Origin of the sequence: Pseudomonas sp. SIMBA_067 (assembly GCF_046534675.1) — a bacterium.
Classification (GTDB): Bacteria; Pseudomonadota; Gammaproteobacteria; order Pseudomonadales; family Pseudomonadaceae; genus Aquipseudomonas; species Aquipseudomonas putida.
The window spans coordinates 1-57,671 of sequence record NZ_JAWRYH010000007.1; the positions used below are offsets into that span (position 1 = coordinate 1).

Annotated in this window: 48 protein-coding genes and 1 pseudogene (1 of these 49 running past the window's edge); 21 read left to right on the forward strand and 28 right to left on the reverse strand. The window is 63.3% G+C overall.

Translation table 11 applies throughout. The features are described 5' to 3' along the window. Positions 1–67 precede the first annotated feature (67 nt). From SB765_RS16390 to SB765_RS16400, 3 genes are all read right to left on the reverse strand, one after another. On the reverse strand, positions 68–883 hold the full coding sequence (locus tag SB765_RS16390; RefSeq protein ID WP_410931599.1) for a sugar phosphate isomerase/epimerase family protein: 816 nt from the start codon (positions 881–883) through the stop codon (positions 68–70). Positions 884–914: 31 nt separating this feature from the next. Beyond that, on the reverse strand, positions 915–1,967 hold the full coding sequence (locus tag SB765_RS16395; protein WP_410931600.1) for a Gfo/Idh/MocA family protein: 1,053 nt from the start codon (positions 1,965–1,967) through the stop codon (positions 915–917). A 140-nt stretch (positions 1,968–2,107) separates the two neighbouring features. Continuing rightward, a complete protein-coding gene (locus tag SB765_RS16400) occupies positions 2,108–2,884 on the reverse strand; it encodes an IclR family transcriptional regulator (RefSeq protein ID WP_410911182.1) in 777 nt (258 codons plus the stop codon). A gap of 194 nt (positions 2,885–3,078) precedes the next feature. Between SB765_RS16400 and SB765_RS16405 the strand changes: the two genes are divergently transcribed. Then, the gene (locus SB765_RS16405; protein WP_410931601.1) at positions 3,079–4,791 is read left to right on the forward strand and encodes an FAD-dependent oxidoreductase; all 1,713 of its coding nucleotides are present in this window, start codon (positions 3,079–3,081) and stop codon (positions 4,789–4,791) included. Between the two features lie 435 nt (positions 4,792–5,226). On the opposite strand, the gene SB765_RS16410 is transcribed toward SB765_RS16405, so the two are convergent. The 3 genes from SB765_RS16410 to SB765_RS16420 form a co-directional block, all read right to left on the reverse strand. After that, entirely contained in the window at positions 5,227–6,720 is a 1,494-nt protein-coding gene (locus SB765_RS16410) for an aldehyde dehydrogenase (protein WP_410931602.1), read from the reverse strand. Positions 6,721–6,916: 196 nt separating this feature from the next. After that, complete coding sequence (locus tag SB765_RS16415) at positions 6,917–8,299, reverse strand: aspartate aminotransferase family protein (protein ID WP_028613596.1); 1,383 nt, start codon at positions 8,297–8,299, stop codon at positions 6,917–6,919. Positions 8,300–8,341: 42 nt separating this feature from the next. Next, a complete protein-coding gene (locus tag SB765_RS16420; RefSeq protein WP_341798324.1) occupies positions 8,342–9,184 on the reverse strand; it encodes a LuxR C-terminal-related transcriptional regulator in 843 nt (280 codons plus the stop codon). Positions 9,185–9,465: 281 nt separating this feature from the next. Here SB765_RS16420 and SB765_RS16425 point away from each other — a divergent pair, with 281 nt between their 5' ends. The 3 genes from SB765_RS16425 (at position 9,466) to SB765_RS16435 (ending at position 13,687) form a co-directional block, all read left to right on the forward strand. Beyond that, positions 9,466–10,848 (forward strand): APC family permease, encoded by a 1,383-nt coding sequence (locus tag SB765_RS16425; protein ID WP_410931603.1) that lies wholly within the window; start codon positions 9,466–9,468, stop codon positions 10,846–10,848. A 118-nt stretch (positions 10,849–10,966) separates the two neighbouring features. After that, positions 10,967–12,547 (forward strand): aldehyde dehydrogenase (NADP(+)), encoded by a 1,581-nt coding sequence (locus SB765_RS16430; RefSeq protein WP_410931604.1) that lies wholly within the window; start codon positions 10,967–10,969, stop codon positions 12,545–12,547. Positions 12,548–12,751: 204 nt separating this feature from the next. Next, positions 12,752–13,687, forward strand: a complete 936-nt coding sequence (locus SB765_RS16435) for a LysR family transcriptional regulator (protein ID WP_341798321.1) — start codon at positions 12,752–12,754, stop codon at positions 13,685–13,687. Here SB765_RS16435 and SB765_RS16440 read toward each other — a convergent pair. Beyond that, on the reverse strand, positions 13,657–14,868 hold the full coding sequence (locus tag SB765_RS16440) for an MFS transporter (protein ID WP_410931605.1): 1,212 nt from the start codon (positions 14,866–14,868) through the stop codon (positions 13,657–13,659). The two genes, SB765_RS16435 and SB765_RS16440, sit on opposite strands and share 31 nt — an antisense overlap. 194 nt (positions 14,869–15,062) lie before the next feature. On the opposite strand from SB765_RS16440, the gene SB765_RS16445 reads away from it, so the two are divergent. Continuing rightward, on the forward strand, positions 15,063–16,436 hold the full coding sequence (locus SB765_RS16445) for an 8-oxoguanine deaminase (protein WP_338746946.1): 1,374 nt from the start codon (positions 15,063–15,065) through the stop codon (positions 16,434–16,436). A gap of 120 nt (positions 16,437–16,556) precedes the next feature. After that, the gene (locus tag SB765_RS16450; RefSeq protein ID WP_410931606.1) at positions 16,557–16,739 is read left to right on the forward strand and encodes a hypothetical protein; all 183 of its coding nucleotides are present in this window, start codon (positions 16,557–16,559) and stop codon (positions 16,737–16,739) included. Between the two features lie 56 nt (positions 16,740–16,795). On the opposite strand, the gene SB765_RS16455 is transcribed toward SB765_RS16450, so the two are convergent. From SB765_RS16455 to SB765_RS16485, 7 genes are all read right to left on the reverse strand, one after another. Then, positions 16,796–18,208, reverse strand: coding sequence for an MFS transporter (locus tag SB765_RS16455; RefSeq protein ID WP_341798318.1), 1,413 nt, complete (start codon positions 18,206–18,208; stop codon positions 16,796–16,798). A 135-nt stretch (positions 18,209–18,343) separates the two neighbouring features. Next, on the reverse strand, positions 18,344–18,781 hold the full coding sequence (aroQ, locus tag SB765_RS16460) for a type II 3-dehydroquinate dehydratase (RefSeq protein WP_341798317.1): 438 nt from the start codon (positions 18,779–18,781) through the stop codon (positions 18,344–18,346). A gap of 3 nt (positions 18,782–18,784) precedes the next feature. Then, on the reverse strand, positions 18,785–19,603 hold the full coding sequence (gene aroE, locus SB765_RS16465; RefSeq protein WP_410911191.1) for a shikimate dehydrogenase: 819 nt from the start codon (positions 19,601–19,603) through the stop codon (positions 18,785–18,787). Next, positions 19,600–20,832 (reverse strand): CaiB/BaiF CoA transferase family protein, encoded by a 1,233-nt coding sequence (locus SB765_RS16470; RefSeq protein ID WP_016500333.1) that lies wholly within the window; start codon positions 20,830–20,832, stop codon positions 19,600–19,602. The genes aroE and SB765_RS16470 overlap by 4 nt, the downstream gene beginning before the upstream one ends. Further along, positions 20,829–21,284, reverse strand: a complete 456-nt coding sequence (locus SB765_RS16475) for a MaoC family dehydratase (RefSeq protein WP_410931607.1) — start codon at positions 21,282–21,284, stop codon at positions 20,829–20,831. Before SB765_RS16475 ends, SB765_RS16470 begins: the two co-directional genes overlap by 4 nt. Further along, positions 21,281–21,679: a VOC family protein gene (locus tag SB765_RS16480; protein ID WP_341798313.1), complete on the reverse strand. Its 399-nt coding sequence runs from the start codon at positions 21,677–21,679 to the stop codon at positions 21,281–21,283. The genes SB765_RS16475 and SB765_RS16480 overlap by 4 nt, the downstream gene beginning before the upstream one ends. Continuing rightward, positions 21,676–22,623: a ketopantoate reductase family protein gene (locus SB765_RS16485; protein WP_410911193.1), complete on the reverse strand. Its 948-nt coding sequence runs from the start codon at positions 22,621–22,623 to the stop codon at positions 21,676–21,678. The genes SB765_RS16480 and SB765_RS16485 overlap by 4 nt, the downstream gene beginning before the upstream one ends. Before the next feature lie 93 nt (positions 22,624–22,716). Here SB765_RS16485 and SB765_RS16490 point away from each other — a divergent pair, with 93 nt between their 5' ends. Next, positions 22,717–23,652 (forward strand): LysR family transcriptional regulator, encoded by a 936-nt coding sequence (locus SB765_RS16490; RefSeq protein ID WP_341798311.1) that lies wholly within the window; start codon positions 22,717–22,719, stop codon positions 23,650–23,652. Here the strand turns inward: SB765_RS16490 and SB765_RS16495 are convergent. Then, a complete protein-coding gene (locus tag SB765_RS16495) occupies positions 23,639–24,127 on the reverse strand; it encodes a GNAT family N-acetyltransferase (protein ID WP_410931608.1) in 489 nt (162 codons plus the stop codon). The two genes, SB765_RS16490 and SB765_RS16495, sit on opposite strands and share 14 nt — an antisense overlap. A gap of 119 nt (positions 24,128–24,246) precedes the next feature. Here SB765_RS16495 and SB765_RS16500 point away from each other — a divergent pair, with 119 nt between their 5' ends. Both SB765_RS16500 and SB765_RS16505 read left to right on the forward strand, forming a co-directional pair. Further along, positions 24,247–24,837, forward strand: a complete 591-nt coding sequence (locus tag SB765_RS16500; RefSeq protein WP_341798309.1) for a biliverdin-producing heme oxygenase — start codon at positions 24,247–24,249, stop codon at positions 24,835–24,837. Positions 24,838–25,017: 180 nt separating this feature from the next. Continuing rightward, on the forward strand, positions 25,018–25,392 hold the full coding sequence (locus tag SB765_RS16505) for a hypothetical protein (RefSeq protein WP_341798308.1): 375 nt from the start codon (positions 25,018–25,020) through the stop codon (positions 25,390–25,392). 99 nt (positions 25,393–25,491) lie between these two features. Here SB765_RS16505 and SB765_RS16510 read toward each other — a convergent pair whose 3' ends face one another. Then, positions 25,492–25,650: a DUF2986 domain-containing protein gene (locus SB765_RS16510; RefSeq protein WP_341798307.1), complete on the reverse strand. Its 159-nt coding sequence runs from the start codon at positions 25,648–25,650 to the stop codon at positions 25,492–25,494. A gap of 204 nt (positions 25,651–25,854) precedes the next feature. Here SB765_RS16510 and SB765_RS16515 point away from each other — a divergent pair, with 204 nt between their 5' ends. From SB765_RS16515 to SB765_RS16525, 3 genes are all read left to right on the forward strand, one after another. Further along, positions 25,855–27,609 carry a phosphoethanolamine transferase CptA gene (locus SB765_RS16515; protein ID WP_410931609.1) on the forward strand — a complete coding sequence of 585 codons (1,755 nt, stop codon included), beginning with the start codon at positions 25,855–25,857 and terminating at the stop codon, positions 27,607–27,609. 234 nt (positions 27,610–27,843) lie between these two features. Continuing rightward, positions 27,844–28,230: a hypothetical protein gene (locus SB765_RS16520; protein ID WP_410931610.1), complete on the forward strand. Its 387-nt coding sequence runs from the start codon at positions 27,844–27,846 to the stop codon at positions 28,228–28,230. A gap of 10 nt (positions 28,231–28,240) precedes the next feature. After that, on the forward strand, positions 28,241–29,755 hold the full coding sequence (locus SB765_RS16525; RefSeq protein ID WP_410911198.1) for an MDR family MFS transporter: 1,515 nt from the start codon (positions 28,241–28,243) through the stop codon (positions 29,753–29,755). An 18-nt stretch (positions 29,756–29,773) separates the two neighbouring features. Here the strand turns inward: SB765_RS16525 and SB765_RS16530 are convergent, their stop codons facing one another. From SB765_RS16530 to SB765_RS16545, 4 genes are read right to left on the reverse strand one after another with little or no spacing between them, the layout of a single operon-like run. Beyond that, complete coding sequence (locus SB765_RS16530) at positions 29,774–30,310, reverse strand: membrane integrity-associated transporter subunit PqiC (RefSeq protein WP_410931611.1); 537 nt, start codon at positions 30,308–30,310, stop codon at positions 29,774–29,776. Positions 30,311–30,321: 11 nt separating this feature from the next. Next, positions 30,322–31,962 (reverse strand): intermembrane transport protein PqiB, encoded by a 1,641-nt coding sequence (locus tag SB765_RS16535; RefSeq protein WP_410931612.1) that lies wholly within the window; start codon positions 31,960–31,962, stop codon positions 30,322–30,324. Continuing rightward, on the reverse strand, positions 31,962–32,591 hold the full coding sequence (locus tag SB765_RS16540) for a paraquat-inducible protein A (RefSeq protein ID WP_410931613.1): 630 nt from the start codon (positions 32,589–32,591) through the stop codon (positions 31,962–31,964). The genes SB765_RS16535 and SB765_RS16540 overlap by 1 nt, the downstream gene beginning before the upstream one ends. Further along, positions 32,588–33,184 (reverse strand): paraquat-inducible protein A, encoded by a 597-nt coding sequence (locus SB765_RS16545; RefSeq protein WP_341798300.1) that lies wholly within the window; start codon positions 33,182–33,184, stop codon positions 32,588–32,590. Before SB765_RS16545 ends, SB765_RS16540 begins: the two co-directional genes overlap by 4 nt. A gap of 145 nt (positions 33,185–33,329) precedes the next feature. Here SB765_RS16545 and SB765_RS16550 point away from each other — a divergent pair, with 145 nt between their 5' ends. Then, entirely contained in the window at positions 33,330–33,803 is a 474-nt protein-coding gene (locus tag SB765_RS16550; RefSeq protein ID WP_341798299.1) for a hypothetical protein, read from the forward strand. A gap of 47 nt (positions 33,804–33,850) precedes the next feature. Here the strand turns inward: SB765_RS16550 and SB765_RS16555 are convergent, their stop codons facing one another. Next, a complete protein-coding gene (locus SB765_RS16555) occupies positions 33,851–34,756 on the reverse strand; it encodes a LysR family transcriptional regulator (protein WP_016500346.1) in 906 nt (301 codons plus the stop codon). Positions 34,757–34,971: 215 nt separating this feature from the next. Here SB765_RS16555 and SB765_RS16560 point away from each other — a divergent pair, with 215 nt between their 5' ends. Together SB765_RS16560 and SB765_RS16565 are read left to right on the forward strand one after the other, a co-directional pair. Beyond that, positions 34,972–35,379: a VOC family protein gene (locus tag SB765_RS16560; protein WP_063422911.1), complete on the forward strand. Its 408-nt coding sequence runs from the start codon at positions 34,972–34,974 to the stop codon at positions 35,377–35,379. Between the two features lie 9 nt (positions 35,380–35,388). Continuing rightward, positions 35,389–35,958 carry a hypothetical protein gene (locus SB765_RS16565; RefSeq protein WP_341798298.1) on the forward strand — a complete coding sequence of 190 codons (570 nt, stop codon included), beginning with the start codon at positions 35,389–35,391 and terminating at the stop codon, positions 35,956–35,958. Positions 35,959–36,082: 124 nt separating this feature from the next. Here the strand turns inward: SB765_RS16565 and SB765_RS16570 are convergent, their stop codons facing one another. The 4 genes and pseudogenes from SB765_RS16570 to SB765_RS16585 all read right to left on the reverse strand — a co-directional run bounded on the left by SB765_RS16570 (position 36,083) and on the right by SB765_RS16585 (position 39,777). Then, on the reverse strand, positions 36,083–37,756 hold the full coding sequence (locus tag SB765_RS16570) for an MFS transporter (protein ID WP_341798297.1): 1,674 nt from the start codon (positions 37,754–37,756) through the stop codon (positions 36,083–36,085). A gap of 365 nt (positions 37,757–38,121) precedes the next feature. Beyond that, positions 38,122–38,359 (reverse strand): annotated as a pseudogene (locus tag SB765_RS16575) (alpha/beta fold hydrolase); the annotation flags it as partial. Further along, positions 38,356–38,775 carry a VOC family protein gene (locus SB765_RS16580; protein ID WP_341798295.1) on the reverse strand — a complete coding sequence of 140 codons (420 nt, stop codon included), beginning with the start codon at positions 38,773–38,775 and terminating at the stop codon, positions 38,356–38,358. The pseudogene SB765_RS16575 and the gene SB765_RS16580, both read right to left, overlap by 4 nt. A 75-nt stretch (positions 38,776–38,850) precedes the next feature. Continuing rightward, complete coding sequence (locus SB765_RS16585; RefSeq protein WP_016500352.1) at positions 38,851–39,777, reverse strand: alpha/beta fold hydrolase; 927 nt, start codon at positions 39,775–39,777, stop codon at positions 38,851–38,853. 275 nt (positions 39,778–40,052) lie between these two features. On the opposite strand from SB765_RS16585, the gene SB765_RS16590 reads away from it, so the two are divergent. Then, positions 40,053–44,849: an NEL-type E3 ubiquitin ligase domain-containing protein gene (locus tag SB765_RS16590; protein ID WP_410931614.1), complete on the forward strand. Its 4,797-nt coding sequence runs from the start codon at positions 40,053–40,055 to the stop codon at positions 44,847–44,849. Positions 44,850–44,855: 6 nt separating this feature from the next. On the opposite strand, the gene SB765_RS16595 is transcribed toward SB765_RS16590, so the two are convergent. Then, the gene (locus SB765_RS16595; RefSeq protein ID WP_341798293.1) at positions 44,856–47,372 is read right to left on the reverse strand and encodes a UvrD-helicase domain-containing protein; all 2,517 of its coding nucleotides are present in this window, start codon (positions 47,370–47,372) and stop codon (positions 44,856–44,858) included. A 175-nt stretch (positions 47,373–47,547) separates the two neighbouring features. Here SB765_RS16595 and SB765_RS16600 point away from each other — a divergent pair, with 175 nt between their 5' ends. The 5 genes from SB765_RS16600 (at position 47,548) to SB765_RS16620 (ending at position 55,389) form a co-directional block, all read left to right on the forward strand. Then, on the forward strand, positions 47,548–48,246 hold the full coding sequence (locus tag SB765_RS16600) for a pirin family protein (protein ID WP_049275402.1): 699 nt from the start codon (positions 47,548–47,550) through the stop codon (positions 48,244–48,246). A 258-nt stretch (positions 48,247–48,504) separates the two neighbouring features. After that, positions 48,505–51,276: an amino acid adenylation domain-containing protein gene (locus SB765_RS16605; protein ID WP_410931615.1), complete on the forward strand. Its 2,772-nt coding sequence runs from the start codon at positions 48,505–48,507 to the stop codon at positions 51,274–51,276. Between the two features lie 97 nt (positions 51,277–51,373). Further along, positions 51,374–51,904, forward strand: a complete 531-nt coding sequence (locus SB765_RS16610; RefSeq protein WP_410931616.1) for a sigma-70 family RNA polymerase sigma factor — start codon at positions 51,374–51,376, stop codon at positions 51,902–51,904. A gap of 2 nt (positions 51,905–51,906) precedes the next feature. Then, positions 51,907–52,854, forward strand: coding sequence for a FecR domain-containing protein (locus tag SB765_RS16615; RefSeq protein ID WP_410931617.1), 948 nt, complete (start codon positions 51,907–51,909; stop codon positions 52,852–52,854). Between the two features lie 84 nt (positions 52,855–52,938). Continuing rightward, complete coding sequence (locus SB765_RS16620) at positions 52,939–55,389, forward strand: TonB-dependent siderophore receptor (RefSeq protein ID WP_410911206.1); 2,451 nt, start codon at positions 52,939–52,941, stop codon at positions 55,387–55,389. Positions 55,390–55,459: 70 nt separating this feature from the next. Here SB765_RS16620 and SB765_RS16625 read toward each other — a convergent pair whose 3' ends face one another. After that, positions 55,460–57,310, reverse strand: coding sequence for a DUF3857 domain-containing transglutaminase family protein (locus SB765_RS16625; RefSeq protein WP_410931618.1), 1,851 nt, complete (start codon positions 57,308–57,310; stop codon positions 55,460–55,462). A 79-nt stretch (positions 57,311–57,389) separates the two neighbouring features. Beyond that, positions 57,390–57,671, reverse strand: the 3' portion of a protein-coding gene (locus tag SB765_RS16630; RefSeq protein ID WP_410931619.1) for an isochorismatase family protein. 204 nt of this gene lie beyond the right edge of the window; 282 of the gene's 486 nt are visible here — the last part of the coding sequence; its start codon lies off the right edge, out of view; it ends in the stop codon at positions 57,390–57,392.

The following is a 57,671-nucleotide window of genomic DNA, read 5'->3' on the forward strand; positions in this document are numbered from 1 at the left end:
CGGCCTCTTCGCAGCACAAGGCTGCTCCTACAGGGGTTAAGCGGGAGATTGTGTGATGGTTCCGAAATCAGACGGTGACCAGCACCGCCATGGCTTTCTCCAGCGCCATGCGCGCGCGCTGTTCGCCGCTGATTCCTTGCTCCAGCAGCTGCCGTGTGGGGATTTCCAGGCTCAGCGGCACCGTGGGCGGCAAGCCGCGCAGCAGGCTGACCAGGTCGGCATCGCCGTCACCAGGGAAGCGCCGCTCGTTTCGCGCCTGGCGCAGAATCTCGTCCATGTCGGCGGGTACCGGGCCGGCGACATCGCACAGCTGGGCGTAGCGCATGCGCTGCGGCGCCAGTTGTGCCAGGTCGCCCAGCGAAGACCGGGAGCGATTGAAGTGGAAGGCATCCACCAGCACGCAGCCATTGCTGCGGTCGGCGTTGGCCACCACCCGCATGGCCTGGCTCAGGTCACGCACATCGGTCCAGGGCATGAACTCCAGATGCGGGTAAATGCCATACCTCGCTGCCAGGTCACACAACGCGGCAAAGCGCTCGGTGAGACGGGCTTCATCCGGGTCGTTGCCGGCTACCAGCAGCTCTGTGCCACCCAGCTCAGCGCCTACCGCCAGAATCGGTTCGAAATCGGCCACGCAGGTTTCGGGCTTCAGGCGCAGTATTTCCAGGTCGAGCACCTTGATACCGGTGTCGCGCAGGCGCGCCTGGGTTTGCCGGCGCAGGTCGGCGTCGGCCACAAGCGGGAAGTGCTGCTCCTGCTCGGTGGCCGGCACCAGGCGCAGGCCAACGTGGCTGTAACCGGCGCGGGCAGCTGCCTCAACCATGTCCGGCGGGGACAGTTCGAGCACCGTCAGGGCGGCGAGGGAGAAAATTCGATCAGTCATTGTTCGTCACCAAAATCAAGTCAGGGTCTGCTTAGGCAATCTGCTCGGGGGCACAGGCCCGGCCGCTTTGCGCCGCCTGGCGGATGGCTTCGATCAGCGCCAGCGTGCGGCCACCGTCGGCAGCGTCGATCAGCGGCGCCTGCTCACCGCGGGCAACCCGTACGAAATGCTGCAACTGCAGGGTCAACGCCTCGCCGTCAGGAATGGTTTCTTCGCTCTGCAGCAGCGGCGTGTGCCAGCCAGACCCCGCCTCGGCGTAGTGCCAGCGCTTGAGCTGGGGAATACTCAGCGCCCCTTGGGTGCCAGCCAGCAGGTAGCAAGGCTGGCCATCCTGGCGCGGGTAGATAGGGCTTTCGCCGGAGTCCAGCTCCCAGCTCCACGGCGCAGCCACCGCGTCCGAGCCGGTCAGGCTGCCCAATGCGCCGTTGGCAAACTGCAGCAGCACCGCCGCGCTGTCTTCGTTGGCAAAACCGCGTACATCGTTACGGGTGAACGCCTGCACCTGCACCACCTCGCCGCACAGATGGCGCAGCAGGTCGAGGTCGTGGATCAGGTTGGTCAGCAAGAAGCCGGCCCCCGGCTCGCGACGCCATGGGGTGTCGAAGTAGCTGTCTGGCTTTTGCAGTTGCCACAATGCGGTGACATTGATCAGCCGGCCGAGCTTGCCGTCGGCAATCACCTGGTGCGCCTTGGCGATCAGTGGATTGTGCCGACGGTGATGGCCGACCAGCACTGGCACACCCCGGCTGCGCGAGGCTTCTACCAATGCACGGACTTCATCCAGGTGCACGCCCACCGGCTTCTCGACCAGCACTGGCACGCCGGCCTCAATGCAATCCAGCGCGGTAGCCACATGCAGGTTGTTCGGGTTGGCAACGATCACCGCCTCGGGACGCACACGCTCCAGCATCTGCCGGTGGTCGGCAAAACAGGGCACGCCGCACTCGGCGGCAAAGGCCTCGGCCTGCGGGCCCGGGTCGGCCACCGCGCACAATTGGGCTTGCGGCACGATACGCAGGTGCTGATAGTGCTGGCGGCCCATGATGCCGGCGCCAATCAAGGCAATACGAAGGGGTGCATTCAACAGCCTGTCCTCTTGTCGTTGTTGTTGGGCAGATTCTGAAACCGAATTCCAGAATCAACACTCGACAATTTAGAACCAAGTTCAGCTTTTCAGAAGAACCGGTAGAACAGACTGTGCGGTAATCGACCAGTAATGTGCCTTCAGGCAAACAATTCGCTTGCCCGGCTGGCTGCAGACAGCTCTTGCGCCGCCGCCATCAACAGCGGCGCCAGCTCTGCCAGGCGGCTTTGCGCCATCCGTGCGCTAGGCCCGGCGATGCTCAATACGCCAATCACCTCGTCCGTTTGCGGGCGACGCACCACCGCCGCCAGGGCCGAGGTACCGATGGCCGAGGTTTCCTGGACCCAGGCATAACCCTGTTCGCGGGCACGGTGCAGGTAGGCAAGCAGCTCCTCGGTGGAACGTGGCGCGTTCGGGCCGAACTGCGCAGGGTCGGCAATGCCTTGGCGCAACACCATCTGCAGCGCCTGTTCATCGTCCAGGCTGGCCAGCCAGGCATGCCCGGAGGCGGTGTAGAACAGTGGCGCATCGCGGCCCATGTCGGGGTCGTAGCGCAGCCCGGAGCGGGCGCCTTGGGACTTGGCGATCCAGGTCTGGCGGGTACCGTCGATCACGCCAAGGCGCACCAGTTCGCCGCTGTCCTGGGCCAGGCGGTCGAGAATCGGCTGGATGATGTCGGCACCGTTGCTGGACAGGTAACGAAAGCCCAGCGCCACCAGCTTGGCCGATAGCTGGTAGCGGCTGTTATCGCGGTTCTGCCGCACGTAGCCTAGCCGCACCAGCTCGGTGAGCATGCGGTGGGCTGCGCTTTTGGGGATGTCCAGGCGCTCGGCCAGGGTTTGCAAGGGCAGCCCCTGAGGTTCGCCGGTAAGGCTCTCTACAAGACTGAAGGCGCGTTCGATCTGACTACCAGCCATGACACAGTTCCCTGATTTTTTTGCGGATTCTAGAAGATGATTCCATATGAGCGGTAGAGCGCGCAGCCAGCCTCCCGTGAAATGTCCGGTTATCGCCCATTAGTTGCCCTTCCAGGCTGCCAGGCCATTGCGGGCCGAGCAGCTGCGGATAAAAATATGGAACCTTGTTCTAATAACAAAACAGGAACGCCGCAATGCCTTCTGCTGCTCTCGATACCGAATACGATGTACTGGTCATAGGCTCCGGCGCCGCCGGGCTGGCTGCGGCCGTGACAGCTGCCTGGCACGGGCAGAAGGTGATCGTGCTTGAGAAGGAACCCGTGTTTGGCGGCGCCACCGCGTGGTCGGGCGGCTGGGCATGGGTGCCACGCAACCCGCTGGCCCAGCGGGCTGGCATTGTGGAAGACATCGAGCAGCCACGCACCTACCTGCGAAATGAACTGGGGGCGAATTACAACGCCGAGCGTGTGGATGCGTTCCTCGAAGCCTGCCCGCACATGGTGGCGTTCTTCGAAAAACACACAGCGCTGCAGTTTGCCGACGGCAACGGCATCCCGGACATGCATGGCGACACACCCGGTGCGGCCCAGGGCGGGCACCAGGTAATTGCCGCGCCGTACGACGCCCGCCAGGTGGGCGCCTTGCTGCCGCGCCTGCGCAAGACCCTGCGCGAAACCTCATTCATGGGCATGCCGATCATGGCCGGCGCAGACCTGGCCGCCTTCCTCAACATGACCCGCTCGCCCAAGGCCTTGCTGCACGTGTGCAAGCGCTTTGGCCGCCACCTGTATCACCTGGCCCGGTATGGCCGGGCGATGCACCTGGTCAACGGCGTGGCATTGGTGGCGCGCCTGGCCAAGTCGGCACAAGACCTGGGCGTGCACCTGCAGGAGTCGGCGCCGGCCAAACGCCTGCTGGTCGAAGAGGGCCAGGTACGCGGGGTGCTGGTGGGCACACCGCAGGGCGACCGGCAGATCCGGGCCAAGGCCGTGGTACTCGCGGCAGGTGGTTTCCCCAACGACAGCGCCCGGCGCCGGCAGCTTTTCCCGCGTGATGCCAGCGGCCATGACAACCTGGCCCTGCCGCCGCAGGGTTGTTCCGGTGACGGGCTGCGCCTGGGCGAGTCGGCCGGTGGCGTGGTTGCCACCGACCTCAAATCGCCAGTGGCGTGGGCACCGGTTTCGCAGGTGCCGCACCGCGACGGCAGCGTCGGCCACTTCCCGCACATCATCGAGCGCGGCAAGCCCGGCATCATTGGCGTGCTGGCCAACGGCAAGCGCTTTGTCAACGAAGCGCATGGCTATTACGACTATGTGTCAGCCATGGTCGCGGCGGTGCCGTCGGACGAGGAGGTGTGCTCGTGGCTGGTTTGCGACCATCGCTTCTTGCGCCGCTATGGCTTGGGTTACGCCCGCCCGGCACCGCTGCCGGTAGGGCCGCATGTGCGCAGCGGCTACCTCAAGCGCGGCGCCACGCTCGAACAACTCGCCCAGGCGTGTGGCATCGACCCGTCCGGGTTACGCGCCACGGTCGATGACTTCAACAGCCACGCCCGCAACGGCCAGGACCCGGCATTCGGCCGTGGTTCCACACCGTTCAACCGCAAACAGGGCGACCCGCAGCACAAAGGGCCCAACCCTTGTGTAGCACCCATCGAGCATGGGCCGTTCTATGCGGTGAAGGTGAAGCCTGGCTGCTTTGGCACCTTTGCCGGGCTGCGCACCGATGGCAGTGCCCGCGTGCTGGACGAGACCGGGCAGCCGATCCCGGGGCTGTATGCTGCAGGTACCGACATGGCCAGCGTGTTTGGTGGCTGGTACCCGTCGGGTGGCATCAACCTGGGCCCGGCGCTGACTTTTGGTTATGTGGCCGGGCGGCACATTGCCGGGGTGCAAGGGTACGAGTGAGGTACGCCGAAAGGTTTGCAGCGTTTATGAGATCGATCGCCGCCCGCGCGGCGCTTCGCGACGCAAGGCCGCTCCCACATTTGTTGCAACGTGGCCATGCCTGTGAGGCCATGGCTATCACCCTTGGCGCACGACTTAAGACAGGTGGTGCGGCAGCCGCGCCAGCCTGGAGGTATTGTCACACCAGCAAGGCGGGCAACCATGACCTGACAGGTTTGGCACGTTGCAACAAATGTGGGAGCGGCCTTGCGTCGCGAAGCGCCGCGCGGGCGGCGCTCGATCTCACAGGCGCTGAAACTGCTGCGGCGGACATAACTGTCAGCCTGATCTGATTTTTTGTCGCCCGATGCTTGCATCAGGTGGCAGGCATTTCTGCGCTCGAAGTTGTCGGCAATCGCCATCACCCGTTCGGCAAGGCCAGGTGCTCTGCGAACCTCAGCCGCGCAGCTGGTACCAAGTGGTCTTGAGCTGCGAATACTTGTCGAACGAATGCAACGACAGGTCGCGCCCGAACCCCGACTGCTTGCCACCGCCGAAGGGCACCGTCACATCCAGCGCGTCGACCGTGTTCACCGACACGGTACCGGCTTTCAACGCCCGCGCTACCCGGTGCACCTGGTTGAAGTCATCGCTCCACATCGAAGCCGCCAGGCCATAGATACTGTCGTTGGCCAAGCGCACCGCTTCTTCTTCCGTGTCGAAGGCGCTGACTGCCAGCACCGGCCCGAACACTTCCTCCCGCGCCAGGCTCATGCGGCCATGGACACCGGCAAAAATGGTCGGCTCGATGTAGTTGTCCGACCCTTCGATGGTCAGGCGCCGACCGCCACACACCAACCGTGCGCCCTCTTGCCCGGCGCGCACAATGGCGGCTTCGATGCGGCCGGTTTGTTCGGCATCGACAATGGCACCAGCACGGCTCGCCGGGTCCAGCGGGTTGCCCGGCAACCACTGGCGGGCTTTGGCTTGCAGGCGCTCGACAAATTCGTCATGGATGGAGCGCTGCACGTACAGCCGCGAGTTGGCCGAACACACTTCGCCCTGGTTGAAGAAAATACCGAATGCGGCCTTTTCCGCCGCCAGGTCCAGGTCCTGGCAGTTTTCGAACACCAGGTTGGGGCTCTTGCCGCCGCACTCCAGCCACACCTGCTTGAGGTTGGACTGCGCCGAGTACTGCATGAAGTACTTGCCCACCTGGGTGGAGCCGGTGAACACCAGGCAGTCCACATCCGGGTGCAGGCCCAGCGCCTGCCCAGCCTGCTCGCCCAAGCCAGGCACCACGTTCAGCACGCCTTCCGGCACACCGGCTTCCAGCGCCAGCTGGGCCAGGCGCAGGGCCGAGAACGGTGATTGTTCGGCAGGTTTGAGCACCACGCTGTTACCGGCAGCCAGCGCCGGGGCGAGCTTCCAGGCGGCCATGTCGAGCGGGAAGTTCCATGGCACCACGGCAGCGACCACGCCGAGGGCTTCGCGGGTGATGGTGGCCAGCGCATTGGCAGCAGTGGGCGCCACCTGGTCATACAGCTTGTCCAGCGCCTCGCCGTACCAGGCGAACACATGGGCCGAGCCCGGCACGTCGATGTTGTAGGCGTCCATCACCGGCTTGCCCATGTTCAGCGAGTCAAGCAACGCCAGTTCTTCGCGATGGGCCATGATCAGCTCGGCCAGGCGCAGCAGCACCTTCTTGCGCTCGCCTGGGGCCATGCGCGGCCAGGGGCCTTGTTCGAAGGCCCGACGTGCGCTGGCCACGGCAAGGTCGACCTCGGCCTGGCCGCAGGCGGCGACCTGGGCCAGTACGGTGTTGGTTGCGGGGTTGATGGCGGCGAACGTGGCGCCATCCTGTGCGTTGACGGGTTTGCCGTTGATCAGCGCCTGGGATGGCAGGTACAGGTCCGAGGCGCGTTGTTGCCAGAATTCGAGGGTGTACATTTGTACTCCAGGCGACCGCGGTGGCGATCATTTTTGCGGAAGTAACAGGTACCACACAGTCCGCAAGCGCGCCTCGCCTCCTCTGTGGGAGCGGGCGTGCCCGCGAATCAGGCGACACGGAGGATGGCACCGGCTTCGCCGGTGTTCGCGGGCATGCCCGCTCCCACAGGGGAAACCGGTTGCCCTTGGCAACGGCTTAGAGCTTGCCAACCAACCGAGCGGTGCGGTCCACGGCAATGCGGGTTTTCTCCACCAGCTCATCCAGCTCGCTGTGGTTGGCGATCAAGGCCGGTGCCATGATCATCCGGCCCAGGGTCGAGCGAATGATCACCCCTTCCTCGAAACCAAAGGTGCGGCATTGCCAGGCCAGGTCGTTCTCGTTGGCGAAGCGTTTGCGCGTCGGCTTGTGCTCGGCGAACTGCAACGCTGCCACCAAGCCGGCCCCCTGCACCTGGCCGATCAACGGGTGGTCGGCGAACACCTCGCGCAGGATGCGCTGCAGGTACGGCCCGGTGTCATCCTTCACCTGGGTGACGATGCCTTCGTCGCGCAGCGCCTTCAGGTTGGCAATCGCCACCGCCGCCGCCACCGGGTGGCCGGAATAGGTCAGGCCGTGGGCAAACACCCCGCCACGTTCCACCAGCGCCTCGGCAATACGCTTGCTCAGCACCAAGCCACCCATGGGCACATAGCCGCTGGTCAGGCCCTTGGCGATCGACAGGGTGTCGGGCTCGAAACCGAAGTATTCATGGGCAAACCACTCGCCGGTGCGGCCAAAGCCACCAATCACCTCATCGGCGCACAACAGCACGTCATACTGGCGGCAGATGCGCTGGATTTCCGGCCAGTAGCTTTCCGGCGGGAAAATCATGCCGCCTGCGCCCTGGAACGGCTCGGCGATAAAGCCGGCAACATTCTCGGCGCCCAGTTCCAGGATCTTTTCCTCCAGCTGCAAGGCGCAGCGGCGGCCGAACTCGGCCGGGGTCAGCTCGCCCCCCTCGGCGTACCAGTACGGCTCATCGATGTGCGCAACATCCGGGATCAGCCCGCCCATTTCGTGCATGAACTTCATGCCGCCCAGCGCCGTGGCCGCCAGAGTCGAGCCGTGGTAACCGTTCCAGCGGCCAATCATGACCTTCTTGTTCGGCTGGCCGACCACTTGCCAGTAGCGGCGTACGGTACGGATCAACACTTCGTTGGCTTCAGAGCCGGAGTTGGTGTAGATCGCATGGCTGTAGTGGCCGGGCAGCAGGCTGAACAGCAGCTCGGACAGTTCGATCACCGCCGGGTGGGTGGTGTGGAAAAACATGTTGTAGTAGGCCAGCTGGTCCATCTGCGTGGCGGCAGCGACAGTCAGGTCGCGGCGCCCGTAGCCGAGCTGGGTGCACCACAGGCCAGACATGCCATCCAGGTAGCGCTTGCCCTCGCTGTCCCACAGGTGCAGGCGTTCGCCACCGACGATCACCCGCGGGCCTTCGGCATTCAGCGCCTTCTGGTCGAGGAAGGCATGGATATGGTGCGCGGCATCGGCTGCCTGGTAGTCGCGGGTCTGGCGTTGCGGGGCGAAAGGCGCATTCATTGTTGGTTTTCCTTTGCGGTGGGGTTGCAGGGTGGCTGTCGCTCAGCGCAGCTTGCCCATGTAGCTTTCCAGCGGGTCCTTGCCCAGCACGCCCTGGGCATTGGCCAGCGCGTCGATGAACAGGGAAAACAGCTCGGACTGGGTGCCGATGTCGAGCTTGGCGTAGACGTTCTTGCGGTGCGACTTGATGGTGTCTTCCGACACGCCCAGGCGCTCGGCCAGCGACTTGGTCGAGTGGCCACGCAGGATCAACTGGGCGATACGGCACTCACGCTCGGTCAGCAGCGAGCTGCCAAAGTTGTTCAGCGCCGCGTGGATGCGTTGTTCGAGGATGTTCTCGAAGCGCCCGGCGCGGCTGTCCAGCCCGGCGAAGTGCTTGCTCAGCACCGCCAGCACCCAGGGCGTGATGCGCCCGTACAGCTCGCGGCTGTGTGCATCCAGCTTCTCGGTGAACGCCAGCGACACCGCCAGGCTCTGCCCAGGCGCAACCTGCAGGATGTAGTTGAGCTCATCCTCCAGGTGCGAGTGCCGGTAGAACGACTGGTAGTACTCGCTGACCTCGAAATGGTCGGGTGCCACTTCGAACAACCCATAGCACCCCGACGCTACCTGCTCCACACAGGCACCGTAGAACGGGTCGAGCAGGTAGAAGCCGGACAAGTAGCGGCTGACATTGCCCTCAGGCTGCCAGGGCGCCTTGTCGTCCTGCTCGAACAGCGCACAAGGCATGCCGTCGTGCGGGTACAGGTACACCGTGGTCGCCTGGATCGGCCGGATAACGCCAAGTGCGGCAAACAGGTTGGCGGCAAAGCCCGGTCGGCCGATTGCCTCGGTGACCTTGGCCAGGTGCTCGAACCACTGTTCTGAAAGCAATTGATTAGTCACTGTGGGCCTGCCGTTTCTATTCAGTGGCACCGCCGCCAGTGCGGTGCGTTGTTGACCAGATACTCCCACGCCACTGCAGGCGCCGAAATCACCCTTTGGGGTGAGCCGGGCGAGGCTGTACCCGCTCACCCCAAAGGGTGATTCCGGGTACCTGCAGGGTGTGGGAGCATCAACCCGCCCCAGCGCTGCGAGCCTTCCGCTCGACCTCCTTGCACTTCACCCACCGGTAACGAGCCTGCTCGCGTACTGCGGTGTCTTGCATCCCCTTCCAGGAGTTAGCAATGCATACAACAACAAGTACAGCCCATAGCCCCTCACATGACACCGCCGCGCATCCCTGCGCCAACACCGGCCGCTTCCGCAAGTCCATGGGGCTGACTGCCCTGGTCCTGTTCGGCCTGGCCTACATGGTGCCCCTGGCCGTATTCACCACCTACGGGCTGGTCACCCAGATGACCAAAGGGCACCTGCCCACCGCCTACCTGCTCACCCTCGCCGCCATGCTGCTGACTGCCTACAGCTACGGCCGCATGGTCCAGGCCCACCCCTACTCCGGCTCGGTCTACACCTATACGCGCAAGGCCTTCGGCAGCCACATCGGCTTTATTACCGGCTGGACACTGCTGCTCGACTACATCTTCCTGCCGCTGCTCAGCTACCTGCTGATCGGCATCTACATGTCGGAATACTTCCCGGCCATCCACGCCTGGGTGTGGGTGGCAGGCTCCATTGCCCTGGTCACCTTCCTCAACCTGATCGGCATCGAGTCCATCACCCGGGTCAACTGGATCCTGGTGGTGGTGCAGCTGGTGTTCATCGTCGTCTTCGTCGCCCTGTCCGTGCTCAAGCTCAGCGGGCAGGCGGAGCCAGTGTCGCTGCTGGCCCCCTTCCACCACGAAGGTTTCAGCTTGCCGCTGATCATGACCGGCGCTGCCGTGCTGTGCCTGTCCTTCCTGGGGTTTGATGCCGTCTCGACCATGGCCGAAGAAACGACCAACCCGACCTACCGCATTCCGGTGGCGATCCTGGCGGTTTCACTGATCGGCGGCTTGCTGTTCTTGGTGGTGTCGTACTGCGCGCAAATGGTGTTCCCCGACTGGGGCAGCTTCGCCGACCCGGATTCGGCCTCGGTGGATGTGATGCGCCGTGTCGGCGGCGAACTGCTGGTAGCAGCCTTCACTGCCACCTATGTGGCCGGCTGCTTCGCCTCGGCCATGGTGTCCCAGGCCAGCGTGTCGCGCGTGCTGTTCGCCATGGGCCGCGACGGCGCGTTGCCGCGGGCGTTCGGCCAACTGGTGACGAAAAAACGCGTGCCAGCCACTGCCATCCTGGTGGTCAGCCTGCTGTCGCTGATCGCCCTGGTGATCACCCTCGACACCGTGGCCAACATGATCAGCTTCGGCGCGCTGTTCGCCTTTTCGGCGGTGAACCTGGCGGTGGTCAAGCACTACCTTGTCGACCAGAAACTGCGCGGTGGCCGCAACTACCTGCTGTACGGCGCCATCCCCGGCCTGGGCTTTCTCAGCACGCTGTGGCTGTGGAGCAGCCTGACCAGCCTGTCGTTCACCATCGGCCTGTGCTGGATGGGCATGGGCCTGGTGGTGCTGATGGGGCTGACCCGAGCGTTCCGGGTGAAGCTGCCGGAATTGCAGATGGCGGAGTGACGCTACACGCTGGGTGATAACTGGTCGTTATCACCCGATCCGCATTAATCATTATTCAGCCCCCCGTTCGCCCCCTACAGTCCCGGTGCAACGACTGTCATTGCCAACGGGAAACGAAATGTCCATCGAACATCGCCTGAACCATATCGCCGGCCAACTCAGCGGCAACGGTGACGTGCTGCTGAACAGCGTCGACGCCCACACCGGCGAGCCGCTGCCTTACGCCTTCCACCAGGCGACCGGCGACGAAGTAGAGGCTGCCGTGCAGGCCGCCGACGCCGCCTACCCCGCCTACCGCACCACCAGCCCGGCCCAGCGTGCCGCTTTCCTCGACGCCATTGCCAACGAGCTGGACGCACTGGGTGACGACTTCATCCAGCATGTGATGCGCGAAACCGCGCTGCCCGAAGCCCGCATCCGTGGCGAACGCAGCCGTACCAGCAACCAGCTGCGCCTGTTTGCCGAGGTGGTACGCCGAGGCGATTTCTACGCCGCACGCATCGACCGTGCCCAGCCCCAGCGTACCCCGCTGCCGCGCCCGGACCTGCGCCAGTACCGCATCGGCGTGGGCCCGGTGGCCGTGTTCGGTGCCAGTAACTTCCCGCTGGCCTTCTCCACCGCTGGCGGTGACACCGCCTCGGCGCTGGCCGCTGGCTGCCCGGTGGTGTTCAAGGCCCACAGCGGGCACATGCTTACTGCCGCCCATGTGGCTGGCGCCATTGACCGCGCGGTGGCCAGCAGCGGTATGCCGGCAGGTGTTTTCAACCTGATCTACGGTGCCGGCGTGGGCGAAGCGCTGGTCAAGCACCCGGCCATCCAGGCGGTCGGTTTCACCGGCTCGCTGCGCGGTGGCCGCGCCCTGTGCGACATGGCGGCGGCACGCCCGCAGCCGATCCCGGTGTTTGCCGAAATGAGCAGCATCAACCCGGTGATCGTCCTGCCTCAGGCGCTGCGAGCCCGTGGCGAGCAGGTAGCCAGCGAACTGGCCGCCTCGGTGGTGATGGGTTGCGGGCAGTTCTGCACCAATCCGGGCCTGGTGGTAGGCATCCAGTCGCCGCAATTCGCGCTTTTCCTGCAAACGTTGGTAGCCCGCATGGCCGACCAGGGCCCCCAGACCATGCTCAACGCCGGCACCCTGCGCAGCTACCAGAACGGTGTCCAGCACCTGCTGGCACACCCGGGTATCCAGCACCTGGCCGGGCAGCCACAAACCGGCAACCAGGCCCAGCCGCAGCTGTTCAAGGCAGACGTAAGCCTGTTACTGAACGGCGACCCGCTGTTGCAGGAGGAAGTGTTCGGCCCGACCACCGTAGTGGTGGAGGTGGCCGATGCCGAGCAACTGGCCGAAGCGCTGCGCCACCTGCAGGGCCAGCTGACCGCCACCCTGATTGCCGAGCCTGATGACCTGGAGGCCTTTGCCTCGCTGGTGCCGTTGCTGGAGCGCAAGGCCGGGCGCCTGCTGCTCAACGGCTACCCGACCGGTGTAGAGGTTTCCGATGCAATGGTGCATGGCGGACCTTACCCGGCCACCTCCGACGCACGCGGCACCTCGGTCGGTACCTTGGCCATCGACCGCTTCCTGCGCCCGGTTTGCTTCCAGAACTACCCCGATGCACTGCTGCCGGATGCGTTGAAAAACGGTAACCCGCTGAGGATTGCGCGGTTGCTCGATGGCGTAAGCAGCCGCGACGCGGTGTGATAGGGAGCCTGCTGAGCAGGCACGGTGCAACTTAGCCGTGCCAGGCGTGCAGGCTGCCGCATACCCTCGAAAGCTCACACGGCCAATGGGGGAGCCGGCCTGCGCGAAGAGGCCGTTACAGGCGCAGGCCATTGATGAAATTTCATTGTCAGAATTCACTATGCTCCACTGACAATGGAACTCAATTCATCAACAAGGCCAGCCATGTACTCCTCCGAACGCCTTAAAGGCATCGACGTATTCGTTGCCGTCGCTGATCTGGGCAGCTTCACGGCAGCCGCAGAGCGGCTCAACCTCACCAGCTCGGCCATCAGCAAGAGCGTGGCCCGGCTGGAGGCCCGCCTGGGCACACGGCTGTTCAACCGCACCACACGCACCTTGTCGCTCAGCGAGGCTGGCGTCATCTTCTACCGTACCTGCACCTCGGTCCTGGCCGACCTGGAAGAGGTCGAGCACGCACTGGTCGCCAGCGACAACGAACCCCATGGCAAAATCCGGATAGAACTGCCAGCCTCCTACGGCCGCCTGCATGTGCTGCCCTTGATTCTGGACTTCATCCGCCTGCACCCATTGCTGCAACCGCACGTGTCTTTCTCTGACCGTTTTGTCGACCCGGTGCACGAAGGTATCGACATCGTGGTGCGAATCGGTGGCCCGGATGCTTGGCCGGCCGCACTTGGCCACCAGTACTTCGGTGCCCAGCGCCTGATGTTCTGTGCCGCACCCGCCTACCTGGAAAAGCACGGCGTGCCACAAGACGAACGCGACCTGGAATACCACCACTGCGTCGGCTATGGCCATACCGATGGCATGGTCAGCCCCTGGCTGTTCAAGGGCCGCCAACCTGGCGAAATGGAACGACGCAGCGTACAACCCCGCATCGCGGTGGGGGACGGTGAAGGGGAAGTTGCAGCAGTGCTGGCCGGTCATGGTATCGGCCAGCTACCAACCTGGCTGACCCAGCAACACCTCGATCAAGGGCGGCTGGTCGAAGTGTTGCCCGCGCTGGCCACCGACGGCCTGCCAATGAATCTGGTGTGGCTCAAAAGCCGCGAGGGGCTACCCAAGGTCCGCGCCCTGCTCGACTACCTGCTGCCTCGGCTGGCGCCTCATGGTACCCGGGCCAGCGACGCGCGCTGACGCGCAAGGCCGCCGACCAGCGGCACAAGCCCCAGCGCCACCACGGCCACGCCTGCGGCTACGTAGCCCAGGTATTCGATACCCAGGCCAGGGATGGTCAAGCCACCGAGGACGGCGCCCAGGCCAATGCCCGCATTGGCCGCCGACACATTGGTGCTACCGGCCAAAGCCTGGGCATGTGTCACAGACCCCATCACCCGTACCTGGCTGATGGGGTATAGCGCGGTGTTGGCCACACCCCACACCCCCAGTGCCAGGCAGAACACCAGGCCTGCATGGGCCAGCGGCACGATCGCCGCCATGCCGATGGCCAGCAACAGCAGAAACAGCGCCGTCGCCCTGAGCGGTGAACGGTCCACGACCCGTCCACCGATCCAGTTGCCGAGCAGGCCCACTGCGCCAAAGCCCATCAGCCACCAACCGGTATGCGCGGGTGGTACACCCGCGACCCGCTGCAGCAGCTCGGCCAGGTAGCTGTAGCCTGTGAACATCGCGGTGAACACCACCACCGACAGCAGGACATTGGCAAGGAAATAGCGCTCCTTGAAAATGCGTGCCTGCTGCATGAAGTCGATTTTTGCCGCGCGGGCAACGTGCGGCATCCACACCCACATGGCCAGCGCCATCAGCAATGACAGCGCGGCCAGCATCCAGAATGCGCCACGCCAACCCACGGCATTGGACGCCACGGTGCCCAGCGGAATACCCAGCAACATCGCCGCCGAGATGCCCAGGTACACCTTGGAAATGGCTTGCCCTGCTTTATCAGGCCCGGCCAACTGGCCGGCCGTTTCACTGGCCGTGCCCCAGAACACCGGCAACGCCAGTGCCGGGACGACCCGGGCAATGGCCAGCACCCAGAAACTGGTCGAGGCCGCAGCCAATGCATTGGCTGCGGCAAATACCAGCAGAATGGTGATGAATAAACGCTTGCGGTCCAGGTGCGCCAATGCCGCTGTCAAGAACGGGCCGGCAAGCATCACAGTAAAGGCAAACAGCGTGACCAACTGCCCCGCCATCGAGATGGAAACCCCAAGGTCCTGGCTGAGCGCGGGCAACAAGCCGACAATCAGGAACTCGGTGGTCACGATCAAGAAGGCCGAAAAGGCAAGGACCGCGACGCTGATTGCAGCAATACGGCCAGTGGGAGTAGCCCCAAGGCGGGGTTCAAAAGCAGACATCGAAACAGGCTCCAGAAAAGATCCTGCTAGTCTATTGATAAATTAAATTCCTATTTTTGGTTATTTTTCACGAATTGAATGAATCAAAATCATCAATATCACTTGAGTGTATACAACTTACTGGGTTCCTGATTACATTATCCCTCGCCTACGACCTCGGTAATCGCCAAGGCGTATTGCAACGGGCTTAAGCCATGTTATCTGCAACCGGTAAGAAAACCCTCCTCGTCAAAAACGCTGCACTTCTGGTCACCATGGACGGCGAACGCCGCGAGATCAAGAACGGCGGCTTGTACATCGAAGACAACCTGATCAAACAAGTCGGCCCCACCGATACCCTGCCACAACAGGCCGACGTCATCCTCGACATGGCCGGCAAAGTGGTCATCCCAGGCCTGGTCAACACCCACCACCACATGTACCAGAGCCTCACCCGCGTGGTGCCGGCAGCCCAGGACGGCGAGCTGTTCAACTGGCTGACCAACCTGTACCCGATCTGGGCACGCCTCACCCCCGAAATGATCGCGGTGTCGACCCAGACCGCCATGGCCGAACTGATCCTGTCGGGCTGCACCACCTCCAGCGACCACCTGTACATCTACCCCAACGGCTGCAAGCTCGACGACAGCATCCACGCCGCCGCCGAGATCGGCATGCGCTTCCACGCCGCGCGCGGCAGCATGAGCGTCGGCCAGAGCCAGGGCGGCCTGCCGCCTGATTCAGTGGTGGAAAAGGAAGCTGACATCCTCAAGGAGTCCCAGCGCCTGATCGAGGACTACCACGATGCCAGCCACGGCTCGATGCGCCGCATCGTGGTAGCGCCGTGCTCGCCCTTCTCGGTCAGCCGCGACCTGATGCGTGAAGCCGCCGTGCTGGCTCGCCAGTACGGGGTGTCGCTGCACACCCACCTGGCCGAGAACGTCAACGACATCGCCTACAGCCGCGAGAAGTTTGGCATGACCCCTGCCGAGTACGCCGAGGACCTCGGCTGGGTCGGCCACGACGTATGGCATGCCCACTGCGTGCAGCTCGACCAGCACGGCATCGAGCTGTTCGCCCGCACCGGCACCGGCGTCGCCCACTGCCCATGCTCGAACATGCGCCTGGCCTCGGGCATTGCCCCGATACGCAAGATGCGCGACCACGGCGTACCGGTGGGCCTTGGGGTCGACGGCTCTGCCTCAAACGACGGCGCCAGCATGATCGGTGAAGTGCGCCAGGCCCTGCTGCTGCAGCGGGTAGGCTTCGGCCCCGACGCCATGACCGCCCGCGAAGCACTGGAAATCGCCACCCTCGGCGGCGCCAAGGTGCTCAACCGCAATGACATCGGCGCCCTTGCCCCGGGCATGGTCGCCGACTTCGTCGCCTTCGACCTCGGCCACGTCGCCTATGCCGGTGGCCACCACGACCCGCTGGCGGCACTGGTGTTCTGCACCCCGACCCAGGTGCACACCAGCGTGATCAACGGCCGCGTCGTGGTGAAGGACGGCCAGTTGGCCACCGTCGACCTGCCACGCGTGCTGGAGCGCCACAACCAGTTGGCACACCAGCTGGTCAGCGGCAACTGATGTACCCGGGCTGCTGCGGCCAAGGCCGGTTGCAGTAGCCCACACCTCCCATTCAAAACTCAACGAATGCGACTGAGACCGTGCTGTTAGACGCATAAATAACAAAGCGAGCTACTCACCATGACCTCTCCCGCTTCACCTCGTCCGGAAGACGAATCGCTGGCCACCGAGCACCTCGGCGTGCGCATCGAGCCCATGGCACAGCTTGCGGCGCAGGCGCTGGCGCTTGATGGCGTTGTCAAGCCACGCGATACCTTGCAGAGTTGCATTGCCTGTACCGCCCATGTCACCGGCCAGATTTAGCGCGGGCTATGTGGGAGCTGGCTTGCCGGCGATGGGGTGCGAAGCAGCCCCAGGTTTCAGGTGCGCAGGACCTGCTCCCCGGCATTGCTCGGCAAGCGAATGGCATCCGCCAACGCCACGCAGGCAATCAACGCAACGCCAATCAACGCCCAGTGGAAGTCGCTGACTGTCATCTCGCCTTCGCCGCCCCGCACCATCATCGCCACGCGCAACAGCAGTGCCACCACCGCCACACCCAACGCCATCGCCAGCTGGAAGCACATGCTGAACAGCGTCGAAGCCTCGCCCATCTGCTGCTTGGGCACTTCGGCAAAACCGACAGCGTTGTACGTGGTGAACTGCATCGAGCGCGAAAGCCCGCCCACGAACAACACCACGGCCATCCAGTACCACGGCATGCCTTGCTGCAAGCCCAGGCAGGCCAGAATGCAACCAACCCCGATCAGCCCGTTGACCAGCAACACGCGGCGGAAACCATAGCGGCGCAGCAACCCGGTGGTAAACGGCTTCATCGCCAGGTTGCCGGCGAAGATCGCCAGTACCAGCAGCCCGGCATCCACTGGCGACAAGCCGAAACCAATCTGCAGCAGCAACGGGATCAGGAACGGCAAGGCGCTGATCGACAGGCGGAACAAGGTCCCCCCCACGATGCTGACCCTGAACGTGGGAATAGACAGGGTATCCAGTGGCAATAGCGGCGAAGCATGACGCCGGCAATGGCGAATTGCCAACCAAGTCAGCAAGCCGCCCAGCGACACCAGTCCCAGCCCGGCGCCCAAGCTGCCACCCGCCAGCGAGCCAAGCATTTCCAGGCCGACTAGCCACGCTGCACAGGACGATGCCAGGAAAACGAACCCCAGCGTGTCGAAACGGCGTTTTTCATCTGACCGCGCATTCGGAATCAGTACCCAGGCAGCCGCAATGGCCAGCAACCCGAGGGGGATGTTCAGGTAGAAGATCCAGGGCCACGACCAATGCGTGACGATAAGGCCGCCGAGTGGCGGGCCCAATACGGGCGCCACCAGGCCGGGCCAGGTGATCACTGCGAGCATTTTCACCAGGTCCTTCTTCTCGGTCGTGCGCAGCACCACCAGCCGGCCCACAGGTACCATCAGGGCACCGCCAATGCCCTGAAGCACCCGGGCGGCGACGAAGGTTTCCAGGGTCGGGGCCATGCCGCACAGCAACGACGCCACGGTGAACAGGCCGATGGCCCCGGCAAATACCTGTCGCGGTCCGAAGCGGTCGGCCACCCAGCCACTGAGCGGAATGAACACCGCAACTGCCAACAAGTAGGCACTGATGCCGATGTTCAGGCTGACAGCGCTTTCACCGAAGTCACTGGCCATTTGCGGCAAGGCCGTGGCAATCACGGTGGCGTCGAGGTTTTCCATGAAGAAGGTGATAGCGACCAGCAAGGCGATGCACGTGGCTTGGCGGGGGGTGTTGGTTGTTGCCAGGCTGGCCAAGGTTACAAATCCTTCTGGTGGGTCATGGGGCTCTGTCGCGTCGGGACGCTACCGGGACCTGAGCAAACCGCTCATCCTGCGGGAGCGGGTTAACCCGCGAACACCGGCACAGCCGGTGCCATGCAACGCGAACGTTCAGATCATCTTCATGGCCGCACGCAATGCCAGCAGGTAGGTCTCGACGCCAAACCCGCAGATCTGCCCGCGCACCACTTCGGCAAATACCGAATGATGTCGGAACGGCTCCCTAGCATGGATGTTGGACATATGTACTTCAACCACCGGCGCTTCGAGAATGGCCAATGCGTCACGAATACCATAGCTGTAATGGGTCCATGCCCCGGCATTGATCAGCACCGCATCCACCCGGCCCTCAACGGCCTGGTGGATACGTTCGCACAGGGCACCTTCGAAGTTGGTCTGGAAGCTCTCGACCCTCGCCCCCAGCTCTTCTCCCAGCGCCTGCAAGGCCTGATCAATGTCGGCCAGGGTCGCGGAGCCGTATTGGCGCGGGTCGCGCTTGCCGAACATGTTGTGGTTGATGCCGTGCAGCATCAGGACATTGGCGGCCATGGCTCACTCCAGCGGGATCGTCAGGCGATCGATCACAGCACGGGTTTCGGGCCGTATCCCTCGCCACCAGGCAAACGCCTCTGCGGCCTGTTCGACCAGCATGCCCACGCCATCAGCAACCCGTGCCACACCGGCCTCCCGCGCCAGGTGCAGGAACGGCGTAAGGCCTTTGCCATACGCAAGCTCATAGGCCAGCCGCGTCTCGCCCAGTACCGCGCCAGGTAACGGCGGCAGTTCCCCGACCAGGCTGGCGGAAGTGGCGTTGACCACGATGTCGAAGGTTTGCCCTTGCAGCGCTTCGTATCGGCTGATACGCAACCTCGGGTGATCCAGTTCGTTTCGCAAAGCAAGGGCTTTGCTCATGTCGCGGTTGGCAATCACCAGCTCGCTGGGCCCCGCCTGCAGAAAGGGCAAAAGTGACCCACGTACTGCACCACCGGCACCGAGCAGCAACACGCGGCGGTTGCGCAGCGGTTCACCGTGGTTGTCTTCGATGTCGCGCAGCAACCCGATACCATCGAAGTTTTCGGCCACGATGCAGCCATCTTCGAACTTGAGTGCGTTGGCAGCACGGGCCAATTGCGCACGCTCACTGCGCCGGTCAGCCAACTCGAAGGCGCGCAGCTTGAACGGCGCAGTGATGTTCATGCCCAGCCCGCCATCACCGCGAAACTGCAGCACCTGGGCCTCGAAGCCTTCCAACGAGCCCTCGATGGCTCCATATTCCAGGTGCTGGCCGCTGGCCTGGGCGAACAGGCCATGAATCAGCGGTGACTTGGTATGGTTGATCGGCCGGCCGATCACTGCGTAACAGTCGCTCATCGTGCATCTCCGTGGGTAAACAGCACACCGTCTGCCTGCATGGCGGTGATTTCTTCAGGGCTGAAGCCAAGCGCCGCGGCCACTTCGGCATTGTGCTGGCCGAGGTCCGGGGCCACTTGGTGGATCGTGGTGTCACAGTCGGAAAAGCGAAACGGCAGGTTGGGCAGGCGCAAGGTGCCATAGCGCGGGTGCTGCTGCTCGATGACCATATTGCGCGCCTGGATTTGCGGGTCGGCCAGCACCTCGTCGATGCGCTGGACCTTGGCACTGGGGATATCGATGGCGTCGAGCAGGGCGAGGATGTCAGCCACCGAACGCGCGCCCACCCAATCACGGACCACTGCCAGAATCGCCTCGCGGTGGGCATTGCGGCCGTTGAGGCTGTGGTAACGGCTGTCGTTGCCAAAACCTGCAGGGCCGCCGTTGGCTTCGAGCATGGCTGCAAAACGCTGCCAGGCATCATCGACCTGGGCAGCAATCACCAGGTCGCCATCCGCGGCGCGGAATACGCCATACAAGGTGGACGTGGGCATGTCATGGCCGGTCTGCTCGGGCAGCACGGTGCCGTCGGACAGCGTGTAACACTGCACGGCGTATTCATGCATCGACACCAGCGTGTCGTACAGGGCCATGTCGATGTGCTGGCCGCGACCACTGCTCACCCGCCCCAGCAACGCCGCGTTGATAGCCGCGACAGCGTGGATGCCGGTGTACATGTCGCCCAGCGAAATGCGCAGCAGTGGCGGCGCTTCACCCGGCACGCCGACCATCTGCATGATCCCGCTCTTGGCTTCGGCAATAAGCCCGAAGCCGGCGCGATGGGCATCCGGGCCGGTGTGGCCGTAGGCGGAAATCGAGCAATACACCAGGCGCGGATTACGCGCCGACAGCTCGGCATGGCCCAACCCAAGCTTGTCCAGCGCGCCCGGCCGGTAGTTCTCGATGAACACATCGGCCGAGTCGGCAAGGCGCTGCATGAAAGCTTTGCCGCGCGGGTCCTTCATGTTCACGCTGACGCCCTGCTTGCCCATGTTCAATTGCAGGAAGTAGCCACTCTGCTGATCGTCCAGGGTAAACGCGTGCTGGCGGCCGGCATCGCCGCTACCCGGTCGTTCGACCTTGATCACTTCGGCGCCCAGCGCCGCCAGGCAACGCCCGACATAAGGGCCGGCAAGGAAGTGGCTGTAATCGATGACGCGGATACCCGCCAATGGCAATGCCTGGCTCATGCCTGCACCCTCCGCGGCACCATCAACCGGTGCTCGCCACGCTGCACGACCTGCCCATGCTGGTTGATCAGTTCCGATGGCAGTACCACGATGCCCCAGCCTGGGCGGCTGTTGCTCGGGCGCATCGCACCCACGCGAATGCGCACGTGCAGCACATCGTTGACCTTGATGGGTAACACGAAGTCCCAGGTCCAACCCAGCGACATGCCCGGCAGGAAGCGGTAGGCGCACTGGGTCTTCAAGCCATCTGCAATCGAAAGGCCGAACAGGCCATGGGCGACCAGGCATCCGAAGTGGCTGGCATTGGCGTAGGCCTCGTCCACATGCACCGGGGTGTGGTCACCGGTCAGGTCGGCGTAGGCCAGGATACGCTCGCGGGTCACGGTGTAGGTCGGGCTGATGCACTCATCGCCTTCGCGGGCATCGTCCCAGTACTTTTCAATCACGCTCATGCCTGTACCTCCGCGCGTGGGTCAATCGCCAATGCCTGCGCGACACAGGCCCTGGGCAGCGCCTGGATGAATTCCACTGCCAGACCATCAGGCAGGCGCAACCAGTTGCGGCCCTGGGGCATTTCGCTGACACCGAAGCGCTGCGCCGCAGCCAGCGCCGCCTCCAGGTCTTCGCACATGATGCCCAGGTGCGCCATGCGCCCTTCCGGGCCGTCGAAATCGGGCTGATGGATGAATTGCAGGCCTCCCATCGTCCAGTACTGAACGGGCTGCTCGATGCTGCCCTGCACTTCGCGCAGGGTCATGCCACACACTTCACTGAAAAAGCGGATGTGCCACTGGATGTCACGCACCCAGAAGGCGACGTGTTCGAGGTAGGCTTTTGGCTGGCTCATGCGTTGTCCCTTTTCTGGTGATCGGCCATCGCGCGCTCGATGCCCTTGATACAGGCCACCAAGGTGGCGTTGACGGGTGTAGCGACGCCATGACGCTGGCCCCAGCGCACGACGGAGCCGTTGATGAAGTCGATTTCGGTGACCGAGCCTTTTTCCAGGCTTTGCAGCATCGAGGTACGGAAACTCGATGGCAGACCTTCGGCAGCCAGATGCCAGGCGGCATCGGGACTGTTCAGGCTCAAACGGATACCGGCGCTGCGGGCCACGGCGATGGCCTCGGCCACGGCGGCCTTGGCCGTTTGCTCCAGCAAAGGCTCGTTGTAGAGCTGGCCATAACTGAGCATGGTGATACCGCTGAGCGCGCCGGTAGCGACATTGACCAGCAGCTTGTCCCACATGGTGCCGAGGATGTTGTCGCTAACCGTGGTGGCCAGCCCGGCAGCGTTGAAGGCCTCGGCGATGGCCTGCACGCGGGGTGTCAGTTGCCCGTCCAGCTCGCCGATGTATGTGTGTTTGCCCGCCACGCCAGCACGGATCGACCCCGGTGCCAGCAGCACACCGCCCACATAGGTCTTGCCAGCCAGTACCCGCTGCGGCCCGACCACCTCGGCCAGAATGTCCTCGTGCCCCAGGCCGTTCTGCAGCGACAGCACCAGCGTTTGCGGGCCGAGCAGCGCCGTGGCACCGGCAATCGCTTCGGCGGTGTGGAACGACTTCACCAGCACCACGACCAGGTCAGTCACGCCCACGTCGTTGGCATCGGTGGTGGCATTGACACGCACTTGCCGCTCGCCGTGTTCGTCCTGCACCTGTAAACCGTGCAGGTTGATGGCTTCGACGTGCTCGAGGCTACGGTTGAGCAGCCAGGTTTGGTGCCCTGCCTCGCTCAATGCCGCGCCAATCGCGCAGCCCAGGGCGCCGGCACCCAGAATGCAGATTTTCAAATCGCAGACCTCCAGTGGTTTGCGATTACCTTATGCAGGGCAGCTCATTGGGGCTATACAATGACCTTAATACGCCCATTGAGATTTACAATAATGAGTGCCGCCGACGTACTGCCTGAACCTAAGCTGCTGCAACTGTTCGACCTGCTTTATCACTGCCGCAGCGTCACCCGCGCCGCAGAACAGTTAGGCCAGAGCCAGCCAACCGTCAGCATCTGGCTAGCCCGCCTGCGTCAGCAACTGAACGACCCGTTATTCGTACGCACCCCAGGTGGTATGGCCCCAACTCCGCGCGCCGACCAGTTGATCGGGCCTTGTCGCGAGGTGCTTGAATCACTGCGTCGGCTGACGGCTTGGGAACCACAGTTCACCCCTGCCACTGCGCAGAGGCGCTTTCGCCTGTGTGTCAGCGATGCCAGCCATATCACCTTGCTACCCAGTATTCTCAACCACCTGCGCAACCATGCCCCAGGCATTCGCCTGGAGGCAGCGCGCATCGACGGCAATAGCGAAAGTGCCCTGGAGTCGGGCGAGGCCGACCTGGCCATTGGCTTTGTGCCCTGGCTGGGTGGCGGGATGTACCAGCAGGTATTGTTCGAGCAGGACTGGGTGTGCCTGAGCAACCGCCAGCACCCGCGCCTGGCACACGGCATGGACGTGGCCCGTTACCACGCCGAGGGCCATGTACAGATCAGCGCGGGGACCGGCCAGAAGTTGCTGGAGGCCGGCCTGGCCCGGGCCGGTATCGAACGCCGGATCGTGCTGGAGCTACCAGGGTTTCTGGGGCTGGGGATGATCGTCGGCAGCACCGACCTGGTCGCCACTCTGCCAAGGCATATCGGCCACACCCTTGCCGACATGCATGACCTGCAGGTACACGATTGCCCATTTGCGGTAGAGGGTTTCACTGTAAAACAGCACTGGCATGCGCGCTACCACCAGGACAGCGGCAACCGCTGGCTCAGGGAAGTGATCCACGGCCTGTTCGGTCGACCGGCCGGACATATTCGTGTGGTTACAGCGCCATGACCATCTCATGCCAAGCCATGCCGCCATGATCCGACGGCGACGGTTTCACGTACTGATACCCCATCTTCTGGTACAGCGCCACATGCTGCTTGCACATCAGGTGAATGGTCTGCTTGCCCGAGGCCTTCATGCGGGCGATGAATTCGTCCATCAAGCGCTTGGCGTAACCATTGCCCTGGTGCACCGGGTCCACCACCACCGACATGATCACCACGTTCGGTGCTGCCGGGTCATGGCCGATCAGTTCCTTGAAGTCTTCATCAGACATGACGACTTCGTGGGCGCAACCGCTATTGATGAAGCCAACGATCTCACCTGCGTTTTCCAGGATCAGGAAGCCTTGCGGATACTGCGCGATGCGGGTGCGGATCTTCTCCAGCGTGGCCGCTTCATCCCCTTCATAGGCGCCGATTTCAATGGCGTAGCAGCGCTCGGCGTCTGCAACAGTGGGGGTGCGGAACTGCGGGGTATTCATGGCTGACTCCTTGGAAACGTGAAAGCGTCAGGCATGGTAAACCAGTAGCGTTGTGCTTGCCGCCTACCTGGGATGGCACGCATCATGGGCGCATTGCCTACTCGCTCACGGAAACGCCTATGACCGCTGCCCTACTCCCTCTCACAGCGCCAGGACGCTGCAAACGCCTGAAAGCGGCCAGCAGCAGCGACCATGACAACGTCGACGAACTGGTGATGGCGGCGCGACCTTTCGAGAGCCGTGAGCGTTATGGCCACTTCCTGCAGGTACAGCACCGCTTTCACGGCAGCCTGCTGGCGCTGTATCAGGACGAGCAGCTGAACCGGTGGCTGCCGGGGCTGGTTGAGCTGTCGCGTTTTGCCGCAGTCGAGGAAGACCTGCTCGATCTGGGTCTGCCGCTGCCAACGCCTCCCCAACCGGTCAGTGCCAGCCCGGCCCAGGCCCTGGGGTGGCTGTATTGCAGTGAAGGCTCCAACCTGGGTGCAGCGTTCCTGTTCAAGCAGACCCAGCGCCTGGGCCTGAATGGCAATGAGGGTGCCCGCCACCTGGCGCCGCACCCCGATGGTCGTGCACTGCACTGGCGCGAGTTCGTGGCCAGGCTTGATGGCCTGGTGCTGGACGAGGAGGAAGAAGCAGAAGTTGTGACGGGGGCGATTGCTGCGTTCGACAGTTATCGGGCACACCTGCGAGAAGTGTTCGCAGGCCAATGAGCATAGGGTATGTACAGGGGTAATCAGGCGTCAAAAGTTCTACAAGTTGTTGCTGCAGCGAACTTTTTCCCGTTTACCGGTCTATCTGGGAGGCACAGAAAGGTAGCGGCACGCGAGACAAGGTTCGCCCCACACCTGCTGGCCAGATGGCTCAATTGTTATCAGAGGTTGGCTTCGCTCATGAAAATACATGTCGCAAGGTTGGTGCTGCTCGGCCTGTTCTCGTTCGCGGCGGTGGGCACGGCATCGGCAACACAAATGAAAGCACCGGTGGCGCCGGCGCCGGCCGTTCAGTCACCGCTGCAGCCTGCCGGCAGCCCGTGGTCGAGGGTGGCCAGCGTGGCAGATACACAGCCCGCCACGCTGCTGGCGCACGACGACGACCGCTGGCATGACCATAGAAGCGACTGGCGCCGTGAGCAGTGGCGGCGCGAGCAAGCCCGGCGGGACTGGGAGCGGCGGCGTGACTGGGAACGGCGCCGCGATTGGGAGCGCCGCCATGAGCGGGCCATGCACCAGCGCCACCATGACGACTACCGATATTACCGCCGTTGACCATCACGCCTGATGCGGGTCGCACGCTCTGTGGGACAGCGGTCTGGTGCTGCTTGATCTGGCCTCATCGCCGGCAAGCCAGCACCCACAGGTACAGCGTCAGCTTAGCGCTGCATCAGGGGTATCCCCCGCCGCCTCTGCTTCCATCTTCAAGCGGTCTGCCTTGCAGATGTACTTAGGCTTGCGCGGCGCCAGTTTGGCATTGGCTTTTTTGGCATGCGCGTCCAATAGCTGCTTGATCTTCTTACGACGGTTCATAGTCCACGGGGCCTGTCAGTGCGGTTTTGCTGACCACATCATACCTGTGCGGCCTGCGCATTGCGCCAGTAAACATGGCGCTGGGGTACCCGCCGGCCCCTATTCCTCGCCACCTTGACGTTATTTTCACACGCCGCAGATTAGCGTCACGCCCTTTCAGGTCACGGGCACATCCGCTGGCCTCCAAGGTACGACGAGGCATACGTGTCACACACTACATCCCCCGCCGCGCACACGCGCGTGGACTGGGCCGGCCTGGGCTGGCTGCTGCTGTTCTTCTGGTACTTCTCCGGCGTCACCCAGGCGTTGCTGTTGTTCAGCGGCACTACCGGCTTTGCCGGTTTTCGCGATGCGTTCTTCCTCAGTAGCCTGTGGCTGGCCCCGGTGCTGCTGCTGCCCCGCTTCACCCGCGCCACGGCGGCCGTCATCGGCCTGGTGCTTTGGGCTGCATCGCTGGTGGGCTTGAGCTACTTCGGCATTTATCGCCAGGAGTTCTCGCAAAGCGTCATCTTCGTGATGTTCGAGTCCAACACCGCTGAAGCCGGTGAGTACTTCAGCCAGTACTTCAGCGTGTGGCTGGGCCTGGCGCTGCTGCTGTACACACTGGTGGCGGTGCTGCTGTGGAAGCGCCTGCGCCCGGTCAGCCTGCCCCTGCGCAGCCGCCTGCCGGTTGTGGCCCTGTTGCTGGTCGCCAACCTGGTGTACCCGTTCTACAAGCAGATGGTGACGCAGGAGCGCAACTTCGCCGATGCCGCCGAAAAAGTGCAGCAGCGCATGGAGCCCGCAGTGCCCTGGCAACTGCTGGTCGGCTACCGTCAGTACCTTCAGCAACTGGACAACATGCAGAAGTTGCTGGCGCAGAACGCCGCGTTGCCGCCCCTGCAAAACCTGAGTGACAGCAGCGGTACGGCGCCACGCACGCTGGTGCTGGTGCTGGGCGAGTCCACGACCCGCGAGCACATGCACCTGTATGGCTACAACCGCGACACCACGCCCAACCTCGACGCGCTGGCCGCCAGCGACAAGGGGCTGACGGTGTTCCGCGACGTGGTATCGCCGCGCCCGTACACCATCGAAGTGATGCAGCAGATCCTCACCTTTGGCAACGAGCAGAACCCGGACCGTTTCCTAACCGACCCGTCACTGATCAACCTGATGAAACAGGCAGGCTACAAGACCTTCTGGATCACCAACCAGCAGACCATGACCAAGCGCAACACCATGCTGACCACGTTCTCGCAGCAGACCGACGCGCCGGTATACCTGAACAACCAGCGCAACCAGAACGCCAGCCAGTACGATGACGTGGTGCTGGCGCCGTTCGAGAAGGCCCTGCAAGACCCTGCGCCGAACAAGTTCATCATCGTGCACCTGCTGGGCACGCACATGGACTATCGCTTTCGCTACCCGAACGACTACGCGCACTTCACCGACAGCCAGGGCGTACCGAAAGAGCTGACGCCAGACCAGGTAGAAACCTACAACTTCTACGACAACGCGGTGCGCTACAACGACTACGTGGTATCGAGCCTGATCAAGCGTTACTCGGCCGGCAGCCCCAATGGCTTCCTGCTGTACCTGTCCGACCATGGCGAAGACGTGTACAGCTCCGGCAACCACGACCGCCTGGGGCGCAACGAAGGCGCGCCGACCCGGCCGATGTACACCATCCCGTTCCTGCTGTGGACCTCGCCCAGCTGGCAGGCCGAGCACCCACGTGATTTGCAGGCCATGGCCAACCGCCCTTACAGCAGCTCGCACCTGATCCATACCCTGTCCGACCTGGCCGGGCTGAGCTATGACCGCTTCGAGCCGGCCAAGAGCCTGGTGAGCCCGCAATTTGTGGTGGCACCGCGCTGGATTGGCGACCCGTACCGCAAGGATGGCTTGCGCGAGTTCGACCACCTGCCGTTGGACAAGCCCGAGCGGGTGCAGGAAACAGCCAGTAATCGCCAGTAGATCGCCACGTGTAGGAGCAGCCTTGTGCTGCGAACAGGCCGGTATTGGAGGCATACGGATGTGTGGCCTGTACCGGCCGCTTCGCAGCACAAGGCTGCTCCTACCAGAATCGCGATAGGCCGTAGGCCGCATAAATTAAATTTAAATTGATTTTAAATTAGCCAACGCTTCCTCGACCTCAGCGACCTGCAACGCATCACCCAAGGCAGCCAGACACCGAACGAAAAGCTGCGCGTGCTGGTGGAACTGGTGGTGCAAAAGGCCACCCAGGCTCGGGACAACTGGCATTTGCGGGTACTGGCCGCAGAAATCCTCGCCCCCAGCCCTCACGGCCAGGCGCATCTGCAGGCCGCCGCGCCACTGCGCCTGTCACTGCTCAAGGGGTTGTTCAGCGAGGTCAGCACCATCCCGGTCGACGAACCGGCCCTGACCCGCTGCATCCTGTGCGTCACGGCGCCGTGGGCAATGCTGCTGATCGGCCCGCGCGGCGGCTCCGGGGCGCTGCACGAGATTCTGCAGATGCCCAGCGAGGCCGTTGCAGCGCAGCTTTACCGCTTTGCCCTTGCAGGCCTGCAAGACGCTGGCCAGCAGCATGCCCAGGCCAACGCCACCCCCAGCTGAGGTAAGCACCGTGCAACCTGTATCCACTGATACCCCCCCCGCCGCAACGGACGCGCAAACCTCCATTCCACTGCTGCTGGCAGCGCTGATGCTGGTGATGTTCCTGGCCGCCCTCGACCAGACCATCGTCTCGACCGCACTGCCAACCATCGTCAGCGACCTCGGTGGGCTGCGCTGGCTGTCGTGGGTGGTCACCGCCTACCTGCTGGCCTCCACGGTAGTGGTACCGCTGTATGGCAAGTTCGGTGACCAGTTCGGCCGCAAGCGTGTGCTGCAGGTGGCCATCGTCCTGTTCCTGCTGGGCTCGGCCTTGTGTGGCGCAGCACAGGACATGGCCCAGCTGATCGCCTTCCGCACCCTGCAAGGGCTGGGTGGCGGCGGCTTGATGGTGGTAGCGATGGCCGCCATCGGTGATGTCATCCCGCCTGCCGAACGTGGCCGCTACCAGGGCCTGTTCGGTGGCGTGTTCGGCCTGGCCACCGTGGTAGGGCCGCTGATCGGCGGTTTTCTGGTCGAGCAGCTGTCGTGGCACTGGATCTTCTACATCAACCTGCCCCTGGGCCTGCTGGCGCTGCTGGTGATCGGCAGCGTGTTCCGCCCGCACGTGGCTTTGGTACGGCATACGGTGGACTACATCGGCGCGTTTTTCCTTACCGTGGCATTGGCTGCCTTGGTGCTCATCACCAGCCTCGGCGGCAGCCTGCTGGCGTGGCAGTCGCTGGACATGTTGTGCCTTTCGCTGTTCGCCTTGATCGGCCTGGTCGGCTTCGTCCTGGAACAACGCCGCGCCGTCGAGCCAATCATGCCGCTGCACCTGTTCCGTCACCGGACCTTCGTGCTTGCCGGGCTGATCGGTTTCATCGTCGGGGTGTCGCTGTTCGGCGCCGTCACCTTCCTGCCGTTGTACATGCAGGTAGTGAAGAACGCCACGCCCACCAGCGCCGGGCTGCAGATGCTGCCGCTGATGGGTGGCCTGCTGGTAGTGTCGGCGATTACCGGGCGACTGATCAGCCGCTGGGGGCGTTACCGAGTGTTCCCGATCCTCGGCACCCTGCTGCAAGTCATTGCCCTGGGCTTGCTCAGCCGGCTGGAGCTGGACACCCCCATGGCGCTGATGAACCTGTACATGGGCTTGCTGGGTGCCGGCCTGGGGATGGTCATGCAGGTGCTGATCCTGGCTGTGCAGAACAGCGTCGAGTTACGCCACATGGGCGTGGCGACTTCCGGGGCCACGTTGTTCCGCTCGATTGGCGGCGCCATCGGGGTGTCGCTGTTCGGCGCTTTGTTCTCGCAGAGCTTGCTGGGCGGCCTGGACAGTGACTTCGCCGCCAGTGCCGGGGGTGCCGCGAGCCTTTCGCCGGCCGCCGTGCATGCCCTGCCCACTGCCCTGCAGCACAGTTACCTGCAGGCGTTTTCCGGGGCAATGCATGGTGTGTTCCTGCTGGCCGGGGTGATCACCAGCGTGGCTTTCGCACTGTCCTGGCTGCTGCGCGAGGTGCCGCTGCGCAAGGCTACGCAGGCGTAAACATAGGCCCACAGGCCTTCAGGCAGATGGCGAGCAGCGACCCCGAGCGGCACTGCCCCGCACTGCCTCGGCCAGTTTGCGCAGGTTGGCCTGGTGCGCATTTACCAAGCTGGTAATGCTGTTGTCAGTCGCAGTCTGCACCGAGGTGCGGCAGGTCAGCTCAGCCTGCCCCACCAGCTTCAGGCGCCACACGGCTTCCAGCGAGGCATAGCGCCCCGGCACCGTATCGAAGCGCTGTACGTCCACCCGCACTGCCGCCTTGGCGTCACCCGCCGGCCCACCCAGCTGGTCCTGCAAGGCGCTGCGAAACTCATCCACCAGGTTGGCACCCCACCATTCCGTCTCCAGAATGGCCAGGCCACTCTGCCCTTGCCGCACCACCAGTTGCGGGCGGTCCACCTGGGGCGGCACGACCACCCGGGTCACCCGGATGTGCTGCCCGCTGTCACGCATCGGCTCGTTCGGCACCAGCGTGTGGTAGTTGTTCGGCGTACTGCTGCAGCCCCCGAGCCACGCCAGCAGGCTGGCCACACACACATTGCGCAGTCGTTGCATCGGCTGTCTCCTCAGGGTTCAAGCTCTGCGGCCCCGGCCGCTTTCGGCCGCCCGCGAATCAGCGACTCGGGGTGCCGGCCCAGGTAGTCGGCAAGGTCGCGCAGCGACCGCGACATGCGCTCCAGTTCGTCCAGTGTTTCGCCCATCCGCTCGCGCTGCGGGGAGTCCTCGGAAATGGCCGCATTGGCCGTGCGCAGGGTCTTGTGCATTTCATCCAGCGCCACTTTCACATCCGGCAGCGTCTGGCCATTGAACTGTTTCAGGCTGGCGCGCAGCTCACGCAGGCTACCGTCCAGGTTGCTGGCGATGCTTTCCAGAGGCAACTTGGCAATGCGCTCGACCACCCGTTGCAGCTGCTCCTGCAACTGCTCCAGGCTGCCCGGCAATGTGGGGATGGTGATGGGGTTGGCGGCCATGTCGAAGGCCACCTTGGGGGTATCCGGGTAAAAGTCCAGGGATATGAACATCTGCCCGGTGATCAGGTTGCCGCTACGCGCCTGGGCCCGCAGCCCATGCTCGACAAAGGTGCCGATCAGCCGCCGCGCCCCATCCACATCGCCCTCGGTGTGCTTGAACACCGCCAGCATCTTGCGGTGCACCGGCCCCAGCCGCTGCGGGTAGACCACCGCATCGACCACCACCGGGAAGGACTGCCGCTCGGCATCGTAGTCAAGCTTGATCGAGGTGACCCGGCCAAACTCCACGCCCTTGAACTCCACCGGCGCACCCACCGACAGGCCGCGCATGGCCTGGTCGAAGCGCAGCTGCAGGTATTGCGCCTGGCCATTGGGCGGGGCCAAGGCGGAGTCTCGGTCGGCAAACAGCTGGAAGCGGGCCTGATCGGCAGCAGGCTCGACCTGCGGGGCAAAATCGGGCGAACCAAAGGCCAACCCGCCCACCAGGATCGATGACAGCGATTCGGTATCGACCTTCAGGCCGTTGGCGCCAATCTGCATGTCGACGCCACTGGCATTCCAGAAGCGGCTATCAGCGGTGACGAAACTGTCGTAGGGGGCCTGCACGAACACGCCAATCTCCACCCCCTTGCCATCGTCTTGCAGGGCAAAGGACACCACCTCACCGACCGGGATCTTGCGGTAGTAGATCGACGAGCCGACATCCAGCGAACCCAGGTCACTGGCGGTGAGGAAGAAGCGCTTGCCCTTTTCGTCGAAGGTAATAGGTGGCGGCAGTTCCAGGCCGACAAAGGTCTTTTCCGGTACTTTCGATTCGCCGGAATCGGCCCCGATGAAACTGCCTGACAGCAACGTATCCACCCCAGAAATCCCGCCCATGCCGATGCGCGGGCGCACTACCCAGAAGCGCGCGCCCTGAGCGGCGAACGCGCGGGCATCATCGGTCAACTGCACCTTGGCGACCACACTTTTCTTGTCATCAGCCAGGTCCACCGTAGTGACTTCGCCAATCACCACGCTGCGGTACTTGACCTGGGTCTTACCCGCCACCAGCCCTTCCCCGGAGTGGAAGGAAATGGCAATGACCGGGCCCTGCTGCATCCAGTTGCGCACCACCAGCGAAGCGCCAATCAGGATTGCCAGGATCGGCACGATCCACACCAGCGACACACTCCAGCGCCGGGTGCGTACCTCAACCTGCCCCGCGCCTTCGCGCTCGTCAGTCTGCTGCCCCATCAGTGCGGCCTCCCCTCGTTGGCATGGCTATCCCAGATCAGGCGTGGATCGAAGCTCATCGCAGAAAGCATGGTCAGCACCACCACCAGGCCGAAGAACAGGATGCCCACCCGCGGCTCGATGGTGCCCAGCCCGCGCAGTTGCACCAGCGCCGCCACCAGCGCCACCACCATGACATCGAGCATCGACCAATACCCGATCAGCTCGACAAGGCGGTACAGCTGCGAGCGCTGCCGGCAGGCCCAGGTGGAACGGTGCTGGACGGTGAACAGCAGCAGGCCGAGCGAGAAGAACTTGATCGCTGGCACCCCCACGCTGGCAATGAAGATGATCAGCGCGATGTCCCAGGCGCCGGCCTCCCAGAACTCCAGCACACCACCGCCAATGGTGCTTTCGCTGCCACTGCCAAGCATTTCGGTGTGCATCACCGGCAGCAGGTTGGCAGGAATGTAGAACACCAGCGCCGCCAGCAGAAACGCCCAACCCCGAGCGATGGCGTTGGCCTTGCGCCGGTGAATGGCGGCGCCGCAGCGTGTGCAGATGTGTGCACTGCTGCTCAGGTCACAGGCCTGACCGCAGCCATGGCACAGGCACAGCCCCAGCTGGTCGGCGTTGGCCGGGTAATTCATACCTGCACCCACAGGTCGCGAATATCCTTACCGGCGATATGGATAATCAGCATGCTCAGCGCGGCCAGGGCCAGCAGGCCGATACCGGGGATAACATCGAGCAGCCCGGCCAGCTTGATCACCGCCACCATCGCCCCCAGCAGGCACACCTCCAGCATGCTCCACGGCCGCAGGCTTTCCAGGCCGCGCATGCACAGGGCAAAACCGGGGGCACGCTGGCCGGCCAGGGCAAAACTCAACACCCAGCACAACAGGGCAATCTGCAGCACCGGCGCAAAGATGATCGACAGCGCCATGACCAGGGCGATGAAAGTGATGCTGCCGTGGCTGAGGATCTGCACCGCATCCCATAACGTTGCCGAATGGGTGAGGCCCTGCATACCGATGGTCATCACCGGGTAGGCATTGGCGAACACCAGCAGGATGCCGCCGGTTACACTCAAGGCCAGCCGCTGCTCGATGGTCAAAGACGTATGCCGGTACAGCACCCCGCCACAGCGCTGGCAAAGGGCGCGCTGGTGCTTGAGCAAAGGCGCACGCTGGTACACCGTGTCGCAGTACTCACAGATGATCAGATCCTGGGGCTGGGTCATGGCGTGTCCACGGTTAGCCCGACGTGAGGGTCACATGCAATGGCGAACTCTGTTATCCGGTGTAGACCATGCAGACAAATACGCCATCCCTAACCGATGACGGACTATCCTGTGAAACGGGCTTTCTGCCCGGTGGAGGTGTGCCATGCGTACGTTCACGTGGAGTTACCTGCTGGTGCTGCTGTGTGCCGCATCCGCAGCCCAGGCGCAGTCGGTAGTGCCGCTCAAGGGCCAGAGCAGCCAGCAGATGCAACTGGACATCAACGATTGCAATACCGTCGCTACCAACGCCGCGAACAGCACCGCGACGTCCAGCGAAGCCCATGTCGGTGGCCGGGTGCGTGGGGCAGCAGCAGGCGCCGCCGCCGGTGCCGTGGGCGCGCAAGTGCGCGGCAACCAGCACGAGGAGCTGTATGACCGGACCAGTGACGATGCCAAACAGCAATACCGGCAGAACCGTGCCAGCGAAACGGCCGCCGCCGGTGCAGCGGTAGGCGGCATGCGCCAGCGTCAGGACCGGCGCCAGGATCGGCGCAGCGAAGGCGAGGCCAAAACCCAGGCCCATGCCAGTGCCTACAGCGGTTGCCTGCAAGGGCGCGGCTATCAGATCAATCCTTGATCAGCGGGCACGCCATGCCCCTAGATGTACAGCATGGCGTGCCGCTTTCAGAATTTCGCCAGTTCTTCCCGGCAAAACTCCACAAACAACTGTGCAGGCTTGGTCAGTTGCACCCGCTTCAACCACGCCGCCGCCAGCCCCGACAGCGCCACCGGCTCGGCGATATCCAGCAGGGCCAGGCGCTGGCCGTCGTAGGTGTATTCCGAATGCGGTCGGGTCACCAGCAGCGAAAAACCGAAACCCTGCCCGACCATGCCCCGCACCATCTCGATCGACGGCGAGCTGAAGACGATGTTCGGCGTCAAACCCATCTCGTTGAACAGGCTGACGAAGTAGGTGCGGCTGGGAGCCACGTCCAGCAGGATCATCGGCTCCGGGCACAGGTCACGCAGCGATACCTGGGCCTGGCCGGCAAAGCGGTGGTTTTCTGGCAGCAGCACGTAAGGTTTTTGCGGCGGCATCAGCGGCTCAGCTTCGATGGTGCCGTCCAGGTCATGATCGTAGAGAAACGCCAGGTCGAACGTTCCGGCCGTCAAGCCCTGGATCAGCTCCTGCTGCTCGCCGTCGCGCAGGCGGATATCCACGCCTGGGTAACGCTGGCGGAAGGCGGCGATCAGGCGCGGCAGATACAACGGTGCCACGGTTTCGAAACAGCCGATGTCGATCTGCCCGGCGACGGTGTCGTTGTCAGCCAGGGCGTTCTGCTCGAACTCGTGGGCCATCTGCAGCAGCGATCGGGTCTTGGCGTAGAAACGCTTGCCGCTGGGCGTCAGCGACACACCCTGAGCATGGTGGCGAATGAACAGCTGCACGCCGAAACTTTCTTCCAGGCTCTTGATGGCCGTGGAAATGGACGGCTGGGCGATGTACAGCTGGCGAGAAGCCTCGGCAACGCTACCGGCCTCCACGGTGGTGACGAAGTACTTGAGTTGTCGCAGGGTATAGGCAGCCACGGGCACCTCTTTGACGCCGGTCTGGGCGCGCAGGGATCATGCCTGACACTTTAACCCCGCTCGCTGGCGGACGGGGGCCGGGTGATGAAGGATTTACCTATGGCTTGAGCAGTTTTTTTGTAGAGCGATGGCCCGAGCCCGGCAACAGCTGCTGGCCAAATACTCCCGAACGTCTTTACTGATACCCAACGGCCTCAGCATTACGGTGTACGCCTATGAAGATCGTGGTCACCAGCATTCTCGTCGACGACCAGGCCAAGGCCCTGGCCTTCTACCACTACGTACTCGGTTTCGAGCCCAGGCACGACATCCCCATGGGCCGGCACCGCTGGCTGACGCTGACCTCCCCCAACGATCCCAACGGCGTCGAGCTGTTGCTGGAACCCGACGCGCACCCAGCGTCCAAGGTGTACAAAGCCGCGCTCAAGCAGGATGGCATCCCCGCCACCTCGTTTGGCGTGCGCGATATACAGGCCGAATACACCCGCCTTTGCGCGGCGGGCGTGCAGTTCACCCAGCCGCCCACCGACATTGGCCCCGTCACCGTGGCCGTGTTCGATGACACCTGTGGCAACCTGATCCAGATCGCCCAGAAACACAGACAGCCCCACGCGCACCAATAAGGAAAACAGATGCGCCACGAATTCAGCGAAGTACTCAACGACCTGGTCGATTACTTTCTGCTTGGCGATATCCAGTTGCTCGAACGTTTCAAGCAGGAGCATGAGCTACCGGACGACCTCGCCTACGCCTTCACCCATGGTGACAGCGGCGACAAGGCGGTACGCGAAGGCGTCGTGCTGCCGCTGGCCGGGGTCGACAACCTGCCCTACCGCATTCTGTTCACCCTCGATGGCCATACCCCGGCCCTGCGCGAAGCTGGCAGCCGCCTGAAGCACCGGCGTAATGGTTATGTTTTGCGGGTCGAGCACGGTGCGCTGATGCTGTACACCTGGCGCATCCTGCAGCACTTCACGCCCAAGACCCTGGGTGACCTGATTGCCCGCTACCAGGTGCCGGGGCGGCCGATCATCGAGCTGGACAATGGCTGGTATGACGTGGAGGTACTGGCGGGGGCGCTGGTGCGCGACGGGTTGTACGAGCCAGCGTTCGAGTTCGTGCTGAAGAAGCGCTGGAGCCGGGGTGAGGCCGCGCAGGTGGATACCGGGTATGCCTTTGGCCTGCGCGGCTACTTCGATTGATTAATGGGCTGTACCGGCCTCTTCGCGGGCTCGCCCGCTCCCACAGGTACAACACAAGCCGTGAAATCTGTGTTGTATCTGTGGGAGCGGGCGAGCCCGCGAAGAGGCCAGCACAGCTGCCCCATCAGTTGATATCCCGGTCCTTGGTCTCGGGCAGGAACAGGATCCCCAGCACCGCCGTCATTACCGCGATCACAATCGGGTACCACAAGCCGTAATAGATATCCCCGGTCGCCGCCACCATGGCAAACGCCACCGTCGGCAGGAAGCCGCCGAACCAGCCATTACCGATGTGGTAAGGCAGCGACATCGAGGTGTAGCGGATACGCGCCGGGAATAGTTCGACCAGCCAGGCAGCAATCGGGCCGTAGACCATGGTCACGTAGATCACCAAAATGGTCAGCAGCAACAGCACCATCGGGTAGTGAATCTTCGCCGGGTCGGCCTTTTCCGGGTAGCCGGCTTCTTTCAACGCACCACTCAAGGTGGCGGTAAACGCCTCACTCTGCATCTTGAAGTCCGCTGCGGCCATGCTGCTGCCTTCAAAGCTCGGCAGCACCCGCTCACCAATGCGAATCTGCGCCACGCTGCCAGGTTCGGCCGCCTGGTTGGTGTAGGGAATGGCGCGCTTGGCAAGCAGGCTCTTGGCGATGTCGCAGGAGCTGGTGAATTTGGCCTTGCCCACCGGGTCGAACTGGAACGCGCACTGGCCAGGGTCAGCCACTACCACGACCGGGTTCTGCTCCTGGGCGACGAACACGTCCGGGTTGCCGTACTCGGTCAGCGCCTTGAAGATCGGGAAATAGGTCAGCGCAGCGATGATGCAGCCGGCCATGATGATCTTCTTGCGGCCAATGCGGTCGGACAGGCTACCGAAGATGATGAAGAACGGCGTGCCGATCAGCAACGAGCCGGCAATCAGCAGGTTGGCCGTCTGCGGCTCGATCTTGAGCATCTGCAACAGGAAGAACAGTGCATAGAACTGCCCGGTGTACCAGACCACGGCCTGCCCGGCGGTGCCGCCCAGCAGCGACATGATCACCACCTTGAGGTTTTCCCAGCGGGCGAACGACTCGGTCAGCGGTGCCTTGGATGCCTTGCCCTCGGCCTTCATCTTCAGGAACACCGGCGACTCGTTGAGCTGCATGCGGATGTACACCGAAATCGCCAGCAGCAGGATCGACAGCAGGAACGGCACGCGCCAGCCCCAGGCCTCGAACACCTCAGTACCCATGACCGTGCGGCAGCTCATGATCACCAGCAGCGACAGGAACAGCCCCAACGTGGCGGTGGTCTGGATCCAGGCGGTGAAAAAGCCGCGACGGCCCTTGGGCGCATGCTCGGCCACATAGGTGGCCGCGCCGCCGTACTCCCCCCCCAGGGCCAGGCCCTGCAGCAACCGCAAGGTGATCAGGATGACCGGCGCGGCCACGCCGATCGCGCTGTAGCTCGGGAGCAGGCCCACCAGTGCGGTAGACAGGCCCATGATCACAATAGTGATAAGGAACGTATGCTTGCGCCCGATCATGTCACCCAGGCGGCCGAACACGATTGCCCCGAACGGCCGTACGGCAAAACCGGCAGCAAAGGCCAGCAAGGCGAAGATGAACGAGGTGGTTTCATTGACACCGGCAAAGAAGTGCTTGGCGATGATCGCGGCGAGGGAGCCGTACAGGTAGAAGTCGTACCATTCGAACACCGTGCCCAGGGATGAGGCGAAGATGACCTTGCGCTCCTCCTTGGTGATACCGCGTTGGGGCGCGCTACTGCCCGTGGATGCGCTGTCGAGAACCGCCATGGGTTGCCTCCGTCATGTCGTCATACAGGCCGGAGTACCTCACAACCACTTCACCGTCGCACCCAGGCCCTGGGGCTTGCTTTGGTTGCGCGAAGCACGACGAGGCGGGCCGTCTCGGATCGCAGCAAGGTAAATGAAGCATAATCGGGATTGCCGGGATATCCACCCGCCTGGCCATACACAAGAGGGCGGCATGAACGATACGGCATCACCGGGTGGGCTGCCAATGACAGTGCTGCGGCAATGAAACCAATGAAGAACAGTGGGGCGTAGAGGGTGCGCATGCAGAAGCTGTAGCGGCACATCACGGACTTTTGTGGGAGCGCCAGCCGTCAAGACCGACTATGTCCGCAAAGGCATCACCGCAAACTGCCCGGATGCGCGTCCGAACGGCCAAAGCCCAAGCGGTCGTAGGCGATTACCCGGTGCCCGGTGGCTTGCGCCAACTGCGCTGGGAAGTCGCGCCACAACGCCACACACCCCCAGCGAATCATGCAGCAGGACAATGGGCGCCCCCTGTGCCTGCAACGGCGTCCAATCCTGGGCGAACAACTTGCCTTGCGCGGTGTCGACCCAGTGCTCGCGCATGTGCAGGTCGCTCATACCGCCTCCGCTACCGGCCCCTTCAACTCGACCTGGTTGCCATCCGGGTCGTAGCAGTAAAGCGACAGTCCCTCGCCTTCAGCGCCATAACGCTTTTCTGCCGGCTCCACTTTTACCCCGGCGGCTTCCAGGTAGGCGATCAAGGCGGCCTCGTCGAACGGCTCGATACGCAGACAGAAATGGTGCAGGTTGCGCCCTTCCACCCCCGGCGCCGCCCCGCCTGGCCGCCCCAGCGGGCCGTCCAGGGTCACCAGGTCGATCATCGCCGTGCCCGTGGCCAGGTGCACCATGCCCAGGTCTTCGCGCACGCGGCTGACATGGCAACCGAGCAGCTCGGTGTAGAAGGCAACACTGCGCGGCAGGTCGCTGACCCGCAGAACAAGATGATCTATGTGCTTGATAGCGAACGGTCGCATACCGGGCTCCTTGTGCCGTGAGTGCGAATAGTTTCGCCACCATAGCCCAGCTTCGCCCGGAGTGAACAGAACCAGCTACTCGTTTACCAAGCGTTGCAGCACGCCCCCTTCATGGTGCGCCAGGATCCGCAGCAGCTGGTCGACCAGCGCCCGGTCCGGGGCATCCAGGTGGAAGTGGTGCCCGCCGGGGTGCCAGGAAACCTTGGCATGGCTGGGCAAGGCTGCCTGACGCCGGGTAAAAGCCTCGCCGGTGAATGCCCCTTGACGGCCGAACAGCAGGTACAGCGGGCAGCGGATCTGGTTGAGCAGGTCGCATGCGTCGCGCTCGGTCAGCGGCATGGGTTCGGGCAACACCAGCCGCGGGTCGTGGCGCCAGCAATAGCCATCGCCCAGTTGCAGCAGGTCGCGCAACGCCAGCAGCCGTGCGGCACCTTCCGACAGTTCGGTGTCAAGGCGCTCGCGCCGTTGCGCCAGGGCGGTGTCAAGGTCGTCGAAGCGGCCAACGTCCGGCTCGGCAAAGCCCGGCAGCTGGCTGCGCTGGACCATACGCTTGAGCCGGTAAGCCCGCGCCAGGTGCTGCACGCGGTCATCCTCGGCCACCGTGAACGGTGCCCCCATGCCGTCGAGGAAGGTCATGCTGGCAATGCCACTGGTCATGGCCGCCAGTAGCGACGCCACACCGGTGCCCATGCCATGGGCCAGCACATGGAACTGCGCCAGGCCCAGGCTGTCGGTCACCGCCAGCATGTCTTCGGCATGCTCCCACAGGTAATAGCCACTGTCGCGGCGGCGATGGTCCGAACGGCCATGGCCGACCAGATCGGGGGCCACCACAAAGCAACCGTCCAGCATCGGTGCCAGGCGTTCGAACGAGGCAGCGTTATCCAGCCAGCCATGCAAGGCCAGTACGGGAATACCGTCTTCGGCGCCCCAGGTGCGGACCGCTATTTCAATACCATCGAGGTCGAGCAGGTGATCTTTCGGACTGCACAGCGAACGCATTGCAATTCTCCTTGGCTGAAGCCTGCAACATGACCTGCCTCACCCTCTCGCAGATGCTCCCTCGCTGCCAGCCCCCCACCGACCCGCGCATACGCAGGACCGACCGCGGCCAACAACTATCTACCGCACCCCGACGCCTTGATCAGCGTGGACTATCTCCTTCCACAAAAGAGATGGTGACCATGACAACCCCGACACCGTTACATCAAAGCCAGATAACCCGATCGTTACCGAAATGGAGCAAGGCGCTCCAACCCACGCATACACGCAAAGTGGTGCAGAGCCTGTACAAGGAGTACCTCGATGAAGATGGCGCCCCTTACTCGTGGTATGCCACTGCCGATGGGCCAATGCGTGAGCAGTTGCACAACGCGTTGCAAACCCGTAACAAACGGCTGGCGCAAGTCAAAAAGGCGCTAGGCGAGTTCAAGGACATCATCGCGTTCTGCGGCCCTCTGTTGACCGAGCGGTTGAAGCTGAATGTTCCTGTAGACAGGGCGCAGTATGTGTTCCAGCCCTTTGAGTCAGAGGCCAACATCTGGGTCGGCGTTCCCGATGTGGAAACGCCTTTGGTACCGGACGTGGAAGCGGACGTGCTGGCCACCCGCCCCGTAGGCCAGCCGCAAACACGCAGCTTGCTGGAGGCTGCCCTGCACAACTTCGAGGGGCTGGACGAAGTCGGCCCCTACAGCAGGCTCACCAACGCCGCTGGCAGCGACACGCCCCTGGCAGGCCTGACGATGGCGGACTTCGTCAGGCATTGTCGGGCGCTGGACCTTGGCAAACGCTATCAAGACCATTTGCTTGCAACCCATGAAGGCGCCAATCGCGCTGAAATCCAGCGCCTGTCGATTGCAGCGAACCGTAAGGCCTTGAGGGTCCAGGCATTGATCGCCAAACTCAAAGGCCTGCTGAGCCAGGCAGGGCTCGATGCACTTGGGCAACTGTGCGACGGCAACCCTCACCCCACCTATGAAAACGAGGCGTTGCATTGTTGGCACTTCAACCTGTTCGATATACCCGTCCACGAAATACTGTTCATCGGGCCAGACAACCCTTATCGCAAGAACCCCTGCATTGTGTATGTCCCTGGCGACAACGAGCACCCGGTAAGGGAGTTCGCTTCTCGTCAGGAGGCGGGCAAGCACCTGCGCAGCCGGCTATTGCAAAGCGAATTTCGCCGCGCCTTGGTGCATTTCGCCTACAAGGACAGGCAAAAAGAACTCGCCGTAAAACTGGAAATCGCGCTGTTCGAAGAGGATGAAGCGGGCACACGCAAACACCGCATCATGCCAGTGATCCCTTTTACGCTCTCGCCCATCAGGACCGACCCTTGGACGTCCTTGTACAACGCACACCTTGCGCGCATGAAGGCCGACGCAAAAACCATCGCTGTGCCTACCGCCGAAGTCGACGCCAACGCCCGCAACGAGCGTCTGAAATACTGGTTCGACCTGGGGATGAACGTGCTGAATGTCGCCGCGTTCTTCGTGCCGGGTTTGAACACGGTCATGCTAGGCGTTTTTGCTTACGACCTGATGAGCTCTGTTTTCACCGGGTTCGAGGCCTGGGAGGCAGGTGATACCCGGCAGGCACTGGCGCAGTTGGAATCGCTGGCCATCAACGCGGGCGTGATCGCCGGCTTTGCAGTGGGCACCAGGATCGTCCAGGCGTCCGGCTTTGTCGATGCACTGAAAAGTGTATGGCATGAAGACAAGGAGGTGCTCTGGCACCCCGACATGAAACCCTATGCGAGCACGGCGGCTATTCCTGAGGGGGCTCCACCCGATTTGCTCGGCCATGTACACGTCGATGGGAAGACCTACCTGAAGCTGGATGGGACCCTGTACGAGGTGTTTCAGGGCGCTGATCAGCAATGGCGCGTGCGCCACCCCGATGACGCGCAGGCCTATGCCCCACGCTTGCTGCATCATGGTAACGGCCGCTGGCAACTGGCCCATGAACAGCCTCTGGAATGGGACCGCGAACAGCTTGCGCGCCGCCTCGGCAGCCATAGCGCAGGCCTGGACGACAGCGAACTGGACCATGCCATGCGCACTACCGGTACCGATCCAGACGTGCTGCGCCGTGCCCAGGCAGCGGGCCTGCGTCCACCCGCTTTGTTGATCGACACGCTGCAGCGGTTGCAACTGGACAATCAGACACAACAGATCATCAACTGCGTACGCCATGGGTTGCCGCTGGCTGCGTACAAGAACTTCGCCTTGCCTGAGTTGCTGCGCCTGCCGGGGTGGCCCGAGGGGAACGTGCTCAAGGTTTACCAAGGGCCAGAACCGTGGGGCGAATCTGTGCGCTACGGCCCCCCACACACGCTGGGCCAAGTGGAAATCGAAATTACCCGTACCGACCTGGACAATGGCCAATTGAGCCAGACCGTGCTGGATCAGATGGATGAACAAGCCATCGGGCATTTGCTCGGTGACACACCAGCCGAGCACCGATCACACGCGCTGAACAACAAGCTTGCGCAACACCTGGAACAGCATCGCGAGGCGCTGTTCGAGAGCCTGCAACAAAGACACCGTCCCACACGCCCAGCAACCGCACAAACCCTCGCCCGGCAGTTTCCCGGGCTGCCGGACAGCGCGCTTGAAGCATTGCTTGCCAACATCAGCAACGCCGAACGGCAACGCCTGACAAACGGGCGGGTGCCGCTTCGCATTGCCGAGGAAGCGCGCCTTCTGCAAGCTCGAGTGCGGCTTGACCGCGCCATCCTCGGTATTTTCAGGCCCAGCCTGGCCAACGACGACAGCCTGCGCCTGCAACAGGCGCTGCAAGCCGAACACCCGCAGGCTGACCCTGCCCAGTTGCTGGAACTCGCCCTCGGCGATCGCCAGCACTGCGCCTCACTGCTCGGCCAGCAACCCATCAACCCCAGGTTCCGCTCCCCTTTGCGGTTGGCCAACGGCCAGCTGGGCTATCCCCTGAGCGGCCGAGGCCTGCAAGGACGAGCCTTGCCGGCTGCACGTCGACTCCGGACGCTCTACCCCGAACTCAGCACCGAGCAAATCAGTGGGCTACAAGCCGAACTGGCTCGAGGAGGCGACCTGGGTAGTGCGATCAACCAGCTGGAGGTCGAGCAGCGTACCCTCAACCGAGATCTCAACCGCTGGGTAAGCACCGCCCGCACCCTTGAAGAGCGCTTTGATCGCCAGCAATGCACCGAGCGGCTGATGAGTGCTTCCCGCCGTGAAGGCGGCGCGCAAGCAGAAACACTGGTACTGGACCGTATGCAGCTCGAAGCGCTACCCGCTTTCACTGCACGCATGCCGCATATTCGCAATCTCAGGCTCGAGGGGCTGCAGATGCGGCGCCTGGAGGGCAGCTTCCTGACGAACTTCCCTCATCTGGAAACCCTGGACATCGTCGGCAACCCGGACATCGATGCCGAAACATTGTTCGAGGCGCTCAGGTCGGCACCGCGACTACGCGAGCTGGGCCTGAAAGACAATGGCCTGACCACCCTTTCACCCACCGCCCAACAGGCCATCGGAGCAATGCCCGGCTTGCGACTCCTGTGGCTCAGCCGCAACCGGCTGCAACTCGACACCACCAGTTTGGGCTTTCTGACGCGCTTGCCCCTGGATGCCCTCGGCCTGGCCCACAATCAAATCACCCTCGACGAAAGCCTTGCCGCCCAGTTTCAGGACATGATCCACCCCGTACTACTGCACTTATCAGGCAACCCACTGCACCTGGCACCCGACCTACGCTTCATGGCCCGTCTTGTCCACCTGGAGCTTGAGCGTTGCGAACTGCAGCAGTGGCCCGACAGCCTGACCGTCCTGATGAGCCAGCCCCAGTACCAACTGCGCTATCTGAACCTGTCGTCCAACCGCATTCGTACCCTGCCCGACTTGCCTGGTGTGCTGCGTACCCCGTTTGCCCGCGATGTCGCCGCACACTTGCCGGAGCGCCGCTGGCTGTTCAACTACAACACCCTGGAAGCCCAGACACGTGCACGCTTGGGCAGCAGCGGCGTCAACGTCTTCGAACACGCAGAAGACGTGCCACTGTGGCAAGGCGTTTTCCGTGGCGAGGCGAGCAATGCCGAGGAGCAGCTGTGGAGCGACCTGTTCGACCAAGGTGAAAACGCAGCGCTGCTGGGCGTACTCGAACGTCTTGCCCAGTCGGCAGAAGCGCAGCGTGATGGCGAGGCCCTGAGGGCGCGCGTCTGGAAGCTGCTGGATGACGCTGCCCACGACACCGTGCTGCGTGAGCGCCTCGCCACCGTGGCCGGCGACTTCCCACCAACCTGTGGCGACGCGGGTGCCGACGCTTTCAGTGCCTTGGAGATAGAAGTGTTGGCCCACGAATCTGCAGCCGTCGCCGGCAGTCGGCCGGCTGATCTACTGAGCCTGTATGGCAAGCTGTATCGACGCAGTCAGGTCAATCAACTGGCTGATCGCATCAGCTGGAGAAGGTCCTTGCGCAAACAGGCGCTGCTCGACGGGGCCTTCGATGAAAACCTCCCCCCCTACGATGAGCTCGACGACCCCTCAGCCTTCCCGGACAGCGAACTTCAAACGGGGCTGGTGGACGATGTGGAGGTACGTTTGGCCTTGCGCCAGTCGTTGGCCAACGCGCTGGACTACCCTGAGCCGAGCCGAGGCATGCTGTACCGCAATACGGCCAGAATCAACGACACAATCATCGAAAGGGTGAAAACTGCGGTCCTTTCCCTGGACAGGGATGCCATAGCTCGGGAGCAGTGGTTGACCCAGCAGCCGGGCTGGATCGAGTACTTGAAACGAGAGCATGCGGCCCAGTTCAGCCTGATCACCGACTTTTGGCGGCCAGGCCTTGACTACCTCTATTACTGCCTGGATGAAACCGCCGAACCGGTGACATCCCTGGACAGCTCGGTGCGACGAGCCTTGGCCAGGGTCATGCCTGAAAGCCCGGTGGATGCTGACGGCAGGTTACGTCGCGTGGTGGTCAACGAGCAGCAGTATCGCCAAGGCGTGGACGCGCTGACTGCCGAGCAGCAGCAGGTTGAAACCGGTCTGCTGACCAGCCTCACCCGCCAGACGCAAACAATCGGCCGCTGACCCCATTCACTGCCCGCGCAGGTCTTCGAAGAAGGCCTGCTTGCCGTCCACCTGGCTGGACGCCCGTGGGGCCGCTGCGGCGTCACCATTGGCGGCCTCCACGTGCCAATAGCAGTGCTGTACTGCACGGGTCACCGCCACGTAGGCCAGGCGCTGCACTTCTTCCTTCTGCGCCGTATCGAACGGTTGGGCATCCCCGGCCTTGCCCAGACCGGCCTGACGGTACACCTGGTTCTTGTAGGGCGAGCTGGTCAGGTACTGGCAGTCGCCCAGCATGAACACCGCATCGGCCTGCAAGCCTTTGGCACTGTGGTAGGTCAACTGACGCAGCCGGCGCTGCTCGGCCGGCAACGCCGCCTCGGCATGCAGCACGCTTTGCAGGTGGTCGTTCATCAAGGCCCTGTCGCTGCCCTTGCGGTACAGCATCATGACCGTCTCACCCCGTTGGTAGTGCTCGATCAGCGTTTCACCCAAGGCGGCCTCGTCACGGTCGAACACCTTGACCGCAGAGCCCGGCAATTCGGCTGCCGGGCCACTGGCGCGGGCTTTCTTGCCGGCAATCGCCGGGGTGCCTTTGACCAGGTGCTCGGCCGCGTCGATCACCTGCTGCTGGCAACGGTAGTTGTCGACCAGCATCACCCGCGTGTTGGCCGGCGACGGGAAGGCTTTGGTGAATTCCATGAAGTACTTGGGCGAACTGCCCCGCCAGCCATAGATCGACTGCCAGTCGTCACCCACGCACAGCAGCGACGAATGCTGGGCATGGCGCCCGGTGTGCATGGTCGGGCCACGTCGGCGGATTTCAGCAAGGCTGGCGCGCAGCCAGCTGACGATCTGCGGCGACACGTCCTGGAACTCGTCGATCATCAGGTGCGCCAGAGGCCGCAACAACGGGTCGGGCAGCAGTTGCAGGTTTTCCGGGTTGTTCTCGCTGAACAGGGCGAACATGCGGTTGTAGCTCATCACCGGCGGCGACTGGTCCAGCAAGTGTGCTTCCAGGGCCTTCCAGTACAGGGCCAGGGCCTCGAAAAACAAGGCATCGCTGTCGCCGGACGGGAAGCTCATCGCCGCCACCGCGTTGTTCACGTCCAGGCCAAGGTTCTCGATGAAGTTGGCCGCGCCGACAAAGGCGTCCAGCAACGGCGCCGGTGCCAGTTCGCCCTTGACCTTGTACTCGAACCCCGGGCCGGCGACGGCATCGCCAGCCAACGAGGCCGCCAGGCGCCGGGCCATGGCATAGTTGTCGAGCCAGATCAGCGGCCGGTCGCAGAAGGCCTGCAACAGGGTTCGCTTGACCGCCCACTCGGCACGCACCGCCAACTTGGCGCCGGGGCGCTGGTACTGCGCGCTTTCAGCCGGGTCGAAGCCCAGCACCACCAACGGCCCCTGGCCAGCCAGGCGGCCATGCACATGGAAGCGGCTGCCACGGATGTCGACAGTTTCGCGGCAAGGCTCGATGCCCTTGATCGGCCAGGCGCCGGCGGCGAACCACAGGTCCTCGATTACGTCGCACAGTTCTTCGTCGCGCTGGGCGGCCAACTGGGTCACCTGTGCGCGCTTCTGCACGTCAGGGTTGTTCGGGTCCAGTGGTTTCAGTTGCAAGGCTTCGCTGCGCAACAAGCCGACCAGCTCGGCAAAACGCGGGCTCTCACCCAGCACGCTGCTATAGCACTGGTTCAGTTGCTGGCGCTGGGCATCGTTCAGGCGCAGGTCGAACGGGTTGCTGTCGGCCTCGGCCTCACGCCCTGCAGGCATCTCGTTGCCCAGCGTCTCGAAGGCGCGCACCTGGCCGAAGCCCGGCAGGCTGCGTACCAGCGGCAGGATGCGCGAATGGAAGGTACGCACCAGCTCGCGAGCCTGCACCGGTTGCAGGCTGATCTGCCACAGGGCGAATACCTGCACCAGGCGCTTGATGAAGTCTTTGCGCGACTCGCGGGTGAACGTGACCACGGTCATCGCGTCCAGCTCGTAACCCAGATAATGGCGCAGCAGCAGGATGCGCAACACCAGCGACGTGGACTTGCCTGCCCCGGCGCCGGCCACCACACAGGTGGACGGGGTGTCACTGAAGATCAGCTTCCACTGCGCGGCGCTGGGTTGCGCCTCGGCGGGCAGGCGCTGGGCGACGTCGGCTTTGAAGCGCTTTTTCAGCTCGGCTGTCAACGGCAGGCGCCAGTCGTCGAACAGGTTGTCGTCCTGACCGGGCACGGCAGCGATGTCAGGCCGGGTATCGCGGATCACCAGCACCTGGCGCCCGGCTTCGTAACCCTCCACCCGCCCGCGGTCGAACCCTTCACGAACGCCATCGGCGTGGCCACTTCGCTGGCCGGTGGCGTGGCCGAGGAACCAGGAGTCACGGTGCTGGGCTTGCAGACGGGTCAGGCCACGCCCCAGCAGGCGGGCGACCAGGCGCCGAAACCAGGGCAATTGCGCGGGAGGGGTAAGGTCGGCGGGGGCCTGGGGTTGCTCGTGGGCCACGGTCACTCCGTTGAAAAACAAAAACAGCTGGCATGTTCGCCGCATCGACGGAAAATCGCCAGCGAATGCTTGCAGATCAGTGGATTAGGCGATGAAGCGAATAAAGCATGCCAGCAATTGATATCGAACAATATGATTGTTTTAAGCCGATATTTACGCTTATTTTCGATGTTTCTTTAGCGCATCATGGCGTCATTCCACTGATTCAAGGAGCACGACCATGCTGCAACTGCGACCCTTTGAAGGCCTCGGCCACGCCAACCACGGCTGGCTCGATGCCCACCACCATTTCTCATTCGCCGAATACTACGACCCGGCGCGCATGCACTGGGGCAACCTGCGGGTATGGAACGACGACCTGATCGCAGCTGGCAACGGCTTCCCGCCGCACCCGCACCGCGACATGGAAATCATCACCTATGTGCGTGAAGGCGCGATCAGCCACCAGGACAGCCTGGGTAACAAAGGCCGTACCGAAGCCGGTGACGTGCAAGTGATGAGCGCCGGTACCGGTATCGTGCACAGCGAGTACAACCTGGAAGACGTCGATACGCGGATTTTCCAGATCTGGATCGTGCCGGAGCGCACGGGTGAAGCACCGCAGTGGGGCAGCCGGCCGTTTCCCAAAGGCGAACGTGGCGAAGGCTTCGTGACCCTGGCCAGCGGCCGTGCCGGTGATGAAGACAGCCTGCAGATTCGCACCGATGCCCGCCTGGTGGCCGCCACCTTGCGTGCAGGTGAAACCGCCGAGTACCGCTTCGATGCCGCCCGCAGGGGTTACCTGGTGCCGGCCAAGGGGCTGGTGGACGTCAACGGGCTGCGGGCCAAGGCACGGGACGGTGTGGCGATCGAGCAGGAAGACGTGCTGCGGGTGACCGCCATCGAGGACAGCGAGATCGTGCTGGTGGATGTGGCCTGATGGATCGGGCCGGTGCAGGCTGCCTTGCAATACCTGTACTGGCCTCATCGCCGGCAAGCCAGCTCCCACAGGGACCGCACAGGTTTCGGGCCCACGCCATATTTGTGGGAGCCGCCTTGTGTCACGAGAGCGGCGCGCAACGCACCCGACTGTCGACAAGCACCTCCCAATCCCGCTGAACATTGGCGCCATCGGCCACCCTGCACTAGCGTTGTGCTACCAGCCAGCCCCAACGTTCATGCGGAGCCCTCACCCATCATGCCGGACCTGCGCCCGAACCCGACGCTGCGCCTGGAGCACCGTGCTGACCAGCCGATTCACCACGCCTTCCTCGAGCAGGCCGGCCGCTGCCCGGATGCCACCGCCATCCTTGCCCGGCACACCAGCTGCAGCTATGCCCAACTGGCGCGGATAAGCCAGGGCATTGCCGCGTATCTGGTAGAAAACGCTGCCAGTGGCGCCGATCGTGTGGTCATCGTCGCCAGCCGCAGCGCCGCCCTGGTGTACGCCATGCTCGGCTGCCTGCGTGCCGGCCTGGCCTTTACCGTGGCCGACGCTGCATACCCTCCCGCGCGCATCGGGCAGATCATCAGTACACTGGCGCCTGCGGTCGTCCTGCGCTGTGGTGATGCATCCCTCGACGCCTCCGGCCCCATTGTGGTTACGGTGCCGGAAGCCCCCGCCGAGGCACTGCAAGCCTTTCCCTGGCAACAGGTCGCGCTGCCCAGCGTCAACCCCGAGCAACCGGCGTACATCACCTTCACCTCGGGCAGCACCGGTGAACCCAAGGGTATCGTTACTCACCACGCGCCCCTGGTGCACTTCATCGACTGGCATGTGCGCCAGCATGGCTTTACCCAGGCTGATACTTTCTCCCTGCTTTCCGGTCTGGGCCACGACCCGGTGTACCGCGACGTGTTCACGCCTCTTTCGATTGGCGCGACCATCGCCTGCCCCGCCCAGCCGACCCTGATCGACCCGTCACAGCTGGCAGGCTGGATTCAACAGCACGGCGTGAGCGTAATCCACCTCACCCCGCCGCTGGGCAAGCTGATCGAGACCGGCGCACACATGAATGGCCAGGTACTCGATCAACTGCGCTACCTGTTCTGGGGCGGCGATGCGCTCAGCCCGGCGCTGTACCAGCAGATCCGCGCCATTGCGCCCTGCGCTGTCAGTGTCAACTTCTATGGCACCACGGAAACGCCACAAGCCATGGCCTTCCATACCCTCTCCCCTGACTGGGACAGTTCACGGGTGCCCTTGGGCAAAGGTATCGCCAATGCGCAGTTGCTGGTGGTCAACGCGGCCAACCAGCTGGTCAGCGTGGGCGAAACCGGTGAAATCCTCATCCGCAGCCCCTATCTGTCGCAGGGTTACTGGGGCGACCCGGCGCTGACCGAGGCCAAGTTCATCGTCAACCCGTTCACCGGTGACGCAGGCGACCGCTGTTACCGCACCGGTGACCTGGGCACCTACCTGGCCGATGGCAGCGCCAGTTTCCTGGGGCGCGGTGACAGCCAGGTGAAAATCCGTGGCCACCGCATCGAGCTGGCGGAAATCGAGAACGCCATCACCCGTCACCCCCACATCGGCCAATGCGTGGTCGTGGCCAACCACGACAGCGCGTCGATCCGGCTGGTGGCCTATTGCGTTGGTCAAAAGCCCACCAGCGCCGATGAACTGCGCCAGGCGCTCGCCGGCCAGCTGCCGGACTACATGGTGCCAGCGCTGTTCATGTTCCTCGAGGCCCTGCCGCTCACCCCTAACGGCAAAGTGGACAAACGCGCCTTGCCTGCGCCATTTGACGACAGCGCCAGCCTTCCCTTGTGCCCCTTGGCGGAAAAACTGAGCACGGCCTGGGCGCGCATCCTCCAGGTGCCGCGCCTGGACGCCAGGTTGAGCTTTGTCGAACTGGGCGGCGACTCGCTGTCGTTCGTGCAAGCTTCGCGGGTGCTGGAGGAGCTGATCGGCCACCTGCCACAGCGCTGGGAAACGCTGCCTGTGTGCCAGCTGGCCGAGCTGAATGCGCCGCCGAAAAGCGCGTGGCGGGTGATGGAGATGCCGGTGTTCGTGCGGATGCTGGCCATCGTCCTGATCGTGGTCGGCCACCTCAGCGAGTTCGACCATTGGTTGATCGTTGGCGAAACGTCGGTGCTGTTCCTGGTCTCCGGCATCAGCCTGGCGCGGTTCCAGCTCAAAGCCATCGAAGAGCGTGGCGATGCGCGCACGCTGCTCAGGTCGCTGGCGGCCATCGTGGTGCCCACCCTGTTGTACACCGCGCTGATCCAGCTGGTGTTCGACCGGTTGCACTGGCAATCGCTGCTGCTGGTGTCCAACTGGTTCCCGGCCAGCGAGGTCAGCCTGTTCAATTACTGGTACATCGAAGTGCTGGTACAGATGATCCTGATCATCGGTGTGGTGCTGTCCATCAGGCGCGTGCGCCAGGCCGTCCTCGCCGACCCGTTCCGGTGCCTGATCATTGCGGCCTGTGCGCTGGTGGCCCTGGATGTGCTGCTCAGCCGCTTCGTGTTCGACGCCAGTGCGCTGCTCAACCGGGTACCGCAGCACTTTCTGGCGGTCATGGTGCTGGGCATGGCCGTGCACCATGCCGATACCACCGCGCGCAAGTGGGTGGCCAGCGCGGTGGCCGTGCTGGTGGTCGGCGAGCTGGACCTGATGGCGGTTGCCGGCGTTGGCTGGGAGGCTTTCTTGCGTTATATCGATATCGCCCTGCCGGCGATGCTGGCCCTTATCTGGTTCCGCTCGGTGCCAGTGCCCGCCCTGGTAGCACGGGGAGGTGCGGTCATTGCATCGTCAACCTTGTTCATCTACCTGACGCATTTCCAGTTCCAGTCGCTGGCGGACCATGTTTTCAGGCACCCGCTGTTCGAGGTCGCCCTGGCACTCGCCGGAGGGGTACTGGTGGGTTACTGCTGGAACACCCTGTTGCGTCTGCTGTTTACGCGATGGAACAAGCAAAACCAGGCGCGTGGAGCCGATGCGGCCGAGCGTGCTACCTCTGCTTGAGCTGACTTGCCGGCAATGGCGCTGTGATTGCAAACCCTGAAACACTCTGCCTAAAATGCGAACCATTAACATTTGTAAACATTTTCAGGCGGCATGGATGAGCATCCCGGATATAGCTTTTACTTCTCAAGTCAGCCAGCTATACCGCGCCCAGAGCAAATGGTTGCATAACTGGCTGAAACCGCGGGTGAACTGCAGCCACTTGGCAGCAGACATCGTCCAGGATGTGTTCGTGCGTGTGATGTCTGCAGCCGACGCCGCCGCAAGGCTGGACGCCGTGCGCGAACCCAAAGGCTACCTGGCAACCATTGCTCGCCGCCTGATGATCGATCACCTGCGCCGGGTGCACCTGGAAAGGGCCTGGCTTCAGGTGCTCGCCGAGCAACCCGAAGCACTGGATATCTCACCTGAGCAACGTGTGGCCTTGCTGCAAACCTTGTTCGAACTCGACGCCATGCTAGCTTCGCTCGGGCCCAAGGTACGTGAAGCATTTTTGCTTTCGCAGATCGACGGCATGCCCTACAAGCACATCGCCATCCAGTTGGGTGTTTCCGAAGTCAGCGTGCGCCGCTACATTGCCAAGGCCGCCGAGCACTGCATGATCTACAGCCTTGGCCATGGCCACTGAGCATGAACCTGAATGCCGAGCAACTGGCCGCGTTACGCCAGGCCGCGCACTGGTTCAGCCAGCTCAACAGCGGTGAGGTGCAGGCCAGTGATTACTCGGCCTGGCAGCTGTGGCTGAATGCGACGCCCGTCAATGCCTGGGCCTGGCAGCAGGCAGAGCGCCTGCAAACGCGCATGGCAGCCAGCGAAAACCCGGCGTCAGCGCGCGTACTGGCGCTGGCAGCCCACGGCCGCAACGCCAGCCGTCGGCGGGTGGTCAAGGCTGGCTTGATACTGCTGGGGGGCGGCGCGCTGGGCCTGGGGGGATACCGGGAGGTCAAGCAGTCTCCACTGCTGGCAGACGTGCGCACCGGCGTGGGCGAACAGCGTTCGCTGATGCTGAGCAATGGCACTGCGCTGATCCTCAATACCGCCTCTGCAGTCGATGTGGATGACACCCTCGGCCCTGCACGCTTGCTGCTGCGCCAAGGTGAAGTCATGGTCACGGTACCAGCGCGCCAGCATTGCACGGTCAGCACCCGAAACGGCACGGTCGAGGCAGGCGAAAGCCGCTTCGCCCTGCGTTTGTTCGATGACGGCAGCAGCCTGGAGGTATTTGCCCGGCAGGCGCGTGTAACCCTGAGCTCGGACCAGGCCCTGCTGGTAAACAGCGGGGAGCGTTGTCGGTTCAATGACCAAGGCTTCGCCGCGCTGGAAACCGTCCCCGTGGCCGCAGATGCGTGGGGCCGGGGGTTGCTGATCGTGAATGACCAGCGCCTCGACGCGTTCATCAGCAACCTTTCACGCTACCGCCCGGGCTGGCTGCGCTGCACACCAGCCGTGGCAGGCCTGCGCATCAGCGGCACCTACCGGCTCGACGATACCGACCAGATACTGCGCGCGCTGACCACCTCACTGCCGGTGCAGGTACAGGTGCGTACGCGTTTTTGGGTCACCATCACGGCGGCGTAAAAAAATGCTGAGCGCCTGATCACTTTGCCAGGGCTTATCCGACTCATAGGTATCCCGACTTTTACCTATCAGAGAAACGCGACGATGACCTGCCGCTTCAACACCAGGCCTTTCACTGCGCCAGGCCTGCGCACCTGCCTGCTGCTGACTGCACTGCTCGCGGGGCCTGGCGCTGCCAGCGCCGCGCAAGCCCATGACTACCACCTACCGCAGGGCGACCTTGGCGAAACGCTTACCCGGTTCGCTGCCGAGTCTGGCATCGTGTTGTCTTTCGACACCCACTGGACGCGCGGTAAACGTTCGCCTGCCCTCGAGGGGCGCTATGACGTCGACCAAGCCTTGCAGATTCTGCTCAGTGGCACCGGGTTGCAGGCCACTCGGGAAAGCGATGGGCGCTACTCGCTGCTGTCAAGCACCCCACGGGGCGATGCGCTGGAGTTGGCCCCCAGCCGTGTCGATGCGCTGGGGCTGGGTAACGTCACCGAGGGTACCGGCGCCTACACCACCGGCGGTTCTACCAGCGCAACCAAGCTGCCGCTGACCCTGCGCGAAACGCCGCAGTCGGTCAGCGTGATCACCCGCCAGGTGATCGACGACCATGGCTCGCAAGACATCGGCGACGTGCTGCGCAACACCCCCGGGGTTTCGGTCCAGGCTTACGACAGCGAACGCATGGAGTACTCCGCACGCGGGTTTGCCATTACCAACTACCAGTACGATGGCATCAACACCATCTACGACGGCGTCTACGATGAGGGCGTGACCCACGTCGACATGGCCGCCTACGACCGCATCGAAGTCATCAAGGGTGCGACCGGCCTGATGACCGGCTCTGGCGACCCCTCGGCGACGGTCAACCTGGTGCGCAAGAAGCCCACCCACGACTTCAAGGCGTCGATCACCGCCAGCGCAGGGTCCTGGGACAACTACCGTACCGAAGGTGATATTTCGGGTTCGCTCAACGACAGCGGTAGCGTACGCGGCCGCCTGGTGGGTGCCTACCAGGACCGCAAGTCGTACCTGGACCACTACAAGCAGAAAAAGGATGTCTACTACGGCATTCTTGAAGCCGACCTGACGCCAGACACCCTGCTCACCTTCGGCATCGACAACCAGGCCACCACCCCGCGCGGCTCGTCCTGGACAGGTAACCCGACTTACTTTTCCGACGGCAGCCGCACCGATTTCTCGCGAGCGCACAACCCGGCGGCAGACTGGAGCCGTCGCGACTTCGAGTCAACCACCTACTTCAGCTCGCTGGAGCAGGCACTGGCCAACAACTGGAAGGTCAAGCTCAGCCTCAACCACATGATCAGCGACCATGACACGCGCCTGGCGTCTGCCAGCGGCGGCAACCCAAACCCGGCAACCGGCGAGGGCATGTTCCTGTACTGGGGGCGTTGGGAAGGTCACCGCGTGCAAAACACCGCCGACGTGAATATTTCCGGCCCGTTCACCCTGTTCGGCCGCGAGAACGACCTGGTGGCAGGCTTCATGACCTCGCATTCGAAGCAGACCGGCGATACCTACGACGGCAGCGCGTTCGCCATGGTGCCCGGCTCCATCTTCGACTGGAATGGCAAACTGCCGGAACAGAACTTCCCGAAAAACGGCGACTACACCACCACGCAAAGCCAGAACGGCGCCTACGTGGCCACCCGTTTGAGGCCGACCGACAAGCTTTCGCTCATCCTCGGCACCCGGGTCAGTACCTTCAAGTACAACGATGATCAGGACTATTACCCAACGTCTTCGTTGAGCGACACCCACGCAAGCTACAAGGAACACGGGGTGGTCACCCCTTATGCGGGCGTGGTCTATGACCTGGACGACACCTACTCGGTGTATGCCAGCTACACGTCGATCTATCAGCCGCAGGTTTACAAGGACATCAACGGCGCCACCCTCGCCCCCGTCGAAGGTGACGGCTATGAAGCCGGGCTGAAGGCTGCCTGGTTCGACGGCAGGCTGAACGGCACCCTGGCGTTCTTCCGCATCGAGCAAGACAACGTCGCCTCCAACATCGGCACCAACCCGGTGACCAACGAAGGCATCTACAAGGCCATCGACGGCGCCACCACCAAGGGCGTCGAACTGGAGCTGGCCGGCGAACTGGCACCCGGCTGGAACGTCACCGCCGGCTACACATACGCCCGTACCCGCGACGCCGACGACCAACGGATTTTCGGCTTCCCTCTGGCAACCACCAAGCCTGAGCACGTAGTGCGGCTGTTCAACACCTACCGCCTGCCTGGCGCATTCGACCAGGTGACCGTGGGCGGTGGGCTGCGCTGGCAGAGCGGCTTCTACGGCAACATCTACAGCCCGATCGCCAACGACTATACCCGCATCAAACAAGGCGGCTACACCCTGGTGGACCTGATGGCCCGCTATCAGTACAGCGAGCACTTGAGCTTCACGGTCAATGCCAACAACGTGTTCGACAAGGTCTACCTGACCGGGCTTGGCAACTTCGATACCACGTACTACGGCGAGCCACGCAACATGATGGTGACGACGCGCTGGGACTTCTAGAGCTACTGCCTTGTGCTGCCGGCGATGGGCCGCAAAGCGGCCCTGATTGCTTAACCGGCCGGTGTCAGAGCTACCCTGCCTGCACGATGATCTGGCTTTGCAGGTCGCGGATCATTGCCTCCAGCGCCGGTTTCATGGCCGTGAAGTCCTCCGGCGAGCAGACTACATCCGGGTGGCTGAACTTGAAACGCCGCTCCACCAACACTGCGTTGCCCTCTTGGGAATAGCGCGCACTGTAGTCGACATTGCCGTCATGCAGCTTCACAGGTTTCGGGATTGCCAGCACGTTGACCTGGGCGGGGAACTCGAAGCGCGAGGTCTCCACCGTGTCGTTGCCAATGCACACGAAGCTCTGGCTGCGTTCCTTCTCCAGGGTGAAGCTGTAGACGTTCTGCGAGATACCGCCCGCCAGGCTGGTAAGGGTCGCCACACCCACCGGCCCCGGCAGGTTGACCAGGTTTTCCGTGTGCCCATCCACATTGCTGACAAAGTCGCCGTTGGCGGTGGGCGGCTCGATCTTGATCGAACCACTGCCACGCTGCCCATAGGCGGCCAGCACCCTTTCGACCAGCATCTCCCGGTCTTCCGGTTTCATCAACTTCAAGCCGAAGCGGCTCATCTCGCTGGCCCAGCCCTTCACCGTCGAAACATTGGTGAAGTCGGCACCACCATCGGCCTTGACCTTGAACAGCAAGTCACTGGAAACCTGGTTCAGTTGCATGGCCGGGGTTTTGCCAAACTCACCAGTGGCAGTCAGCAGCACTCGCTTGTTCAGCACGGTCAACGGCAGGTAACCGGCAGCAACCGATGGGTCAGTCGAGTCCAGGTACAAGTCCAGGCCCGGCACATAGGTGATCACATGGTTCAGCACACCCAAGGTCGGCACTTTGGGGAACACATAGGCAGTGCCCTGGTTCACCAGCGCCGGGGTGCTCTTGATGCCTGCCGCGCCCAGCAGCGCCTCCAGCAGCGCAACATGGTCCTTGCAGTCCCCGTAGCGGTTGTCCAGTACGGTTTGCGCGGCATGCGGCACCACCCCGCCAGCGCCGACGTACACCGCCACATAGCGGATGTTCTCGCGTACCCAGTCACTGAGGGTCAGCGCCTTTTCCCGCGCGGTGGGCAAGCCGGCCGTCAGGCGCTTCGCCAGTTCACTGATCTGCGGAGTGACCTCGACCGTGGCCCTGGCCTGGTAGGCCTGGGCGAAGTCCTTGAAGCCGGAGAACGTCGAAACCGCCAGGTAGTGGCCGTAGTCCAGGTACGACACTGCACCTGTCTCGATCCGCGCCCGCGCCGCCGGTACATAGTCCCAGCGATACACCGTGCGCCCTTCCCCGCTGGCGGGTGACGACGCCTTGAAACCACGGGCATCGGCCTGCAGCGGCATGCCCTGGGGCAGGTCGTAGGTCAGCGAAAACTGCCCGACCGGGTAGAACTGCGGCACGGTGATGTCTTCGAACTGTCCAGGGAAAAGCGGCGTAGCGCGGTTACGTTGATAACGCAGCACCAGCCGGTCCCCCACCGCAACCTCGGGGAAGATGACCACCTTGTTGACCGAGTCCTGGAACATCGGCGCCTGCGCAGAAGCCTGCTCCTGCTGCTCCTTGATGTGCGCGGCATCCACCTGCACTTTGCGGCCGTCGGGCTTTTGCGTGTAGGCCTCGACCACCTCCAGTGTCTCCAGCGAACGGTTGTAGCTTAACGGGTGCTGGGCATTGGTCTTGATGGCGCGTTCTTCGTTGATCAGCATGACGCTGTCGACATCAAGACGGAAGCTGCCGTCCTTCTGCACGACGAACGTCTGCGCGACCTTTTCCAGGGTGATTGAACGGTCGATACCATCGGTAAAGGCATGGGCAAGGCCCGCCCAGAGCATTGTGACAGGCAGCAGAACAGCTGCCAGGTATGGCTTTTTAAGCATGGAGATCCTTCTCGATCAGCGGAATGCAATCAACAATGATACGCATTGGCACTGCATGATGGCAAAGTGACAATATTGCCTAGCGTTGCCCCGCCAGTTCGGCCAGCACTTCAGCCGAGGTCGTGACCTGGCGGAAGTGATGCTGCCACAATTCGATACCCAGCTTGGCCGACCGGTCCAGCGAAGACCCTACCGTCATGTCCGTCACCAGGGTGGGCGTCAGCCCCGCATCGAACAGGGCAAAGCCAGCGGCCAGCACACAGGTTTCGGTCTGCAGCCCACACACCAGCACCCGCTCCACACCCAGTTGCCTGATGTACGCGATGGCTTCGGCGCTCTGCCCGTAGCCATGCTTGATGAA

Excerpts from the sequence above, each read along its gene's own strand:
- SB765_RS16390 (WP_410931599.1), bottom strand. The coding sequence starts at position 883 with ATGACTGATCGAATTTTCTCCCTCGCCGCCCTGACGGTGCTCGAACTG.
- SB765_RS16400 (WP_410911182.1), bottom strand. The coding sequence starts at position 2,884 with ATGGCTGGTAGTCAGATCGAACGCGCCTTCAGTCTTGTAGAGAGCCTT.
- SB765_RS16405 (WP_410931601.1), top strand. The coding sequence starts at position 3,079 with ATGCCTTCTGCTGCTCTCGATACCGAATACGATGTACTGGTCATAGGC.
- SB765_RS16410 (WP_410931602.1), bottom strand. The coding sequence starts at position 6,720 with ATGTACACCCTCGAATTCTGGCAACAACGCGCCTCGGACCTGTACCTG.
- SB765_RS16415 (WP_028613596.1), bottom strand. The coding sequence starts at position 8,299 with ATGAATGCGCCTTTCGCCCCGCAACGCCAGACCCGCGACTACCAGGCA.
- SB765_RS16425 (WP_410931603.1), top strand. The coding sequence starts at position 9,466 with ATGCATACAACAACAAGTACAGCCCATAGCCCCTCACATGACACCGCC.
- SB765_RS16430 (WP_410931604.1), top strand. The coding sequence starts at position 10,967 with ATGTCCATCGAACATCGCCTGAACCATATCGCCGGCCAACTCAGCGGC.
- SB765_RS16435 (WP_341798321.1), top strand. The coding sequence starts at position 12,752 with ATGTACTCCTCCGAACGCCTTAAAGGCATCGACGTATTCGTTGCCGTC.
- SB765_RS16440 (WP_410931605.1), bottom strand. The coding sequence starts at position 14,868 with ATGTCTGCTTTTGAACCCCGCCTTGGGGCTACTCCCACTGGCCGTATT.
- SB765_RS16445 (WP_338746946.1), top strand. The coding sequence starts at position 15,063 with ATGTTATCTGCAACCGGTAAGAAAACCCTCCTCGTCAAAAACGCTGCA.
- SB765_RS16450 (WP_410931606.1), top strand. The coding sequence starts at position 16,557 with ATGACCTCTCCCGCTTCACCTCGTCCGGAAGACGAATCGCTGGCCACC.
- aroQ (WP_341798317.1), bottom strand. The coding sequence starts at position 18,781 with ATGGCCGCCAATGTCCTGATGCTGCACGGCATCAACCACAACATGTTC.
- aroE (WP_410911191.1), bottom strand. The coding sequence starts at position 19,603 with ATGAGCGACTGTTACGCAGTGATCGGCCGGCCGATCAACCATACCAAG.
- SB765_RS16470 (WP_016500333.1), bottom strand. The coding sequence starts at position 20,832 with ATGAGCCAGGCATTGCCATTGGCGGGTATCCGCGTCATCGATTACAGC.
- SB765_RS16475 (WP_410931607.1), bottom strand. The coding sequence starts at position 21,284 with ATGAGCGTGATTGAAAAGTACTGGGACGATGCCCGCGAAGGCGATGAG.
- SB765_RS16480 (WP_341798313.1), bottom strand. The coding sequence starts at position 21,679 with ATGAGCCAGCCAAAAGCCTACCTCGAACACGTCGCCTTCTGGGTGCGT.
- SB765_RS16490 (WP_341798311.1), top strand. The coding sequence starts at position 22,717 with ATGAGTGCCGCCGACGTACTGCCTGAACCTAAGCTGCTGCAACTGTTC.
- SB765_RS16495 (WP_410931608.1), bottom strand. The coding sequence starts at position 24,127 with ATGAATACCCCGCAGTTCCGCACCCCCACTGTTGCAGACGCCGAGCGC.
- SB765_RS16500 (WP_341798309.1), top strand. The coding sequence starts at position 24,247 with ATGACCGCTGCCCTACTCCCTCTCACAGCGCCAGGACGCTGCAAACGC.
- SB765_RS16505 (WP_341798308.1), top strand. The coding sequence starts at position 25,018 with ATGAAAATACATGTCGCAAGGTTGGTGCTGCTCGGCCTGTTCTCGTTC.
- SB765_RS16510 (WP_341798307.1), bottom strand. The coding sequence starts at position 25,650 with ATGAACCGTCGTAAGAAGATCAAGCAGCTATTGGACGCGCATGCCAAA.
- SB765_RS16530 (WP_410931611.1), bottom strand. The coding sequence starts at position 30,310 with ATGCAACGACTGCGCAATGTGTGTGTGGCCAGCCTGCTGGCGTGGCTC.
- SB765_RS16535 (WP_410931612.1), bottom strand. The coding sequence starts at position 31,962 with ATGGGGCAGCAGACTGACGAGCGCGAAGGCGCGGGGCAGGTTGAGGTA.
- SB765_RS16540 (WP_410931613.1), bottom strand. The coding sequence starts at position 32,591 with ATGAATTACCCGGCCAACGCCGACCAGCTGGGGCTGTGCCTGTGCCAT.
- SB765_RS16545 (WP_341798300.1), bottom strand. The coding sequence starts at position 33,184 with ATGACCCAGCCCCAGGATCTGATCATCTGTGAGTACTGCGACACGGTG.
- SB765_RS16550 (WP_341798299.1), top strand. The coding sequence starts at position 33,330 with ATGCGTACGTTCACGTGGAGTTACCTGCTGGTGCTGCTGTGTGCCGCA.
- SB765_RS16560 (WP_063422911.1), top strand. The coding sequence starts at position 34,972 with ATGAAGATCGTGGTCACCAGCATTCTCGTCGACGACCAGGCCAAGGCC.
- SB765_RS16565 (WP_341798298.1), top strand. The coding sequence starts at position 35,389 with ATGCGCCACGAATTCAGCGAAGTACTCAACGACCTGGTCGATTACTTT.
- SB765_RS16570 (WP_341798297.1), bottom strand. The coding sequence starts at position 37,756 with ATGGCGGTTCTCGACAGCGCATCCACGGGCAGTAGCGCGCCCCAACGC.
- SB765_RS16580 (WP_341798295.1), bottom strand. The coding sequence starts at position 38,775 with ATGCGACCGTTCGCTATCAAGCACATAGATCATCTTGTTCTGCGGGTC.
- SB765_RS16585 (WP_016500352.1), bottom strand. The coding sequence starts at position 39,777 with ATGCGTTCGCTGTGCAGTCCGAAAGATCACCTGCTCGACCTCGATGGT.
- SB765_RS16595 (WP_341798293.1), bottom strand. The coding sequence starts at position 47,372 with ATGCGGCGAACATGCCAGCTGTTTTTGTTTTTCAACGGAGTGACCGTG.
- SB765_RS16600 (WP_049275402.1), top strand. The coding sequence starts at position 47,548 with ATGCTGCAACTGCGACCCTTTGAAGGCCTCGGCCACGCCAACCACGGC.
- SB765_RS16605 (WP_410931615.1), top strand. The coding sequence starts at position 48,505 with ATGCCGGACCTGCGCCCGAACCCGACGCTGCGCCTGGAGCACCGTGCT.
- SB765_RS16610 (WP_410931616.1), top strand. The coding sequence starts at position 51,374 with ATGAGCATCCCGGATATAGCTTTTACTTCTCAAGTCAGCCAGCTATAC.
- SB765_RS16615 (WP_410931617.1), top strand. The coding sequence starts at position 51,907 with ATGAACCTGAATGCCGAGCAACTGGCCGCGTTACGCCAGGCCGCGCAC.
- SB765_RS16620 (WP_410911206.1), top strand. The coding sequence starts at position 52,939 with ATGACCTGCCGCTTCAACACCAGGCCTTTCACTGCGCCAGGCCTGCGC.
- SB765_RS16625 (WP_410931618.1), bottom strand. The coding sequence starts at position 57,310 with ATGCTTAAAAAGCCATACCTGGCAGCTGTTCTGCTGCCTGTCACAATG.